At 58.5% G+C, this 47,143-nt stretch carries 45 protein-coding genes; 29 read left to right on the top strand and 16 right to left on the bottom strand.

From position 1 onward, the window contains the following. Nucleotides 1–492 (top strand): iron chelate uptake ABC transporter family permease subunit (locus tag NV64_RS24155; protein ID WP_233209009.1); only part of this gene is annotated, 492 nt, incomplete at its 5' end. Nucleotides 493–955: 463 nt separating this feature from the next. Here the strand turns inward: NV64_RS24155 and hemL are convergent. Then, nucleotides 956–2,236: a glutamate-1-semialdehyde 2,1-aminomutase gene (gene hemL / locus NV64_RS16260; protein WP_056236263.1), complete on the bottom strand. Its 1,281-nt coding sequence runs from the start codon at nucleotides 2,234–2,236 to the stop codon at nucleotides 956–958. Nucleotides 2,237–2,513: 277 nt separating this feature from the next. On the opposite strand from hemL, the gene erpA reads away from it, so the two are divergent. Further along, nucleotides 2,514–2,858, top strand: a complete 345-nt coding sequence (gene erpA / locus NV64_RS16265; protein WP_056236265.1) for an iron-sulfur cluster insertion protein ErpA — start codon at nucleotides 2,514–2,516, stop codon at nucleotides 2,856–2,858. Nucleotides 2,859–2,897: 39 nt separating this feature from the next. On the opposite strand, the gene NV64_RS16270 is transcribed toward erpA, so the two are convergent. The 3 genes from NV64_RS16270 to mtnN form a co-directional block, all read right to left on the bottom strand. Continuing rightward, nucleotides 2,898–3,152: a hypothetical protein gene (locus tag NV64_RS16270; RefSeq protein ID WP_056236267.1), complete on the bottom strand. Its 255-nt coding sequence runs from the start codon at nucleotides 3,150–3,152 to the stop codon at nucleotides 2,898–2,900. Nucleotides 3,153–3,274: 122 nt separating this feature from the next. Next, nucleotides 3,275–4,072 carry a vitamin B12 ABC transporter substrate-binding protein BtuF gene (gene btuF, locus NV64_RS16275; protein ID WP_056236271.1) on the bottom strand — a complete coding sequence of 266 codons (798 nt, stop codon included), beginning with the start codon at nucleotides 4,070–4,072 and terminating at the stop codon, nucleotides 3,275–3,277. Next, a complete protein-coding gene (gene mtnN, locus NV64_RS16280) occupies nucleotides 4,065–4,760 on the bottom strand; it encodes a 5'-methylthioadenosine/S-adenosylhomocysteine nucleosidase (protein WP_056236274.1) in 696 nt (231 codons plus the stop codon). Before mtnN ends, btuF begins: the two co-directional genes overlap by 8 nt. A gap of 159 nt (nucleotides 4,761–4,919) precedes the next feature. On the opposite strand from mtnN, the gene dgt reads away from it, so the two are divergent. Both dgt and degP read left to right on the top strand, forming a co-directional pair. Then, entirely contained in the window at nucleotides 4,920–6,425 is a 1,506-nt protein-coding gene (gene dgt, locus NV64_RS16285) for a dGTPase (RefSeq protein WP_056236278.1), read from the top strand. 149 nt (nucleotides 6,426–6,574) lie between these two features. After that, nucleotides 6,575–8,008: a serine endoprotease DegP gene (gene degP, locus NV64_RS16290; protein ID WP_056236280.1), complete on the top strand. Its 1,434-nt coding sequence runs from the start codon at nucleotides 6,575–6,577 to the stop codon at nucleotides 8,006–8,008. An 82-nt stretch (nucleotides 8,009–8,090) separates the two neighbouring features. Here the strand turns inward: degP and NV64_RS16295 are convergent, their stop codons facing one another. The 4 genes from NV64_RS16295 to map form a co-directional block, all read right to left on the bottom strand. Further along, on the bottom strand, nucleotides 8,091–8,483 hold the full coding sequence (locus NV64_RS16295) for a DUF3461 family protein (protein ID WP_056236283.1): 393 nt from the start codon (nucleotides 8,481–8,483) through the stop codon (nucleotides 8,091–8,093). Between the two features lie 324 nt (nucleotides 8,484–8,807). Beyond that, nucleotides 8,808–9,632, bottom strand: a complete 825-nt coding sequence (dapD, locus tag NV64_RS16300) for a 2,3,4,5-tetrahydropyridine-2,6-dicarboxylate N-succinyltransferase (RefSeq protein ID WP_056236285.1) — start codon at nucleotides 9,630–9,632, stop codon at nucleotides 8,808–8,810. 87 nt (nucleotides 9,633–9,719) lie between these two features. Then, on the bottom strand, nucleotides 9,720–12,377 hold the full coding sequence (glnD, locus tag NV64_RS16305; RefSeq protein ID WP_056236288.1) for a bifunctional uridylyltransferase/uridylyl-removing protein GlnD: 2,658 nt from the start codon (nucleotides 12,375–12,377) through the stop codon (nucleotides 9,720–9,722). Between the two features lie 115 nt (nucleotides 12,378–12,492). After that, a complete protein-coding gene (gene map, locus NV64_RS16310) occupies nucleotides 12,493–13,287 on the bottom strand; it encodes a type I methionyl aminopeptidase (protein WP_056236291.1) in 795 nt (264 codons plus the stop codon). A 367-nt stretch (nucleotides 13,288–13,654) separates the two neighbouring features. Here map and rpsB point away from each other — a divergent pair, with 367 nt between their 5' ends. From rpsB to NV64_RS16425, 22 genes are all read left to right on the top strand, one after another. Beyond that, a complete protein-coding gene (gene rpsB / locus NV64_RS16315) occupies nucleotides 13,655–14,380 on the top strand; it encodes a 30S ribosomal protein S2 (protein ID WP_056236292.1) in 726 nt (241 codons plus the stop codon). Between the two features lie 193 nt (nucleotides 14,381–14,573). Further along, a complete protein-coding gene (gene tsf, locus NV64_RS16325) occupies nucleotides 14,574–15,425 on the top strand; it encodes a translation elongation factor Ts (protein WP_101506328.1) in 852 nt (283 codons plus the stop codon). A 155-nt stretch (nucleotides 15,426–15,580) separates the two neighbouring features. Next, a complete protein-coding gene (pyrH, locus tag NV64_RS16330) occupies nucleotides 15,581–16,306 on the top strand; it encodes a UMP kinase (RefSeq protein WP_056236298.1) in 726 nt (241 codons plus the stop codon). A 119-nt stretch (nucleotides 16,307–16,425) separates the two neighbouring features. Continuing rightward, on the top strand, nucleotides 16,426–16,983 hold the full coding sequence (gene frr, locus NV64_RS16335) for a ribosome recycling factor (RefSeq protein ID WP_056236300.1): 558 nt from the start codon (nucleotides 16,426–16,428) through the stop codon (nucleotides 16,981–16,983). A gap of 135 nt (nucleotides 16,984–17,118) precedes the next feature. Further along, entirely contained in the window at nucleotides 17,119–18,324 is a 1,206-nt protein-coding gene (gene ispC / locus NV64_RS16340; RefSeq protein WP_056236302.1) for a 1-deoxy-D-xylulose-5-phosphate reductoisomerase, read from the top strand. Between the two features lie 182 nt (nucleotides 18,325–18,506). Further along, entirely contained in the window at nucleotides 18,507–19,259 is a 753-nt protein-coding gene (gene ispU / locus NV64_RS16345; protein WP_056236304.1) for a (2E,6E)-farnesyl-diphosphate-specific ditrans,polycis-undecaprenyl-diphosphate synthase, read from the top strand. An 18-nt stretch (nucleotides 19,260–19,277) separates the two neighbouring features. After that, complete coding sequence (cdsA, locus tag NV64_RS16350; protein ID WP_056236306.1) at nucleotides 19,278–20,135, top strand: phosphatidate cytidylyltransferase; 858 nt, start codon at nucleotides 19,278–19,280, stop codon at nucleotides 20,133–20,135. Between the two features lie 9 nt (nucleotides 20,136–20,144). After that, nucleotides 20,145–21,494, top strand: a complete 1,350-nt coding sequence (gene rseP / locus NV64_RS16355; protein WP_101506329.1) for a sigma E protease regulator RseP — start codon at nucleotides 20,145–20,147, stop codon at nucleotides 21,492–21,494. Between the two features lie 88 nt (nucleotides 21,495–21,582). Next, nucleotides 21,583–23,994 carry an outer membrane protein assembly factor BamA gene (gene bamA, locus NV64_RS16360; protein WP_056236309.1) on the top strand — a complete coding sequence of 804 codons (2,412 nt, stop codon included), beginning with the start codon at nucleotides 21,583–21,585 and terminating at the stop codon, nucleotides 23,992–23,994. 121 nt (nucleotides 23,995–24,115) lie between these two features. After that, entirely contained in the window at nucleotides 24,116–24,613 is a 498-nt protein-coding gene (gene skp, locus NV64_RS16365; RefSeq protein WP_056236310.1) for a molecular chaperone Skp, read from the top strand. 4 nt (nucleotides 24,614–24,617) lie between these two features. After that, entirely contained in the window at nucleotides 24,618–25,640 is a 1,023-nt protein-coding gene (gene lpxD, locus NV64_RS16370) for a UDP-3-O-(3-hydroxymyristoyl)glucosamine N-acyltransferase (protein WP_101506330.1), read from the top strand. A gap of 155 nt (nucleotides 25,641–25,795) precedes the next feature. Then, complete coding sequence (gene fabZ / locus NV64_RS16375; RefSeq protein ID WP_056236314.1) at nucleotides 25,796–26,251, top strand: 3-hydroxyacyl-ACP dehydratase FabZ; 456 nt, start codon at nucleotides 25,796–25,798, stop codon at nucleotides 26,249–26,251. Nucleotides 26,252–26,254: 3 nt separating this feature from the next. After that, a complete protein-coding gene (gene lpxA / locus NV64_RS16380; RefSeq protein WP_056236316.1) occupies nucleotides 26,255–27,043 on the top strand; it encodes an acyl-ACP--UDP-N-acetylglucosamine O-acyltransferase in 789 nt (262 codons plus the stop codon). Between the two features lie 3 nt (nucleotides 27,044–27,046). After that, nucleotides 27,047–28,192 (top strand): lipid-A-disaccharide synthase, encoded by a 1,146-nt coding sequence (gene lpxB, locus NV64_RS16385; RefSeq protein ID WP_101506331.1) that lies wholly within the window; start codon nucleotides 27,047–27,049, stop codon nucleotides 28,190–28,192. After that, nucleotides 28,189–28,812, top strand: coding sequence for a ribonuclease HII (gene rnhB / locus NV64_RS16390; RefSeq protein WP_056236319.1), 624 nt, complete (start codon nucleotides 28,189–28,191; stop codon nucleotides 28,810–28,812). Before lpxB ends, rnhB begins: the two co-directional genes overlap by 4 nt. A gap of 30 nt (nucleotides 28,813–28,842) precedes the next feature. Continuing rightward, complete coding sequence (gene dnaE, locus NV64_RS16395; RefSeq protein WP_101506332.1) at nucleotides 28,843–32,325, top strand: DNA polymerase III subunit alpha; 3,483 nt, start codon at nucleotides 28,843–28,845, stop codon at nucleotides 32,323–32,325. 12 nt (nucleotides 32,326–32,337) lie between these two features. Beyond that, the gene (accA, locus tag NV64_RS16400; RefSeq protein ID WP_056236322.1) at nucleotides 32,338–33,297 is read left to right on the top strand and encodes an acetyl-CoA carboxylase carboxyl transferase subunit alpha; all 960 of its coding nucleotides are present in this window, start codon (nucleotides 32,338–32,340) and stop codon (nucleotides 33,295–33,297) included. Nucleotides 33,298–33,433: 136 nt separating this feature from the next. Next, the gene (locus NV64_RS16405; RefSeq protein WP_056236324.1) at nucleotides 33,434–34,219 is read left to right on the top strand and encodes a hypothetical protein; all 786 of its coding nucleotides are present in this window, start codon (nucleotides 33,434–33,436) and stop codon (nucleotides 34,217–34,219) included. 81 nt (nucleotides 34,220–34,300) lie between these two features. Further along, complete coding sequence (locus tag NV64_RS16410; protein ID WP_056236326.1) at nucleotides 34,301–36,451, top strand: lysine decarboxylase LdcC; 2,151 nt, start codon at nucleotides 34,301–34,303, stop codon at nucleotides 36,449–36,451. A 69-nt stretch (nucleotides 36,452–36,520) separates the two neighbouring features. Then, nucleotides 36,521–36,916 (top strand): VOC family protein, encoded by a 396-nt coding sequence (locus tag NV64_RS16415; RefSeq protein WP_101506333.1) that lies wholly within the window; start codon nucleotides 36,521–36,523, stop codon nucleotides 36,914–36,916. Nucleotides 36,917–36,993: 77 nt separating this feature from the next. Beyond that, a complete protein-coding gene (gene tilS, locus NV64_RS16420) occupies nucleotides 36,994–38,514 on the top strand; it encodes a tRNA lysidine(34) synthetase TilS (protein WP_233209010.1) in 1,521 nt (506 codons plus the stop codon). A 16-nt stretch (nucleotides 38,515–38,530) separates the two neighbouring features. After that, nucleotides 38,531–38,836 carry a cytochrome c gene (locus NV64_RS16425; RefSeq protein ID WP_056236400.1) on the top strand — a complete coding sequence of 102 codons (306 nt, stop codon included), beginning with the start codon at nucleotides 38,531–38,533 and terminating at the stop codon, nucleotides 38,834–38,836. Nucleotides 38,837–38,888: 52 nt separating this feature from the next. Here the strand turns inward: NV64_RS16425 and rof are convergent, their stop codons facing one another. Both rof and NV64_RS16435 read right to left on the bottom strand, forming a co-directional pair. Beyond that, entirely contained in the window at nucleotides 38,889–39,152 is a 264-nt protein-coding gene (gene rof, locus NV64_RS16430) for a Rho-binding antiterminator (RefSeq protein WP_056236331.1), read from the bottom strand. Beyond that, nucleotides 39,139–39,339: a YaeP family protein gene (locus NV64_RS16435; RefSeq protein WP_056236333.1), complete on the bottom strand. Its 201-nt coding sequence runs from the start codon at nucleotides 39,337–39,339 to the stop codon at nucleotides 39,139–39,141. The genes rof and NV64_RS16435 overlap by 14 nt, the downstream gene beginning before the upstream one ends. A 131-nt stretch (nucleotides 39,340–39,470) precedes the next feature. Between NV64_RS16435 and NV64_RS16440 the strand changes: the two genes are divergently transcribed. Beyond that, complete coding sequence (locus NV64_RS16440) at nucleotides 39,471–40,025, top strand: YaeQ family protein (protein ID WP_056236335.1); 555 nt, start codon at nucleotides 39,471–39,473, stop codon at nucleotides 40,023–40,025. After that, nucleotides 40,022–40,438: an alternative ribosome rescue aminoacyl-tRNA hydrolase ArfB gene (arfB, locus tag NV64_RS16445; protein ID WP_056236336.1), complete on the top strand. Its 417-nt coding sequence runs from the start codon at nucleotides 40,022–40,024 to the stop codon at nucleotides 40,436–40,438. The genes NV64_RS16440 and arfB overlap by 4 nt, the downstream gene beginning before the upstream one ends. 56 nt (nucleotides 40,439–40,494) lie before the next feature. Here the strand turns inward: arfB and proS are convergent, their stop codons facing one another. The 6 genes from proS to metN form a co-directional block, all read right to left on the bottom strand. After that, on the bottom strand, nucleotides 40,495–42,213 hold the full coding sequence (gene proS, locus NV64_RS16450) for a proline--tRNA ligase (RefSeq protein WP_056236338.1): 1,719 nt from the start codon (nucleotides 42,211–42,213) through the stop codon (nucleotides 40,495–40,497). 156 nt (nucleotides 42,214–42,369) lie between these two features. Continuing rightward, entirely contained in the window at nucleotides 42,370–43,077 is a 708-nt protein-coding gene (tsaA, locus tag NV64_RS16455) for a tRNA (N6-threonylcarbamoyladenosine(37)-N6)-methyltransferase TrmO (RefSeq protein WP_056236401.1), read from the bottom strand. A gap of 89 nt (nucleotides 43,078–43,166) precedes the next feature. Next, nucleotides 43,167–43,568 carry an Rcs stress response system protein RcsF gene (gene rcsF / locus NV64_RS16460; protein WP_056236340.1) on the bottom strand — a complete coding sequence of 134 codons (402 nt, stop codon included), beginning with the start codon at nucleotides 43,566–43,568 and terminating at the stop codon, nucleotides 43,167–43,169. Between the two features lie 150 nt (nucleotides 43,569–43,718). Then, nucleotides 43,719–44,534, bottom strand: coding sequence for a MetQ/NlpA family lipoprotein (locus NV64_RS16465; protein ID WP_056236342.1), 816 nt, complete (start codon nucleotides 44,532–44,534; stop codon nucleotides 43,719–43,721). A 36-nt stretch (nucleotides 44,535–44,570) separates the two neighbouring features. Beyond that, entirely contained in the window at nucleotides 44,571–45,224 is a 654-nt protein-coding gene (locus NV64_RS16470) for a methionine ABC transporter permease MetI (protein WP_056236344.1), read from the bottom strand. Further along, nucleotides 45,217–46,248 carry a methionine ABC transporter ATP-binding protein MetN gene (gene metN, locus NV64_RS16475; RefSeq protein ID WP_101506334.1) on the bottom strand — a complete coding sequence of 344 codons (1,032 nt, stop codon included), beginning with the start codon at nucleotides 46,246–46,248 and terminating at the stop codon, nucleotides 45,217–45,219. Before metN ends, NV64_RS16470 begins: the two co-directional genes overlap by 8 nt. A 188-nt stretch (nucleotides 46,249–46,436) precedes the next feature. Between metN and gmhB the strand changes: the two genes are divergently transcribed. Next, entirely contained in the window at nucleotides 46,437–46,997 is a 561-nt protein-coding gene (gene gmhB, locus NV64_RS16480; RefSeq protein ID WP_101506335.1) for a D-glycero-beta-D-manno-heptose 1,7-bisphosphate 7-phosphatase, read from the top strand. Nucleotides 46,998–47,143: the final 146 nt, after the last annotated feature.

Consider the following 47,143-nt stretch of genomic DNA (forward strand, 5'->3'; position numbering starts at 1 on the left):
CTGCTGCTGGCCAGCGGCGATCCGCGTATGGGCAGCCTGCTGAGCTGGATGTCCGGTTCGACCTACAACGTGGATGCCCTGCAGGCCAGACGTACGCTGGTTATTGCGCTGGTGCTGCTGGCGCTGGTGCCGCTGTGCCGCCGCTGGCTGACCATTCTGCCTCTGGGCGGGGCCACCTCGCGGGCGGTGGGCATGGCGCTGACGCCCACGCGGCTGGCGCTGCTGCTGCTGGCGGCGACGCTGACCGCTGCCGCCACGCTGACCATCGGCCCGCTGAGCTTTGTCGGCCTGATGGCACCGCATATTGCGCGCATGCTTGGCTTCCGCCGGACGCTGCCGCAGCAGGTGATGGCGGGGCTGTTGGGCGGCGGGTTGATGCTGGCGGCGGACTGGTGCGGACGGATGCTGGCCTTCCCGGATCAGATCCCGGCCGGTCTGCTGGCGACCTTTATCGGTGCGCCGTACTTTGTTTATCTGCTGCGAAGAAGCTGAGGTGTCATCTGCAGGTCGCCTGTTGGCTTGGGGGGCCGGCTCAGGGAGCCTGTACACTCCGCAAAGACGCAAAAAGCGTCATCCATGACAGCTCAGCACGGGCCATCCGTGGCCCGTGATGCTTTGCTCCGTGTACAGGCTCCCATCGCTTCACGTTCTGAGTCGCCTGCAGGAAGAACACCGCGCCCGGCTCCCGTCGCTTATCGTTATCTGCAGGTGTCATCATCTGTGTTTCGGTGAACGACGGGCTCAGGCAGCGACGCCAGAAAGTTCGGGCAATCGGGTCTGTCCGGATAAGCGGACCGTCAGCGCCCAGGGATGGGCGCTGCCGAGCGCACACGGACGTGTTCATAGCGTGTCCGCGTTCCGGACAGACCCGATACGCCGGGCATCGGAGTCCACAGCGACTTCAGCAGGCGACACAGACCCGATACCTCGGGCACCCGGGCCTTCTGCGATTTTATTACAGCTGCGCGAAGCTGCGGCGGGCGGCGTCTATCGTGCGCTGGATGTCGTCGTGGCTGTGCGCCAGCGACATAAAGCCGGCCTCATAGGCGGACGGTGCAAGGTAGATACCTTCTTCCAGCATCAGGTGGAAGAAACGCTTAAAGCGTTCCACGTCGCACTTTGTCACGTCGGCGTAGCTGGTGACCGTCTCCGCGTCGGTGAAGAACAGGCCAAACATGCCGCCGACGTGGTTAACCACCAGCGGGATGTTTTCTTCCTGTGCCGCCGCCAGCAGGCCCTCTGCCAGCAGGGTGGTTAGTTCGGTCAGGGTCTGGTGGCTGCCGGGTTTGGCGATTTCGCTCAGGCAGGCGAAGCCGGCCGCCATGGCGATCGGGTTACCGGACAGCGTACCGGCCTGGTAGACCGGTCCGGTCGGTGCCAGCGCGTTCATCACCTCGCGGCGGCCGCCGAAGGCTCCCACCGGCATGCCGCCGCCGATGATTTTACCCAGGCAGGTCAGGTCCGGCTTCACGCCGTAGTGTGCCTGAGCACCGGCCAGCGCCACGCGGAAGCCGGTCATCACTTCGTCGATGATCAGCAGCGCGCCAAACTCGTCGCACAGCGCGCGCAGGCCCGGCAGGAAGTCCGGCAGCGGCGGGATGCAGTTCATATTACCGGCCACCGGCTCAACGATGATGCAGGCGATCTCCTGCGGGTACTGTTCAAAGGCCGCACGGACGCTGGTCAGATCGTTATAGGTGCAGGTCAGAGTGTGCTTAGCGAAATCCGCCGGTACGCCCGGAGAGTTGGGCTGGCCGAGGGTCAGCGCGCCGGAGCCGGCTTTCACCAGCAGACAGTCGGCGTGGCCGTGGTAGCAGCCTTCGAATTTGATAATTTTGTCGCGACCGGTAAAGCCGCGCGCCAGGCGAATGGCGCTCATGGTGGCTTCGGTGCCGGAGTTGACCATCCGCACCATGTCCATTGTCGGCACCAGTTCGGTGACCAGAGCGGCCATTTTTACTTCCATCTCGGTCGGCGCGCCGAAGCTCAGGCCGCGTTCGGCCGCTTCAATCACCGCGTTGCGGATCGCCGGGTGGTTGTGGCCCAGCACCATCGGCCCCCAGGAACCGACGTAGTCAACGTAGGCTTTGCCGTCCGCATCATACAGGTAAGCGCCGTTGGCACGCTCGATAAACAGCGGCACGCCGCCAACGCCGGTAAAGGCTCGCACCGGCGAATTTACGCCACCGGGAATTAACTGCTGCGCCTGAGCGTACAGGTTTTCAGACTTACTCATGTGACGGCTCCTGATCATTCATAAAAAAACCCGGCTATTCTAAGGGAACATGGCAGCGATTCCAAAGGCCGTGGCTTACGCATCGCCTTAACTGCCCGGGATTGCGTGCGTTTACAGCGCCAAAGCGCCTGGTCGTGGTGGCATTGATCGCTACCACCGCACAGGCGGGTACAGCCTGCGCTTGCTTGCGATACCTGGGTATAAGATAATAGCGCAAACAATGGTCGAATAATGACCTGGCAGGCATCTGGCCTGCATGCACAGTGGAGTATTTCTGATGAGCGATGAAGTAGCACTGCCTCTGCAATTTACCGAAGCAGCGGCCAGCAAGGTCAAAAACCTGATTTCGGATGAAGACAATCCGGATCTGAAACTGCGCGTTTATATCACCGGTGGCGGTTGCAGCGGTTTCCAGTACGGGTTTACCTTTGACGACAAAATTAACGATGGCGACATGACCATTGAGAAAGCGGGCGTGGCGCTGGTGGTGGATCCGATGAGCCTGCAGTATCTGGTGGGCGGTTCGGTGGACTACACCGAGGGGCTGGAAGGGTCACGTTTTGTGGTCACTAACCCGAATGCTAAAACCACCTGCGGCTGTGGTTCTTCCTTCAGTATCTGATGTGACATAACCCGGCAGCTCCGCTGCCGGGTCTGTTCACTACCATTCGACGGTCACTAATCTCTGTTCATCCTGCGACGCCGTAGCCGGCTCCGTCACCGTCTGGGTGACTTTCGGCTGCGCGTCACTCTGCTGACCACAGGCGATATCCGGGTTTACGGCGCTGTTGAGCCTCTTCCCGTCCACGCTGCAACGCGTGGTAATCGTTAGCGTTACGCTGACGCTGCCTTCCGTGGTGGCGGCACCGGCATATCCCGTCATTATCAGCCCGAGGGCCAGATAAACGGCTTTCATGGTGTTTTCCTGGTGGAACAAAAACGGGCAATTGCCCGAAATGACCGCGCGGTAATTCGCACGGCCATGGACTCTCTTTATCGGCTTTTATGTCTGGATCTTGAATCGTCGTGGCGGCGATATCAGCGATCCGGCTGCAGCTGACTGCACAATTGTTGTGCTGCTAAGATAATACGCGGTCCGGCGCGGCTGAGCCAGTCATCAGTGATGGCAATCACCGGCACGCTGAGCTGCGGCTGCCAGAAGGCGGCCAGCTGCTGCGCGTGTGCGGCATCGCCGGGTGTCACGATGGCCTGCGGCTGGCGCGCCAGCACCTGTTCCCGGCTGACCTGCGGCCAGGGGACGCGGCTGTCGGCAAAGATGTTTTCGCCGCCGCACAGCTGCAGTACCTCATTCTGCAGGGTACTCGCCGAGGCGGTGAACAGCGGTTTGCTGCCAAACTGCAGAAATACCCGCTGTGGCACGTTCGCCCCATAGCGCTGTTTCAGCGCGCTGAACTGCTGCTGTAACCGTTGTGCCGCCTGCTCAGCCTGCTCAGGGTGCGGGCTGTACGGGGCCAGCTGGCGCAGGCTGGCGGTCAGCTGGCTTACCGAATCCGGGGCCAGCCACAGTACCTTAATGCCCAGCGCCTGCAGCTGGTCCATCTGGCGCTGCGGGGTGCCGCCGCGCCAGGCCACCACCACGTCCGGCTTCAGCCGCAGCAGGCGTTCACTGTTAATCCCCTGCCAGTTCGCTACCCGGACTACCTGCATGGCGGCAGGTGGGAAGTCGGAGTAGTCGCTGACGCCGACCGGCGTGATGCCGGCAGCAAAGGCCAGCTCGGTCAGGTTGGGTGCCAGCGTCACCACCCGTGGCGCGGCGGCCGTGCTGAGGCTGAAAAGGGTCAGCCACAGCAGCAGCGCGGTGCGGTAGTTACGCACGCAGCCGGTTCAGCAGGGCTTCCACCATCAGCGACGACTGCCCGGCGGCCACGCTGAGGAACTCGTCAAAGCTGAGGTGAGATTCCTGGTCGGCAACGTCGGAGATCGCCCGCACCACCACAAAAGGCGTGCCAAACTGATGGCAAACATGGCCGATCGCGGTGGCTTCCATCTCCACCGCCACCGCCTGTGGGAAGGTATTGCGGATGCGTGCCAGCGGTTCAGCGCCGTTGATAAAGGCGTCACCGCTGACCACCAGGCCACGCACGGCGTTGAGGTTAAGCTCGCTGATGCAGGCTTCAGCGGCGGCGATCAGCGCGTCGTCGGCGATAAAGGCCGGCGGGCAGGCGGCCATCTGGCCCGGCTCATAGCCAAACGCGGTGACGTCGGCATCGTGATAGCGGACCTCGGTCGATACCACGATATCGCCCACCTTCAGCGTAGGCGCCAGGCCACCGGCGGAACCGGTGTTGATCACCACGTCCGGCTTGCACAGCTGCAGCAGCAGGGTGGTGCCCAGCGCGGCCGAGACTTTACCAATGCCGGATTTCAGCAGTGCTACTTCCACGCCATTCAGCGTGCCGGTATAGATTTCACACCCGGCCAGGCTCAGCGTCTGACGGTTTTCGATCCTGTCACGCAGCAGTGTGACTTCCTGTTCCATTGCACCAATAATGCCTGCTTTCATAGGGATACTCGCTATATCTGTGGAATTTGCCGTTGATTTCGGCGCACAGTCTACCACGGTGACGGCGCGGAGATAATCCGTAAGCCCGCGTTGCCCTGTGCTGACGGGGTGATAGACTGAATTGCGTCACTGGCCGCCGTTTATCTGAGGGAGCAAGGCATGCACGGGATCGACTTTCGCAAAAAAATCAACTGGCAGCGCTGCTATCGCCCGCTGACGGGCACGCCTGACCGGCATACCATTCTGAGCATCTTTGAAAGCGATCGCGGGCGTATCGTTAACTCTGCCGCCATTCGCCGCCTGCAGCAGAAAACCCAGGTGTTTCCGCTGGAGCGTAATGCGGCGGTGCGTACCCGGCTGACCCACTCGCTGGAGGTGCAACAGGTGGGGCGCTATATTGCCCGTGAGGTGTTGTCGCGGCTGGAGCAGCAGGGCCAGCTGGAAGCGCTGGGGCTGGCAGAACTGACCGGGCCGTTTGAGAGCATTGTCGAAATGGCCTGCCTGATGCATGACATCGGCAACCCGCCGTTCGGTCACTTTGGCGAGTCGGCGATTAACGACTGGTTCCGCCAGACGCTGGATGCTAGCTGGCAGCCCGAGTCGGGGCGTGAGGACCGCTGTGAACCTGCGGTGCTGCGCTACCGTGAGGACGGTCTGAACGCGCTGCGTGGCCGCGTGCGGCAGGACTTGTGCCATTTTGAAGGTAATGCGCAGGCGATACGCATGGTGCACACGCTGATGAAAATGAATCTTACCTGGGCACAGGTCGGCTGTATTCTGAAATATACCCGGCCGGCGTGGCAGACCAGCGATATTCCGGCCAGCCACGCCTACCTGATGAAAAAGCCGGGTTACTATTTATCTGAACAGCACTACGTTGAATCTCTGCGCCAGCAGCTGGATTTACAGCCGTACTGCCGTTTCCCGCTGACCTATATCATGGAAGCCGCGGATGATATCTCCTACTGCGTGGCGGATTTAGAAGATGCGGTCGAGAAAAATATCTTCAGCGTTGAGCAACTGTACGACTATTTATATCGGCTGTGGCCCGACCACCAGCCGGACGATCTGTTTGCCAGCGTGGTGACCAGCGCCCGGGAAAAGTCTCGGATATCGGCCAGCGCCCCCTGTAACGACGATCAGTTCTTTATGTATTTACGCGTTAATACCGTTGCCCGACTGGTACCACATGCGGCGGATCGCTTTATCGATCATCTGCCGGCGGTCTATCAGGGGGCATTTAATGAAGCGTTGCTGGAAGACGGCAGTCCGCACAGCCAGCTGCTGGACATTTTCAAAAAAGTGGCCTTTAGTCATGTATTTAACCACCCCGAAGTGGAACAGCTGGAGCTGCAGGGTTATCGGGTAATTGGCGGTTTGCTGACCATCTATCAGCCGCTGTTGCGCTTAAGCCGTGCTGAATTTAGCGAGTTGCTGGCGAAGGACTATTTAAAAGGTTATCCGATTGAAACACGCCTGTTTCATAAACTCTCCAGCCGTTTCAGGCAGGCGTATGGCGAAGCGGTTCTGGCGCTGGATAACGGCGACGGTGCCAGTGATATCCTCGAGTATTATTACCGTGCCCGCCTGTTGCAGGATTATATCAGCGGCATGACCGACCTCTATGCGTGGGATGAGTACCGGCGGCTGATGGCGGTAGAGTGATTCAGTATTGCGTGCAGTTTTGTAAAGGAAATCAATAAATTTTTACCTTTACCCGATACCGCGTACATGAACTTACCGCTAAAAAATTAATCTCACTTTCACAACCACAGCAATGGTTATCTTTCGCGAATTATTTGAGAGCCTGAAACATGAAAAAAACCACATTAGTTTTGAGCGCACTTGCGCTGAGCCTGGGTCTGGCGCTGAATCCGTTAGCCGCCAGCGCTGCTGAAACCGCATCTTCCTCTTCCACCCAGCAGCTGCCAAGCCTGGCTCCGATGCTGGAAAAAGTGATGCCGTCGGTGGTCAGCATCAACGTTGAAGGCAGCACCACGGTGCGTACGCCGCGGATGCCGCAGCAGTTCCAGCAGTTCTTTGGCGATAATTCTCCGTTCTGCCAGGAGGGCTCACCGTTCCAGTCCTCACCGATGTGTCAGGGCGGCAGCGGCCCGGCGGGCGATGATGCCCAGCAGCAGAAATTCCGTGCGCTGGGCTCCGGCGTGGTGATCAACGCCGATAAGGGCTACGTGGTGACCAATAATCACGTGGTGGATAACGCTACCAAAATTCAGGTGCAGCTGAGCGACGGCCGCAAATATGACGCCAAGGTGATCGGTAAAGATCCGCGTTCGGATATTGCACTGATCCAGCTGAAGGATGCCAAAAATCTGACGGCGATTAAGATTGCTGATTCCGATGCGCTGCGCGTGGGCGATTACACCGTAGCGATCGGTAACCCGTATGGCCTGGGCGAAACCGTGACCTCCGGTATCGTCTCTGCGCTGGGGCGCAGCGGGCTGAACGTGGAAAACTACGAGAACTTTATCCAGACCGATGCGGCGATTAACCGCGGTAACTCCGGCGGCGCGCTGGTGAACCTGAACGGTGAGCTGATCGGGATTAATACCGCGATTCTGGCACCGGACGGCGGCAATATCGGCATCGGTTTTGCTATCCCGAGTAATATGGTGAGAAACCTGACCGGTCAGATGGTGGAGTACGGCCAGGTCAAACGTGGCGAACTGGGTATCATGGGCACCGAGCTGAACTCAGAGCTGGCCAAGGCGATGAAGGTGGATGCCCAGCGCGGTGCTTTCGTCAGCCAGGTGGTGCCGAAGTCGTCTGCGGCGCAGGCCGGGGTGAAGGCCGGTGATGTGATCGTGTCGATTAACAATAAGCCGATCTCCAGCTTCTCCGCACTGCGTGCTGAGGTCGGATCGCTGCCGGTAGGCACCAAAATGGAACTGGGGCTGATCCGTGACGGTAAGCCGCTGACGGTTAACGTTGAGCTGCAGCAGAGCGCCGGGGCGAAGGTCGATTCCGGGACGATTTATAACGGTATTGAAGGTGCTGACCTGAGCAACGTGGACACTAAAGATGCCAAAGGCGTGAAGGTGGATAACGTGAAGGCCGGTTCAGCGGCGGCGCGTATCGGGCTGAAGAAAGGTGATGTGATCCTCGGTGTGAATCAGCAGCCGATCGCCAATCTGGGCGAGCTGCGTAAGATCCTCGATACCAAGCCATCGGTGCTGGCGCTGAATATTCAGCGTGGTGACAGCAGCATCTATCTGCTGATGCAGTAAGTTTTAACGGGTCGATAAAAAAACGGTGCTCATTATGGGCACCGTTTTTATTTGAGGGCTTGTTAAGGGCAGGCCAGTCGTATTAGCGGCTGTTGCGGGTCAGCTTGTCGAGATCGGATTCGATTTCGGCGATTTTGTTGGAGACCACGCTTTCCAGGTGACGCAGGTCGTCGAGGATTTTGCGTTTCAGGTCAACTTCCACCTGGTCGCGCTGGCAGATCAGGTCCAGCTCGTCGATCACGTAGCGCAGGTTAGGGCTGATTTCCTGGATCTCTTTGTAGCCGAGGCTGGCGTTGTCGGCGACCACGGTTTTACGCTGACGCGGGTATTTGAATTTGACGCTTTTAGCGAAGAATTCACCTTTGTCTTTGCGGAAGTAGATTTTCAGGATGTCATTACTGGCTTCCTGACGCAGGCTGTAGCGGTCGATGTCTTCAGGAGAAGCAATACCCAAACCTTTAAGATTGTCGTACATGGTTTTTGATCCTTATGCGGGAGTTTGTCGTTACGGCTGCGCGTCGCAATTACTGCGTTGTGCAGTGCTCGCTATCCTCATGTACTTATGTACATTCCGGTAGCTGTGCGCTGTACGCCTTGTACTTGCTTAGCTCGCTCGTCCCGTACTACCGTGATCTATGCCTGTAAAATCAGATCGGGGATCGCGAGTGCGCTGAATGGCGCGGATTATACGCCTGAATTGTGAGCAATATCACTATCTGTTGAGAAATTATGCGCAGGGCGGCAATCGGGTAAAGTGTAAAGAATAGATTACGGGCCACCGGGGTGACCCGCAGGGGAATTAGTCGATGGTGCGCAGCAGTTCGTTGATGCCCACTTTGCCGAGGGTTTTGGCGTCGACTTTCTTCACGATAACCGCACAGTACAGGCTGTAGCTGCCGTCTTTTGACGGCAGGTTGCCGGAAACGACCACCGAGCCCGCCGGCACGCGGCCGTAGGTCACTTCGCCGGTTTCGCGGTCGAAGATTTTGGTGCTCTGACCGATGTAAACGCCCATCGAGATTACCGCGCCTTCTTCCACGATGACGCCTTCCACGATCTCAGAACGTGCGCCGATAAAGCAGTTGTCTTCGATGATGGTCGGGTTAGCCTGCAGCGGCTCCAGTACGCCGCCGATGCCAACGCCGCCTGACAGGTGGACGTTTTTACCGATCTGCGCGCAGGAACCCACGGTAGCCCAGGTATCAACCATCGAGCCTTCATCGACGTACGCACCGATGTTAACGTAAGACGGCATCAGCACGGTGTTACGGGCAATGTACGCGCCCTGGCGAACGGCGGCCGGTGGCACCACGCGGAAGCCCTCTTTTTTGAAGCGCGCGTCGTCGTAGTCGGCAAATTTCATCGGAACTTTGTCGTAGTAGCGGCTCTCTGCGCCATCAATTACCTGATTGTCATTGATGCGGAAAGAGAGCAGAACCGCTTTCTTCAGCCACTGGTGGGTGACCCACTGGCCGTCAATCTTCTCTGCCACGCGCAGGGCACCGCTGTCCAGCAGGCCGATCACCTGGTTAACGGCTTCGCGGGTAACGGTATCCGCGTTGGCCGGGGTGATCTCCGCACGGCGCTCGAAGGCCGCTTCAATAACACTCTGTAACTGTTGCATGTTGGTCTCTTCCTGGTTTTGCCATCCGCGATAAACAGGGATCCGCTGGCGGATTCGGCGGGTGGCGCTGTTAAAAGTCGTTCCGGGTCACACTTTATCGTTTGGATTAAGGGCCTCTGTCAACCGTTGTTGCAGTCGTTCGCGCAAATCAGCGTCCAGCGCCCGGCGATCGCTGTTGGCCAGAATAAACAAATCTTCGACCCGTTCACCGATGGTGCTGATGCGTGCGCCGTGCAGCGAAACGTTGAGATCGGCGAAAACTTCCCCGACCCGCGCCAGCAGGCCGGGCTGATCGAGCGCCACCAGTTCCAGATAGGTGCGGCGATCGGTGTGGGTCGGCAGGAAGTTGACCTCGGTATCGACGTTAAAATGTTTCAGCCGCGCCGACTGGCGGCGGATGCGCGGCGGCTGCCAGTGCGTCTGGCCGATGGCCTGCACCAGCGCGATACGGATAAACTCCTGGCGATCCGCCGACAGCGGGCTGCCGTCCGGCTCCAGCACGATAAAGGTGTCCATCGCCATGCCGTCGCGGCTGGTGAAAACCTGCGCGTCGTGCACGCTCAGGTTACGGCGATCCAGCTCCCCGGCCACGGCGGCAAACAGGTAGGGGCGGTCCGGGCTCCAGATAAAGATTTCCGTTCCGCCGCGGGTGGCCTGCGGGCTGACCAGCACCAGCGGCTGGCTGAGGTCGTGCATCAGCAGATGGCGCGCGTGCCACGCCAGCTGGTTGGGCGTGTGGCGCAGGAAGTAGTCAGCGCGGCAGCGGTTCCAGATGTCGTGCAGCGCCCGCTCGTCGATGTTGTCCATCCGCAGCAGCGCCAGCGCCTGCAGCCGGTGGTGGCGCACCCGTTCGCGCAGGTCCGGGCTGTTTTCCATCCCCCGGCGTAGCTGTTTTTCGGTGGCAAAGAACAGCTCGCGCAGCAGGCTCTGTTTCCAGCTGTTCCACAGGGTGCCGTTGGTGGCACAGATATCGGCCACCGTCAGGCAGACCAGGTAGCGCAGGCGGTTCTCATTCTGCATCACTTCGGCAAACTGCTGGATCTCCGTCGGGTCCTGGATGTCGCGCCGCTGGGCGGTCACCGACATCAGCAGGTGGTGGCGCACCAGCCAGGCGACCAGCTGGGCTTCCCGTGAGTTAAGGCCGTGTAATTCGGCAAACTCCAGCGCGTCCTGCGCGCCGAGGATCGAGTGATCGCCGTGGCGACCTTTGGCGATATCGTGGAACAGCGCGGCCATCAGCAACAGTTCTGACTGTGGTAACCGTGGCCACAGCTCAACGCACAGCGGGTGGCGGCTGCGGGTGGCTTCGTCCGCGAAGCTCTCCAGCTTTTGCAGCACGCGTATGGTGTGCTCGTCGACGGTGTAGGCGTGGAACAGGTCAAACTGCATCTGGCCGACGATGTTGCTCCACAGCGGCATGTAGGCCTGTAGCACGCTGTGCCGGTGCATCGGCACCAGCGCCCGGCTGACCGCGCCGGGGTGGCGCAGAATCGACAGGAACATCTCCCGCGCCGCCGGCAGGGTGCAGAGCGGCTGTGCCAGGCTGCGTCGCGCGTGGCGCAGGTGGCGCAGCGTGGAGGAGTAGATGCCGGTGATTTTCGGCGTGCGCACCATGGTGTGGAACAGGCGCATGATAGCGATCGGATCGCGGCTGAACAGATCGTCGTCACGCAGGTCGATCAGCGTGCCGCGCAGCTGGAATTCCGTGTCCAGCGGACGCGGTTTTTCATCGGTCGGCAGCGCGAGGATCGCCTCGTCGAACAGCTGCAGCAGCATCTGGTTGAGTTCGGCGATGCGCCGGGTGACGCGGAAGAAGTCCTTCATCATGCGTTCCACCGGCTCGTTGCCTTCGCCCTGATAGTTAAGGCGGCGGGCGACGTTGAGCTGGCGGTCAAACAGTAGCCGGTTGTCGTAGCGGGTCAGGGCCAGGTGCAGGGCGAAGCGGATGCGCCACAGGAAGCTCTGGCACTCGTTAAGCTCGTTGCGCTCGGTCTCCATCAGGAAGCCGAAGCCGACCATCTCATCCAGCGAGGTGGCCCCGAAGTGGCGGCGCGCCACCCACAGCAGGGTATGGATATCGCGCAGGCCGCCGGGGCTGCTTTTGATATCCGGCTCCAGATTGTAGCTGGTGCCGTGGTAGCGCTGGTGGCGCTCCTGCTGCTCGGCAATTTTGGCGGCGAAAAAGCGGTCGGAGGGCCAGAAGCCGTCGCTGAACACGTTTTTTTGCAGCTCAAGGAACAGGGCCAGGTCGCCGGTCAGCATACGTGACTCAATCAGGTTGGTGGCGACGGTCAGATCTGACAGCCCCTCCAGCAGACACTCCTCCAGCGTACGCACGCTGTGGCCGACTTCCAGCCGCAGGTCCCACATCAGCGTCAGCAGTTCGCTGGTGCGTCGTGCATCTTCGTCTGACAGCGGCTGACGGCTTAAGATCAGCACGTCGATATCCGACAGCGGGTGCAGTTCACCCCGCCCGTAACCCCCGACCGCTACCAGCGCCACGCCCTCCTGCTCCGGGAAGCCAAAGAAGCGCCACAGGCGCCGCAGCAGGCGGTCAATAAACAGGGTGCGGGCGGCGATCAGCGTTTCGGCGTCCTGCCCGGCGTCAAAGGCGTCGGCCAGGTAGCGCTGGAAGTGGTCCAGGTGCTGGCGCAGGCCGTCGCGATTGAGTTCTTCGTCCTGCCAGTAAACCGGCGACTTGGTTAATTTTTTCAGGACGGTTGCGTCTGTCAGCTCTTTTGTCATCTCACCCGCTCCGGGACTACAGCCATTAAAAAAGCCGGCGATTGCCGGCTTAGCGCTATCTTACACGTGACCGGCGTGCCGACTGTAGCGTGCAATCATAGGATTATCTTATTACTTAACCGGCGTTGTTAAGCAGCGCCGGAATGGTGTCATCTTTACGCAGCGTCATAATTTCACAGCCGTTTTCCGTCACCACCAGCGTGTGTTCATACTGGGCTGACAGGCTGCGGTCTTTGGTTTTCACCGTCCAGCCGTCTTTCATGCTGCGAATGCGGTAGTCGCCGGCGTTGACCATCGGTTCGATGGTGAAGGCCATGCCCGCCTGCAGCACCACGCCGCCGTCATCGGCATCATAGTGCAGCACCTGCGGCTCTTCGTGGAAGCCTTTGCCGATGCCGTGGCCGCAGTATTCACGCACCACGGAGAAATCCTGCGCTTCAACAAACTTCTGGATCTCACGGCCGATAGTGCGCAGCCGCACGCCCGGCTTCACCATACGCAGCGCCAGGTAGAGGCTCTCCTGGGTGACGCGGCACAGCCGCTCGCCCTGGATGGTGGGTGTGCCTGCGATAAACATGGTGGAGGTATCGCCGTGATACTCGTCTTTGATCACCGTGACGTCGATATTGACGATATCGCCATCTTTGAGGATCTTCTCCTCGCTCGGAATACCGTGGCACACCACTTCATTCACCGAGATACAGACCGATTTCGGGAAGCCGTGATAGCCGAGGCAGGCGGAGATCGCCTGCTGGTGGTTGACGATATAATCGTGGCACAGGCGGTCGAGCTCAGCGGTGCTGACGCCCGGCTGCACGTGGGGTCCGATCATCTCCAGCACCTCGGCGGCGAGACGCCCGGCGACGCGCATTTTTGCGATTTCTTCTTGGGTTTTAATTGAGATTGCCATTCATTCGATCCGCGGTTGTCGCTATTTTCGACAATACTAAACAAAGTGCAGCAATGGTAGCAGTCCACCCGGACCCTGCCAAATGCAGTTTGTGGCAGGCGTTGCCGGGCCGCAGGTCAGCGTGGCAGTACTGCTCAGTAAGCCAACAAAAGTTGGCGTCACCGGTCGGTTTATGGTATAAAGCGCGCCGACGATTCTCTGTGTGGTGATAGTTGCCGGACAGGGGGACGCAAAATCTCATTTTGTGTAAATAACACACATGTATCGACACCTACGCCGGGGTGCCTGGATGATTTGTAAAAATCGATGGGTCGGTTGTACGGGATACATGGAGGCTTAACCCCAAACACTTTTATTAGAGGTAATCATGGCAACTGTTTCCATGCGCGACATGCTCCAGGCCGGTGTACACTTTGGTCACCAGACCCGTTACTGGAACCCGAAAATGAAGCCTTTCATCTTCGGCGCTCGTAACAAAGTTCACATCATCAACCTGGAAAAAACAGTACCACTGTTCAACGACGCTCTGGCTGAGCTGAGCAAGATCTCTGCCCGTAAAGGTAAGATCCTGTTTGTTGGTACTAAGCGCGCTGCAAGCGAAGCGGTAAAAGAGCAAGCTCTGAGCTGCGACCAGTTCTTCGTTAACCACCGCTGGTTGGGTGGCATGCTGACTAACTGGAAAACCGTTCGTCAGTCTATCAAACGTCTGAAAGATCTGGAGATTCAGTCTCAGGACGGTACTTTCGACAAACTGACCAAGAAAGAAGCGCTGATGCGCGCTCGTGAACTGGCCAAGCTGGAAAACAGCCTGGGTGGTATCAAAGACATGGGCGGCCTGCCAGACGCACTGTTTGTTGTAGATGCAGACCACGAACACATCGCTATCAAAGAAGCAAACAACCTGGGTATCCCGGTATTTGCTATCGTTGATACCAACTCTGATCCAGACGGCGTTGACTTCATTATCCCAGGTAATGACGATGCGATCCGTGCTGTGAACCTGTACCTGACTGCAGTGGCTACCACTGTACGTGAAGGTCGTTCACAGGACCTGGCTCAGCAGGCTGAAGAAAAGTTCGCCGACGCTGAGTAATAAGGCTTGCTCGTTACCGAGCCCTTATCAATCAGATGTGAATCTGTAAGGGGCCTTGTCGGCCCCTTTATTTTTTCGACTTCGCTTTGCCGTTTGTCACATTCGGCGGGGCAGAATGTTTCTCCCGAGAATAGGCATTTGTGGCCGTTGACCGGCACATCTCACAAATGCTGCGCTAACCGAGGATTAGAGAATGGCTGATATTACCGCTGCTCTGGTAAAAGAACTGCGCGAGCGCACTGGCGCTGGCATGATGGATTGTAAGAAAGCACTGACCGAAGCCAACGGCGACATCGAGCTGGCGATCGAGAACATGCGTAAATCTGGCGCGATCAAAGCCGCTAAGAAAGCAGGCAACGTGGCTGCTGATGGCGTGATCAAAACCAAAATCGTTGGCAACTACAGCGTGATTCTGGAAGTTAACTGCCAGACCGACTTCGTTGCTAAAGATGCCGGTTTCCAGGCCTTCGCTGATAAAGTGCTGGAAGCTGCTGCTGCCGGTAAAATCACCGACGTTGAAGTTCTGAAAGCGCAGTTCGAAGAAGAGCGCGTTGCACTGGTTGCTAAAATCGGTGAGAACATCAACATCCGTCGCGTAGCGTCCCTGGAAGGCGACGTGCTGGGCAGCTACCTGCACGGCGCACGTATCGGCGTACTGGTTGCTGCTAAAGGCGCTGACGAAGAGCTGGTTAAGCAGGTTGCTATGCACGTTGCTGCCAGCAAGCCAGAATTCGTTAAGCCAGAAGACGTGTCTGCTGAAGTGGTAGAGAAAGAGTACCAGGTTCAGCTGGACATCGCGATGCAGTCTGGTAAGCCAAAAGAGATCGCAGAGAAAATGGTTGAAGGCCGCATGAAGAAATTCACCGGCGAAGTTTCTCTGACCGGCCAGCCTTTCGTTATCGACCCAAGCAAAACCGTGGGCCAGGTTCTGAAAGAGCACAACGCTGACGTTGTTAACTTCATCCGCTTTGAAGTGGGCGAAGGCATTGAGAAAGTTGAGACCGATTTCGCAGCAGAAGTTGCGGCGATGTCCAAACAGTCTTAATGGTTTGAAGAGAGCCGCCGGAAGGCGGTTCTTTTTTGCCTGCCTGCCGGGCAGCGCATTTTCAGTCTCATCCCAATCGCTTTTTAACGGCGTTTGACGGATGATACCGCACAGTTAACCCCCCTTTTCGACGATAGCTCCAGGAAGAAAACACCATGGCGACCAATGCAAAACCCGTATATCAACGTATCCTGCTGAAACTGAGTGGCGAAGCACTGCAAGGTGCTGAAGGCTTCGGTATTGATGCCAGCGTGCTGGATCGTATGGCTCAGGAAGTGAAAGAGCTGGTAGAACTGGGCATTCAGGTGGGCGTGGTGATCGGCGGGGGGAACCTGTTCCGCGGTGCTGGCCTGGCTCAGGCCGGTATGAACCGCGTAGTCGGCGACCATATGGGCATGCTGGCGACCGTAATGAACGGTCTGGCAATGCGCGATGCACTGCATCGTGCCTATGTGAACGCCCGCCTGATGTCGGCGATCCCGCTCAACGGCGTGTGTGATAACTACAGCTGGGCAGAAGCGATCAGCCTGCTGCGTAACAACCGCGTGGTGATCTTCTCTGCCGGTACCGGTAACCCGTTCTTTACCACCGACTCTGCCGCCTGCCTGCGCGGTATTGAGATTGAAGCCGACGTGGTACTGAAGGCGACTAAAGTGGACGGCGTTTACTCTGCGGACCCGGTGAAGCACCCGGATGCCACGCTGTACGAACAGCTCTCCTATGCGGAAGTGCTGGAGCAGGAGCTGAAAGTGATGGATCTGGCGGCCTTTACGCTGGCCCGTGACCACAAGCTGCCGATTCGCGTATTCAATATGAACAAGCCTGGCGCACTGCGTCGCGTGGTGATGGGTGAAAAAGAAGGCACGTTGATTACGCATTAATATCAGTCAGCGCATAAAATAAGGTATATTCTGCCCGTCAGAATTATCGAAGAGTATTCAGAATCGCTGCAGGCCGTGGCCCGCAGCGGGTCGATCAAACAGAATCCAAGGGTTCCAACGTGATTAACGAAATCAGAAAAGATGCTGAAACGCGCATGGATAAATGCGTTGAAGCGTTCAAAAGCAACATCAGCAAAATCCGCACCGGCCGCGCTTCTCCGGCGATCCTCGATGGCATCATGGTGATGTACTACGGCGCGCCGACCCCGCTGAAGCAGTTAGCCAGCGTGACCGTTGAAGACTCCCGTACCCTGAAAGTGAACGTGTTCGACCGTTCAATCAGCGGCGCGGTAGAAAAAGCGATCATGACCTCTGACCTCGGCCTGAACCCAAGCTCGGCCGGCACCGATATTCGCGTCCCGCTGCCTGCGCTGACCGAAGAGCGTCGTAAAGATCTGATCAAAATCGTCCGTGGTGAAGCCGAGCAGGGCCGTGTCTCTGTGCGTAACGTGCGCCGCGACGCGAACGATAAAGTTAAAGCGTTGCTGAAAGACAAAGAGATCAGTGAAGATGAAGATCGTCGTTCACAGGATGACGTGCAGAAGCTGACGGACGTGTTCATCAAGAAAATTGATGCCTCCCTGGCTGAAAAAGAAGCGGAGCTGATGGACTTCTAAGTCGATCACCCTGTGACGAAACGCCGTGCAGATGGTCCTTTAAATGACAGGGCGGTCTGGCGGCGTTTTGCATTTGTTAACCCTCCTGGCGGGCACGGTTTCCCTTCGCGCCAGGCCACGATACAGAGCAGCCTCATGAAACAATTGACCATTCTCGGTTCCACCGGCTCGATTGGCACCAGCACGCTGGCCGTAGTCCGCGCCAACCCCGAACGCTTTGCCGTGACGGCGCTGGTGGCCGGGCGTAACGTTGAGCTGATGGCCGAGCAGTGTCTGACGTTTCGTCCGCGCTATGCCGCGATGGCTGATGAAGGCTCTGCCGCTGAACTGCGGGCGCGGCTGCATGGCCTGAACGTCACGACAGAAGTGCTCAGCGGCGAACAGGCGGCCTGCGATCTGGCGGCGCTGGACGAGGTGGATCAGGTGATGGCGGCGATCGTTGGCGCGGCGGGATTAACCCCGACCCTGGCCGCTATCCGCGCCGGTAAAACGGTGTTGCTGGCCAATAAAGAGGCGCTGGTCACCTGCGGGCGTCTGTTTATGGAGGCGGTAAGTGCCTCCAGCGCGCAGCTGCTGCCGATCGACAGTGAACACAACGCCATTTTTCAGAGTATGCCTGCTGCCATCCAGCAGCAGTTAGGTTACGCTTCGTTGCAGGATAATGGCATTGACAGCATTATCCTGACCGGATCGGGTGGCCCCTTCCGTGACACGCCGCTGGCTGACCTGCATCATGTGACGCCGGACCAGGCTTGTGCACATCCAAACTGGTCAATGGGGCGTAAAATCTCCGTCGATTCGGCCACCATGATGAATAAAGGCCTGGAATATATTGAAGCCCGCTGGCTGTTTAATGCCACCGATAAGCAGATGGAGGTGATCCTGCATCCGCAATCGGTGATTCATTCAATGGTTCGCTACCGCGATGGCAGCGTGATTGCGCAGCTGGGCTCACCGGATATGCGTACGCCGATTGCCCATGCGATGGCCTGGCCCGAGCGCGTCAGCTCGGGTGCACCCGCGCTTGATTTTACCCGCATGAAGGCGCTGAGCTTCTGCGAGCCGGACTTCGCGCGCTATCCCTGCCTGAAACTGGCGATCGACGCCAGCCTGGCAGGGCAGGCCGCCACCACCACGCTCAACGCCGCCAACGAAGTGGCCGTGGCGGCGTTTCTGGCCGGTGGCATCCGCTTCACCGACATTGCGTCCCTGAACGTGGCGGTGCTGGAGGGGCTGGCAACGGCGGAGCCCGACTCTGTGGAAGCGGTCATTGCCATCGACGGTGAAGCACGGGTGCGTGCCACGGCGCTGCTACCGCGGTTTGCCTTAGATCGTGCATAACGCGATTTAACGCACCGCCATTTGTGAGCCTTGGGAGGAGATGATATAGTCTTCGCCCACTGTTCAGGCAGCTTGCCGGCTCATTGCCGCATGGCTGTCCGGGGTGGCGGGGCGCTGGCAACTGAGCAGACAAGATATTTCAGAAGCCCTGGCCTTTCTGAATAAGGAAATAAATACGCGTTATGTCGTCCGAAAATCAATTAGAAATCGATGACCAGAAAGGGCACGGCCCTCGCCATGTGGCCATCATTATGGATGGCAACGGCCGCTGGGCGAAAAATCAGGGCAAACTGCGCATTTCCGGCCACAAGGCCGGTGTGAAGTCGGTACGGCGCGCGGTCAGTTTTGCGGTCAGCCATAAGCTCGATGCGCTGACGCTGTATGCGTTCAGCAGTGAAAACTGGAACCGTCCGCAGCAGGAAGTGTTAGCGTTGATGGAGTTGTTTGTCTGGGCGCTCGATAGCGAAGTCAAAAGTCTCCATAAGCATAATGTCAGGCTACGAATTATCGGTGACGTCAGCCGGTTTAACGCTCGTTTACAGGAGCGTATCCGCCGTGCTGAGGAACTTACTCAACAAAATAATGGACTGACGCTCAACATAGCCGCGAATTATGGCGGTCGTTGGGATATTATCCACGGAGTCAGAAAGATTGCAGAGCAGGTACAGGAAGGCCTTCTTCGTCCCGATCAAATCGAAGAAGAGACGCTGGCCTCTCATCTGTGCATGAATGAACTGGCTCCGGTGGATCTGGTAATAAGGACCGGGGGAGAGCATCGCATCAGTAACTTCCTGCTGTGGCAAGTTGCCTACGCAGAGTTCTGGTTTACCGAAACGCTCTGGCCTGATTTTGATGAACAAGTTTTTGAAGGTGCACTGAATGCGTTTGCACAACGAGAGCGCCGTTTTGGCGGCGCAGCACCCGGCAGCGCATAAGCGCACTGGGGGTAATCCTTGCTGAAGTCTCGCCTGATTACCGCATTAATTTTGATTCCCATCGTGATCGCGGCGCTGTTTTTGCTGCCACCTCTGGGTTTTGCCATCGTCATCTTAGCGATCTGCATGCTGGCCGCATGGGAATGGGGCCAGTTCGCCGGTTTTGCTGCGCGCTCTCAGCGTATCTGGCTGGCAGTGCTGTGTGGCTTGCTGCTCTCCCTGATGCTGTTTACGCTGCCGGCCTGGCAAAGTGCGCTGGACGTGCCGCAGATCGGCGGCGCGCTGTGGATCTCGCTGATATGGTGGCTGGCGGCGCTGCTGCTGGTGCTGCGCTACCCTGGCTCCGCCGCCTTCTGGCGTTCGTCGAAACCGCTGCGCCTGCTGTTTGGCCTGCTGACCATTGTGCCATTCTTCTGCGGCATGCTGGTGCTGCGCCAGTATCACTACGCTACCGATCACTACGCGGGAGCCTGGTGGCTGCTGTACGTGATGGTGCTGGTCTGGGGCGCTGATTCCGGTGCCTACATGTTTGGCAAGCTGTTCGGTAAGCACAAGCTGGCACCGAAAGTGTCACCGGGTAAAACCTGGGAAGGCTTTCTCGGCGGCCTGGTGACCTCGGCGCTGATCTCATGGTTATTCAGCGTGTTCGCGCCGCTGCAGGTGGATCTCTCCACGCTGCTGATCTGCTCGATTGCCGCCGCGCTGGCCTCGGTGCTGGGCGATCTGACGGAAAGTATGTTCAAACGCGAAGCGGGTATTAAGGATAGCGGCAGTCTGATCCCCGGTCACGGTGGCATTCTGGACCGCATTGACAGCCTGACGGCGGCGGTACCGGTGTTTGCCTGCCTGCTGCTGTTAGTTTTTGGCGCGCTGTAGGGAAACACTATGTTAAGCGTACTCTGGAGTCTTGCGGCCTTTATCGTCGCGCTGGGAATTCTGGTCACGGTGCACGAATTTGGTCACTTCTGGGTGGCCCGTCGTTGCGGCGTGAAGGTCGAACGCTTTTCCGTCGGCTTTGGTAAGGCGCTGTGGCGCCGCCGTGACAAGCAGGGCACCGAGTATGTTATTGCCCTGATCCCTCTCGGCGGCTACGTTAAAATGCTCGACGAACGCGTCGAGAGCGTGCCGCCCGAATTGCGTCACCAGTCCTTCAACAATAAAACGGTCCTGCAGCGGGCGTCGATTATCGCCGCCGGTCCGATCGCTAACTTCATCTTTGCTATCCTTGCCTACTGGCTGGTGTTTATCATCGGCGTGCCCGGCGTACGCCCGGTAGTTGCTGAAATAGTAAGCGGCTCGCCGGCCGCCAGCGCACAAATTACCCCAGGAACGGAACTTAAAGCCGTCGACGGTATCGAAACGCCTGACTGGGATGCTGTGCGCATGGCGCTGGTGGCGAAGATCGGTGATGAAGAAACCACCTTTACCGTCGCGCCGTTTGGCACTACGCAAACCAGCGAAAAGCGGGTCTCGCTGCACAACTGGCACTTTGAGCCGGATAAGCAGGATCCGGTCACTTCACTGGGCATCCTGCCGCGCGGGCCGCAGATTGAATCGGTGCTGGCGCAGGTGCAGAGCGATTCCGCCGCCAGTAAGGCCGGTTTGCAAGCCGGCGACAGGATCGTTAAAGTCGGTGGTAAACCGCTGTCGCAGTGGCTCAGTTTCGTGACCACGGTGCGTGATAACCCCGGCAAGCCGATTGCCATCGAAGTTGAGCGGCAGGGAAGTCTGGTGGATATCACGCTGATCCCCGAAGCCAATCCGCAGAATAAGGCGGAAGGCTTTGCCGGCGTGGTGCCGAGAGTGATACCGCTGGCCGATGAGTACCGCACGGTGCGCCAGTACGGTCCGTTTGCGGCCCTCGGTGAAGCCAGCGTGAAAACCTGGCAGCTGATGAAGCTGACGGTGAGCATGCTGGGCAAGCTGATAGTGGGTGATGTGAAGTTGAACAATCTCAGCGGGCCGATTTCGATCGCGCAGGGGGCTGGGATGTCAGCGGAGTATGGGTTGATTTACTACCTGATGTTCCTGGCGCTGATTAGCGTGAACTTAGGGATTATCAATCTGTTTCCTCTGCCAGTGTTAGATGGTGGGCATTTGCTGTTCCTGGCGATCGAAAAGATTAAGGGGGGGCCGGTGTCCGAACGAGTTCAGGACTTCAGTTATCGTATCGGCTCAATTTTGCTGGTGCTGTTAATGGGGCTTGCACTTTTCAATGATTTCTCGCGCCTCTAGGTGCTCAGGAACGGCGTTGCGGGATGATTAACGCGACGCGGTTACCCCGAAAGCGACGAGAACCAGTTAGGAAGAATGCATAACAACGATGGCGATGAAAAAGTTGCTCATAGCGTCGCTGCTGCTTAGCAGCGCTACCGTATACGGTGCAGACGGATTCGTGGTGAAGGATATTCATTTCGAAGGCCTGCAGCGAGTCGCCGTCGGTGCGGCCCTGCTGAGTATGCCTGTTCGCGTGGGAGATACCGTATCAGATGAAGATCTGGGTAACACCATTCGAGCACTGTTTGCGACCGGAAATTTTGAAGACGTTCAGGTACTGCGCGATGGCAACACGCTGATCGTTCAGGTGAAAGAACGTCCGACGATTGCCAGTATCACCTTCTCCGGTAACAAAGCGGTGAAGGAAGACATGCTGAAGCAGAACCTTGAGGCTTCCGGCGTGCGCGTGGGCGAAGCCCTTGACCGCACCACCATCTCATCGATTGAGAAGGGTCTGGAAGACTTCTACTACAGCGTCGGTAAGTACAGCGCCAGCGTTAAAGCGGTGGTGACACCGCTGCCGCGTAACCGCGTCGATCTGAAACTGGTGTTCACCGAAGGCGTCTCTGCGCAGATTCAGCAGATTAACGTGGTGGGCAACAAAGCGTTCAGCTCTGAAGAGCTGATCTCCCGCTTCCAGCTGCGTGATGATGTGCCGTGGTGGAACGTGGTGGGTGACCGTAAGTACCAGAAACAGAAACTGGCCGGTGACCTCGAGACGCTGCGCAGCTTCTATCTGGACCGCGGTTATGCGCGCTTCAATATCGATTCGACCCAGGTCAGCCTGACGCCGGATAAAAAAGGTATCTACATCACCGTTAACATCACCGAAGGCGAGCAGTACAAGATCGCCGGCGTGGCGGTGAGCGGCAATCTGGCCGGGCACTCTGCTGAGATCGAAGGGCTGACTAAAATCACCCCGGGTGAGCTGTATAACGGCGCGAAAGTGACCCGCATGGAAGACGACATCAAGAAACTGTTGGGTCGTTATGGCTATGCCTATCCACGCGTCCAGACCCAGCCTGAAATTGATGATGCGGCGAAAACCGTTAAGCTGCGCGTGAACGTTGATGCCGGTAACCGTTTCTACGTGCGTAAAGTCCGCTTCGAAGGTAACGATACTTCGAAAGACGTGGTACTGCGCCGTGAAATGCGCCAGATGGAAGGTGCCTGGTTGGGCAGCGATCTGGTTGAGCAGGGCAAAGAACGTCTGAACCGTCTGGGCTATTTCGAAACCGTTGATACCGACACCCAGCGTGTGCCGGGTTCGCCCGATCAGGTGGACGTGGTCTACAAGGTGAAAGAGCGCAACACCGGTACGCTGAACTTTGGCGTCGGCTACGGCACCGAAAGCGGCGTCAGCTTCCAGGTGGGCGTCACCCAGGATAACTGGCTGGGTACCGGTAATACCGTCGGTATCAGCGGCACCAAAAACGACTACCAGACCTATGCCGAGTTCTCTCTGACCGATCCGTACTTTACGGTGGATGGCGTCAGCCTCGGCGGTCGTGTGTTCTATAACGACTTTAAAGCCGATGACGCCGATCTGTCCGACTACACCAACAAGAGTTACGGTGTTGACGGTACGCTGGGCTTCCCGATTAACGAGAACAACAGCCTGCGCGCCGGTCTGGGTTATGTGCATAACAGCCTGTCCAACATGCAGCCGCAGATCGCTATGTGGCGTTACCTGCGCTCGGTCGGACAGAACCCGACGCTTGCCGGTGATGAAGACTTCTCTGCGGATGACTTCACCTTTAACTACGGCTGGACGTACAACACGCTTGACCGTGGGTTCTTCCCAACGGCGGGTAACCGTACCAACCTGAACGGTAAAGTGACCATTCCTGGCTCGACTAACGCCTTCTACAAAGCAACGCTGGATACGCAACAGTATCTGCCGATCGACCAGGATCATACCTGGGTGATGCTGGGCCGTGGTCGCGTTGGTTACGGTGATGGCCTGAACGGCAAAGAGATGCCGTTCTATGAAAACTTCTATGCCGGTGGTTCCAGCACCGTTCGTGGTTTCCGTTCCAATAACATTGGTCCAAAAGCGGCTTACCTGAACAACGGTTCGTCTGACTGCTCCGGCACCGACGTGAACAAAGTCTGTAACTCAGACGATGCGGTCGGCGGTAACGCGATGGCGGTGGCCAGCCTTGAGCTGATAACCCCAACGCCGTTTATCAGTGAGAAGTACTCGAACTCGGTGCGTACCTCGCTGTTCGTTGATGCCGGTACCGTCTGGGATACTAAATGGCAGAACACCGCTGAAACCCGTGCCGCAGGCGTGCCGGATTACAGTGACCCAAGTAATATCCGCATGTCAGCCGGTCTGGCACTGCAGTGGATGTCGCCTCTCGGACCGCTGGTGTTCTCTTACGCCCAGCCGTTCAAAAAGTATGATGGAGACAAGGCCGAACAGTTCCAGTTTAACATTGGTAAAACCTGGTAAGTCGGCCTCGCAGGGAAGCGCTCAGAGTATCGCGTAGCGCCACGGCGGGCCGTATCTGGCCCCGCCGTCACTACGCAACACATGTGTCCGTGACACAAACGTTGATGGTAAGGAGTTTATAGTGAAAAAGTTGTTGTGTGCCGCAGGTCTGGGTATTGCTCTGGCGGTTTCCGCCGGTGCTCAGGCTGCTGATAAAATTGCAGTGGTGAACGTTTCCAGCATTTTCCAACAGTTACCAGCGCGTGCGACCGTTGCGAAGCAGCTTGAGAACGAGTTCAAAGGCCGTGCGACCGAACTGCAAAACATGGAGCGCGACCTGCAGACTAAAATGCAGCGCCTGCAGCGTGATGCGTCAACCATGAAGGCCGCTGACCGCAGCCGCGCGGAAAAAGACGTGATGGCTCAGCGTGAAGCGTTCTCAACCAAAGCGCAGGCTTTTGAGCAGGATAACCGTCGTCGCCAGACCGAAGAACGTAACAAAATCCTGAGCCGTATCCAGGATGCTGTGCAGAAAGTGGCTGACAGCGAAGGCTACGATGTGGTTATCGATCAGAACGCTGTGGCTTACGCCGGTAAATCTAAAGACATCACTGCTGATGTTCTGAAACAGGTTAAATAAAACCATGTCTTCAATTCGACTGGCTGATTTAGCCCAGCAGTTGGATGCAGAATTGCACGGAGATGGCGATCTCGCCATCTCCGGCATTGCTTCTATGCAATCCGCCCAATCGGGACAGATCACTTTTCTTGCCAACAGCCGTTACCGCGAACAGCTGGCCCAGTGCCAGGCCTCTGCCGTAGTGTTAACGGAAGCCGACCGTGAATTTTTCACCGGTGCGGTGCTGGTGGTGAAAAACCCTTACCTGACCTACGCTCGTATGGCACAGCTGCTGGATACCACCCCACAGCCGGCCAGCCATATTGCGCCGAGCGCGGTCATTGATGCCACCGCTACCCTGGGTAACAACGTTGCCATCGGGGCCAATGCGGTCATTGAGTCCGGCGTGGTGCTGGGCGATAACGTGGTTATCGGACCTGGCTGTTTCGTCGGTAAACACACCCGAATCGGCGCCGGTAGCCGTCTGTGGGCCAACGTATCGATCTATCATGAGGTGCAGATCGGTACTGACTGCCTGATTCAGTCGGGCACGGTGATCGGCTCAGATGGCTTCGGTTATGCCAACGATCGCGGCAATTGGGTTAAAATTCCGCAGCTGGGCAGCGTGATTATCGGCGATCGCGTCGAAATCGGTGCCTGTACCACTATCGATCGCGGTGCGCTGGATAACACCCAAATCGGGAATGGTGTTATCATAGATAACCAGTGTCAGATTGCCCATAACGTGGTAATCGGCGACAATACCGCAGTTGCAGGTGGTGTGATCATGGCCGGTAGCCTGAAAATCGGCCGCTATTGCATGATTGGCGGTGCCAGCGTGATCAATGGTCATATGGAAATTTGTGACAAAGTTACCGTTACAGGGATGGGAATGGTGATGCGACCGATCACTGAACCTGGAGTATACTCCTCCGGGATCCCGCTGCAGCCCAATAAAACCTGGCGCAAAACTGCGGCGCTGGTGATGAACATCGACGAGTTAAGCAAACGCTTAAAAGCCGTCGAGCGTAAGGTTGCTAACGACTAAGCGCATACACCAGCACGCTAACCGGCTTTCATAATTACAACATGCTAAGCAGGGAAAGCTGCGTACAGACAAGATTTGCGGCCTGCGAACGATGTAACCATCGTTGCAGGCCGTGTTATTGATACCATCAGAATTTTTAGGACAGGAAGAGTATTTTGACTACTGAAACTCATACTCTGAAGATTGAAGAGATTATCGAACTTTTACCGCACCGTTACCCGTTTTTACTGGTCGATCGCGTGATTGAGTTCGAAGAGAACAAATACCTGCGTGCGGTAAAGAATGTCTCGGTCAACGAACCGTTTTTCCAGGGCCATTTCCCTGGTAAACCGATTTTCCCGGGTGTGCTAATCCTGGAAGCGATGGCACAGGCCACCGGTATCCTGGCGTTTAAAAGCGTGGGTAAACTGGAACCGGGCGAGCTGTACTACTTTGCCGGTATCGACGAAGCGCGCTTCAAGCGCCCGGTCGTGCCAGGCGACCAGATGATCATGGAAGTCACCTTCGAGAAAACCCGCCGTGGGTTGACGCGCTTTAAAGGCGTGGCGACCGTAGACGGTAAAATTGTCTGCGAAGCAACCATGATGTGTGCGCGCAGCCGGGAGGCTTAATTCGTGATTGACAGCACCGCCGTAATTCATCCAGGGGCGATCGTTGAAGAGGGCGCCATTATTGGTGCCGGTGTTCAGATTGGCCCGTTCTGCTGGGTGGGTGCCAACGTCGAAATTGGCGACGGTACCGTTCTTAAATCGCATGTGGTGGTCAACGGCCATACCCGCATCGGTAAAGACAACACCATCTATCAGTTCGCCTCGATTGGTGAAGCGAATCAGGATCTGAAATACGCCGGCGAACCAACCCGCGTTGAAATTGGCGATCGTAACCGCATTCGTGAAAGCGTGACCATCCACCGTGGCACCGTGCAGGCTGACGGCGTGACGAAAGTGGGTAGTGATAACCTGCTGATGGTCAATACCCACGTGGCGCACGACTGTGTGGTGGGTAACCACTGCATCCTGGCCAACAATGCGACGCTGGCCGGCCATGTTGTCGTCGACGATCATGCGATTATCGGCGGCATGACGGCGGTGCATCAGTTCTGCATTATCGGTGCGCACGTGATGGTCGGCGGCTGCTCCGGTGTGGCGCAGGACGTTCCGCCTTACGTGATTGCGCAGGGTAACCATGCGACGCCGTTCGGCATCAATCTGGTGGGCCTGCAGCGTCGTGGCTTCAGTAAAGAGGCGCTACACGCCATTCGTGCTGCCTACAAGCTACTTTACCGCAGCGGTAAAACGCTGGATGAAGTGAAGCCTGAGATTGCCGAGATTGCGAAAGTGCATCCTGAAGTCCAGCCGTTCTATGACTTCTTTGCGCGATCCACCCGGGGCCTGATTCGTTAACTCATGCCTAAGCGTCCCTTAACGATTGCCCTCGTCGCCGGAGAAACCTCCGGCGATATTCTTGGTGCCGGCCTGATTCGCGCGCTGAAACAGCAGCATCCTGACGCGCGCTTTATCGGCGTGGCCGGGCCGCTGATGCAGGCCGAGGGCTGTGAAGCCTGGTATGAGATGGAAGAGCTGGCGGTAATGGGCATCGTTGAGGTGCTCGGCCGCCTGCGTCGCCTGCTGCAGATCCGCCGTGACCTGACCCGCCGTTTCAGCGCGCTGAAGCCGGACGTGTTTGTCGGCATCGACGCCCCGGATTTCAATATCACCCTGGAAGGCCGCCTGAAGCAGCGGGGCATCCGCACCATCCACTACGTCAGCCCGTCGGTGTGGGCGTGGCGGCAGAAGCGGGTGTTCAAAATTGGTCGCAACACCGATCTGGTGCTGGCGTTCCTGCCGTTTGAGAAAGCCTTCTACGATCGCTTCAACGTGCCGTGCCGTTTTATCGGCCACACGATGGCTGATGCGATGCCGATCGTGGCCGACAAGCAGGCCGCGCGCCGCGAACTGGGCATCGCCCCGGACGCGCTGTGCCTGGCGCTGCTGCCTGGCAGCCGCGGTGCGGAAGTCGAGATGCTCAGCGCCGACTTCCTGAAAACCGCGATGCTGCTGCGTGACAAGCATCCGGCGCTGGAGATCGTGGTGCCGCTGGTTAATCCGAAACGCCGCGAACAGTTTGAGCTGATCAAAGCGCAGGTGGCACCGGACCTGCCGATGCACCTGCTGGATGGCCAGGGCCGTGCGGCGATGGTTGCCAGCGATGCGGCACTGCTGGCCTCCGGCACCGCCGCGCTGGAGTGCATGCTGGCGAAATGTCCGATGGTGGTGGGGTATCGTATGAAGCCCTTCACCTTCTGGCTGGCGAAGCGGCTGGTAAAAACTGACTACGTTTCGCTGCCTAACCTGCTGGCCGGGCGAGAGCTGGTGCCAGAGCTGCTGCAGGATGAGTGCCAGCCCGATCGGCTGGCGGCGGCGCTGGAGCCGCTGCTCAGCGGCGGTGATACCCGTGATGCCCTGCTGGCCACCTTCGCAGAGCTGCATCAGCAGATCCGCTGGGATGCAGACCAGCAGGCGGCTGCGGCAGTACTGGAGCTGTGCCCATGAGTGACTTTATCTACCCTGACGCGCGGCTGATTGCCGGCGTTGACGAGGTGGGCCGCGGCCCGCTGGTCGGTGCGGTGGTCACCGCTGCGGTGATCCTCGACCCGGCCCGGCCGATCGCAGGCCTCGCCGACTCAAAAAAATTGTCGGAAAAACGCCGCCTGGCGTTATACGATGAGATTAAAGAGAAGGCGTTAAGCTGGAGCCTCGGGCGCGCTGAGCCGGATGAGATCGACCGGCTCAATATCCTGCATGCCACCATGCTGGCGATGCAGCGGGCGGTGGCAGGCCTGCACCTGACGCCTGATTTTGTGCTGATCGACGGTAACCGTTGCCCGGCGCTGGCGATGCCGGCGCAGGCGATCGTTAAGGGCGACAGTCTGGTGCGTGAAATCAGCGCCGCGTCGATTATCGCTAAGGTCACGCGCGACCGTGAGATGGCCGGGCTGGATCTGCAGTACCCGGAGTACGGATTTGCCCAGCATAAAGGCTACCCGACGGCGCTGCACCTGGAAAAGCTCGCCCGCTTTGGCGCCACGCCGTACCATCGCCGCAGCTTCGCCCCGGTACGTAACGTGCTGATCGACGCTGACGTCGCTGCTGCTGCGACGCGCGCGCTGTAATTCTTCTCTTCTGCGTTAACAGGATCACCGATGGCCGAACCCCGTTTTATTCATTTACGCGTGCACAGTGACTACTCCATGATCGATGGACTGGCGAAGACGAACCCGTTGGTGAAACACGCGGCGAAGATGAATATGCCGGCCATCGGCATCACCGATTTCACCAACCTGTGCGGGCTGGTGAAATTTTACGGCACCGCGCACGGTCAGGGGATGAAACCGATTATCGGCGCTGACTTTAACGTGGCCAGCGTGGCAATGGGCGATGAACTGTCGCAGATCACCGTGCTGGCGGCCGATAATGATGGCTATCAGAATCTGACGCTGCTGATCTCCCGTGCCTATCAGCGCGGCTATGGCCCGGCAGGGCCGACCATCGATCGCGACTGGCTGGCCGAACATCAGCAGGGGATTATCCTGCTCTCCGGCGGCCGCCGTGGCGACGTCGGTAAAATGCTGTTGCGCGGCAACGCCGCGATGGTCGCCGAGTGTCTCGGCTTCTATCAGCAGCATTTTCCCGATCGCTACTACCTTGAGCTGATCCGCACCGGGCGGCCGGATGAAGAGAGTTACCTGCACGCGGCAGTGGAACTGGCGATTGCCGAGGGCATTCCGGTGGTGGCCACCAACGAGGTCTGTTTCCTGCAAGAAACCGACTTTGACGCCCATGAAATTCGCGTGGCCATTCACGACGGTTTTACCCTCGACGATCCGAAACGTCCCCGTAACTACAGCCCGCAGCAGTATATGCGCAGCGAAGAGGAGATGTGTGAGCTGTTTTCGGACATCCCGGAAGCGCTGGAAAACAGCGTAGAGATCGCCCGCCGCTGCAACGTCACCATCCGCCTGGGCGAGTACTTCCTGCCGCAGTTTCCAACCGGTGAGATGACCACCGAAGATTTCCTGGTGCTGAAGTCGCAGGAGGGGCTGGAAGAGCGGCTTGAGTTCCTGTTCCCCGATCCTGAGGTGCGCGCCGCCCGCCGCCCGGAGTATGACGAGCGTCTGGATATTGAGCTCAACGTGATTAACCAGATGGGCTTCCCGGGCTACTTCCTGATCGTTATGGAATTTATCCAGTGGTCGAAGGATAACGACGTACCGGTCGGACCGGGGCGCGGCTCCGGTGCCGGGTCGCTGGTCGCCTACGCATTGAAAATCACCGACCTCGATCCGCTGGAATTCGACCTGCTGTTCGAACGTTTCCTTAACCCGGAACGTGTTTCCATGCCCGACTTCGACATCGACTTCTGTATGGAGAAGCGCGACAGCGTGATTGAGCACGTGGCGGAAATGTACGGCCGTGAAGCGGTTTCGCAGATCATCACTTTCGGTACCATGGCCGCCAAAGCGGTGATCCGCGACGTTGGCCGCGTGCTGGGCCACCCGTACGGCTTCGTTGACCGCATCTCCAAGCTGGTGCCGCCTGACCCGGGCATGACGCTGGAAAAAGCCTTTGCCGCCGAACCGCAGCTGCCGGAAATCTACGAGGCGGATGAAGAGGTCAAGGCGCTGATCGATATGGCGCGCAAACTGGAAGGCGTGACGCGTAACGCCGGTAAACACGCCGGTGGCGTGGTGATCGCGCCGACTAAAATCACCGATTTTGCGCCGCTATACTGCGATGAGAACGGCCAGTTCCCGGTCACCCAGTTCGACAAGAACGACGTGGAGTACGCAGGCCTGGTGAAGTTCGACTTCCTTGGCCTGCGCACGCTGACCATCATCGACTGGGCGCTGGCGATGATCAACGCCCGGCGCGCCAAAGAAGGGCTGGATCCTGTCGATATTGCGACGATCCCGCTTGAAGATCAGAAAAGTTTCGATATGCTGCAACGCTCGGAAACCACCGCGGTATTCCAGCTGGAATCCCGCGGCATGAAGGATCTGATCAAGCGCCTGAAGCCGGACTGTTTCGAAGATATGATCGCCCTGGTGGCGCTGTTCCGTCCGGGGCCGCTGCAGTCGGGGATGGTCGACAACTTTATTGACCGTAAGCACGGGCGCGAGGCGATCTCCTACCCGGATATTCAGTGGCAGCATGAGTCGCTGAAGCCGGTTCTGGAACCGACCTATGGCATCATCCTCTATCAGGAACAGGTGATGCAGATTGCCCAGGTGCTGGCGGGCTACAGTCTTGGCGGCGCGGACATGTTGCGCCGTGCGATGGGTAAAAAGAACCCGGTCGAAATGGCCAAGCAGCGCGGCGGCTTTGAGGATGGTGCGAAATCGCGCGGCATTGACGGCGAGCTGGCGATCAAAATCTTCGACCTGGTGGAAAAATTCGCCGGTTACGGCTTTAACAAGTCGCACTCTGCCGCTTATGCGCTGGTCTCCTACCAGACGCTGTGGCTGAAGGCGCACTACCCGGCGGAGTTTATGGCGGCAGTAATGACCGCTGATATGGATAACACCGAGAAAGTGGTTGGCCTGGTGGACGAGTGCTGGCGGATGGGGCTGAAGGTGCTGCCGCCGGACATTAACTCCGGCCTTTATCAGTTCCACGTCAACGAAGCCGGTGAGATCGTTTACGGCATCGGCGCGATTAAGGGCGTCGGCGAGGGCCCGATTGAAGCGATTATTGAGTCACGCAACGAGGGCGGCTATTTCCGCGAGTTGTTTGACCTCTGCGCGCGCACCGACACCAAAAAGCTGAATAAGCGGGTGCTGGAAAAACTGATTATGTCCGGCGCGTTTGACCGGCTTGGCCCGCACCGTGCCGCGCTGATGAGCGCGCTGCCGGACGCGCTGAAGGCCGCCGATCAGCACGCTAAAGCAGAGGCGACAGGGCAGGCCGATATGTTCGGCGTGCTGGCCGAGGCGCCGGAGCAGGTAGAGAAGTCGTATGCCGACGTGACGCCGTGGCCGGAGCAGATCCAGCTGGATGGCGAAAGGGAGACTTTAGGTCTTTACTTAACCGGGCATCCGATTAACCAGTATCTGAAAGAAATTGAGCGCTATGTCGGTGGACAGCGCCTGAAAGACATGCACCCGACCGATCGCGGCAAGATGACCACGGCGGCCGGTCTGGTGGTGGCGGCCCGCGTAATGGTAACAAAACGCGGTAACCGTATTGGCATCTGCACCCTGGACGACCGCTCCGGTCGTCTGGAAGTGATGTTGTTTACAGATGCGTTGGATAAGTTCCAGCATATGCTGGAGAAAGACCGTATCCTGATCGTCAGCGGACAGGTCAGCTTTGATGACTTCAACGGCGGGCTTAAAATGATGGCCCGCGATATGATGGACATCGATGAAGCCCGTGAAAAATATGCACGTGGGCTTGCTATCTCGCTGACGGACAGGCAAATTGATGACCAGCTTTTGAACCGTCTCCGTCAATCCCTGGAACCCCATCGTTCGGGGACAATTCCGGTACATCTCTACTATCAGAGAGAGGATGCGCGGGCGAAGTTGCGCTTCGGTGCAACCTGGCGCGTGTCGCCGAGCGATCGTTTGTTAAACGATCTTCGGTCGTTGATAGGATCGGAGCAGGTGGAACTGGAATTTGACTAAAACAGGATTATTATGAGTCTTAATTACCTGGATTTCGAACAGCCAATCGCAGAGCTTGAAGCGAAAATTGATTCGCTTAAGTCGGTTGGCCGTCAGGATGAAAAACTGGATATTAATCTGGATGAAGAGATACAGCGTCTGCGCGATAAAAGCGTTGAGCTGACGCGTAAAATCTTCTCAGATTTGGGTGCCTGGCAGATCGCGCAGCTAGCGCGCCATCCGCTGCGACCGTACACGCTGGACTATGTCCGTAACGTGTTTACCGACTTCGACGAACTGGCCGGCGATCGTGCTTTTGCCGACGATAAAGCCATCGTTGGCGGTACCGCGCGTCTCAACGGCCGTCCGGTGATGATCATTGGTCATCAGAAAGGGCGTGAAACGAAAGAGAAGATCCGTCGTAACTTTGGTATGCCCGCGCCGGAAGGTTACCGTAAAGCGCTGCGCCTGATGGAGATGGCCGAGCGGTTTAATATGCCGATTATCACCTTTATCGACACCCCGGGCGCTTACCCTGGCGTTGGCGCGGAAGAGCGCGGCCAGTCCGAAGCTATCGCCCGTAACCTGCGTGAGATGTCCGGCCTGACCGTGCCGGTGATCTGTACGGTAATCGGTGAAGGCGGTTCCGGTGGTGCACTGGCCATCGGCGTCGGCGACAAAGTGAATATGCTGCAGTACAGCACCTACTCGGTGATTTCACCGGAAGGCTGCGCCTCAATTCTGTGGAAAAGCGCCGATAAGGCACCGCTGGCCGCCGAAGCGATGGGCATCATCGCTCCGCGTCTGAAAGAGCTTAAGCTGATTGACACGGTGATCCCTGAACCGCTGGGTGGCGCGCACCGCCATCCGCTGGTGATTGGCGAATCGCTGAAAGCGCAGCTGCTGGCCGATCTTGCCGAACTGGACGTGCTGACCAAAGACGAGCTGCTGGATCGTCGTTACCAGCGCCTGATGAGTTACGGCTACGCGTAATCGTTAACCGTCTTTGCACACGAAAGGGCCCCTGGGGCCCTTTTTTTTATGCCTTTTTTTCAACATTCATCGCATAGAGGCCCGGCGGCCACTGGGTTAGTCTGCGGTTTCTGATAACGCAAAGGACGAGGTGAACATGGATATTAACCGACGCAAGCTGGCCTTCGGGCTGCTCTCTCTGCCGGCGGCGGCGGCGCTGAACGGCTGTGCCGTCCCGCCGCACTCGCCACGGCCGTCGGAGTTTCTGCCGCTGGCAACGGACCGGCTGGCGCTGGAGCTGGAGGATCGGTCCACCGCAGAACTGCTGGCACCCGCGATTGTCGATGCCGGCTTTATGATGGCCCCACCGAAAGACGAGATTGCCGCAGCCAGCCTGGTAATAGGCTTTGCCTTTGGCAATCGGCCCAATCCGCAGAACGACCCGAATAAGCTGGCGTTGCCCGGCCCGATGAACAGGGTGCTGGCGCACTGCTGCGCGGCGGTGTATCGCAAAAAAGCGCTGCCGATGTACCTGCAGTGGGAGATCGCCCGCTGCCTGCTGGCGCCGGAGTTCGCGGATATCCCCCGCCATGCCATTATCTCTATCGAACCGTACTGGGATGCGCAGGGCACGCTGGTCTATCTGAGCACCGACGGCGTGGTGGAGACGATTCTGAAAAACCACTTTGCTAACGATCCGACGCTGGCGGGCAATGCTGCCATCATTGGCCATCACGATCACGTTAAACGCTGCATCATTACCTGCCGTGGGCGCCGGATCCACGGCTTTGCCCCGCGTGGGATCGCGCTGCCGCGCTGGTATGATCGGCGATCGGCACAGCCGTGGACGCGCCGCCGCGATCTCTACGTGCTGCAGGACGTGGCGGCACAGCTGTCGATGGCCGCCCAGACGCGCATCGCCCAGGCCTACCCCAACGGCTGAGCAGAGCAACCGACGATCCGCTATGCTTAGCCTTTTTAATCGCCGCGGGCAGGGCTTGCCCGCGGCGCATGGAGGTAAGCATTGAATATCATCGCGATCGTCGGGCCGCATAACGCATTCTATAAAGATGAACCGATCCGTGAACTGGACGCCGCGTTAAAAGCCCGCGGTTTTCAGACCATCTGGCTGCAGGAGGCCAGCGGGCTGATTAAGCTGGTTGAGCATAATCCCCGCATCTGCGGCGTGATTTTCGACTGGGATGAGTACAGCCTCGAGCTGTGCAGTGAACTGAACCAGCTGAACGAGTACCTGCCGCTTTACGCCTTTATCAACACCCATTCAACGATGGACGTCAGCATCAACGAGATGCGCATGACGCTGTGGTTCTTTGAGTACGCGCTGAACGCCGCCGAAGATATCGCCCAGCACATTGGTCAGTATACGGATGAGTATCTGGAGACCATTACGCCGCCGCTGACCCGGGCGCTGTTTAACTACGTCAAAGAGGGAAAATACACCTTCTGCACGCCGGGACATATGGCCGGCACCGCCTTCCAGAAGAGCCCGGTCGGCTGCCTGTTTTACGACTTCTTCGGTGCCAATACGCTGAAGGCCGATATCTCGATCTCGGTCACCGAGCTCGGTTCGCTGCTCGATCACACCGGGCCACATCTGGAAGCGGAAGAGTATATCGCCCGCACCTTCGGCGCCGAGCAGAGCTATATGGTGACTAACGGTACCTCGACCTCAAACAAGATCGTCGGCATGGTGTCCGCCCCGGCGGGCAGCACCGTGCTGGTGGACAGGAACTGCCATAAGTCGCTGACCCATCTGCTGATGATGAGCGATATTGTGCCGATCTGGCTGAAACCGACCCGCAACGCGCTGGGCATCCTCGGCGGCATTCCGAAACGCGAATTTACCCGAGAAAGTATCGCGCTTAAGGTTGCAGAAACGCCGCGCGCCAGCTGGCCGGTGCACGCCGTGATCACTAATTCCACCTATGACGGGCTGCTCTACAACACCCGCTACATCAAAGAGACGCTGGAGGTGCCTTCGATCCACTTTGACTCGGCCTGGGTGCCCTATACCAACTTTCATCCGATCTATCAGGGGCTCAGCGGCATGAGCGGCGAACGCACGCCGGGTAAGGTGATCTATGAAACCCAGTCGACCCATAAGCTGCTGGCGGCATTTTCACAGGCCTCGCTGATCCACATTAAGGGGGATTACGACGAGCAGACCTTTAATGAAGCCTATATGATGCATACCACCACCTCGCCCAACTATGCCATCGTCGCGTCGATTGAGACCGCCGCCGCGATGCTGCGCGGCAACCCGGGGCGGCGGCTGATTAACCGTTCGGTGGAACGGGCGCTGCACTTCCGCCGCGAAGTCCAGCGGCTGCGTGAAGAGTCAGAGGGCTGGTTCTTCGATATCTGGCAGCCGGACGGCATCGATCAGCCTGCCTGCTGGCCGATCCAGCCGGGTGAGGAGGAGTGGCACGGCTTCCGCGATGCGGATGCCGATCATATGTACCTCGATCCGATCAAGGTGACGATCCTCACCCCCGGCATGAGCGAGCTGGGTGAGATGAGCGGTGAGGGGATCCCGGCCGCGCTGGTGGCGAAGTTCCTCGACGAGCGCGGCATCGTGGTGGAGAAAACCGGCCCGTATAATCTGCTGTTCCTGTTCAGCATCGGCATTGATAAAACTAAAGCGATGAGCCTGCTGCGCGGCCTGACCGAGTTTAAACGTGCTTATGACCTGAACCTGCGGGTGAAGAACATGCTGCCGGATCTCTATGCGCAAGACCCTGACTTCTACCGCAACATGCGCATTCAGACGCTGGCGGCGGGCATCCATGGCCTGATCCGCCAGCATGATTTGCCGCGCCTGATGTTAAAGGCCTTCGCTATGCTGCCGGAAATGAGACTTACGCCACACCAGATGTTCCAGCAGCAGATCAAGGGCAACGTGGAAACGGTGCCGATCGGCCAGCTGATCGGGCGGGTGTCGGCCAATATGATCCTGCCCTATCCGCCGGGGGTGCCGCTGGTGATGCCGGGTGAGACGATCACCGAAGAGAGCCGCGCGGTGCTCGATTTCCTGTTAATGCTGTGCAGTATCGGCGAGCAGTATCCGGGCTTTGAAACCGACATCCACGGTGCGACCCTGACGGAGGAGGGCGAGTATCAGGTGCGAGTACTGCGGCAGGGCCCGCTGGCGTAAGATGCTGTCATACCGCCCCTCTGGCGCTGCGCGCGGCAGGGGGCTGACTATCCGTTGTAAGGAGCTAACATGTCGGGTTTAACGTTAACGAAGGTGCACCACGTGGCGATTATCGCCAGCGATTACCACGTCAGTAAGGTGTTCTATACCAAAATTCTTGGCTTCACGCTGATGGGCGAGGTTTACCGCGAAGCGCGCGACTCGTGGAAAGGCGATCTGGCGCTGAACGGTGCCTATACCCTTGAGCTGTTCTCGTTTCCTTTCCCACCCGCGCGGCCGTCTCACCCGGAAGCCTGCGGCCTGCGTCATCTGGCCTTCAGCGTCACCGACCTGGATGCGGCCATTGCCCACCTGACCGCGCATGAGGTGTCCTGTGAGCCGGTGCGCACCGATCCGCTCACCGGTAAGCTGTTTACCTTCTTCAGCGACCCTGACGGTTTGCCGTTAGAGCTGTATCAGGCATAGAATAGAGCGCCTTAACCCTCACCCCGCGAGGGTTAAGCAATCATCCGACGATTCACGCACTCTGTTCAGGTAATCTCATGTCCGCTCTTGCCCATCTTGAACCGCTGCTGGTGGCCGAACAGGCTGTGATGCTGGCCTACAGCGGCGGCCTTGATTCCAGCGTGCTGCTGCATCAGCTGGTGTTGCTGCGCCGGCAGCGGCCTGAACTGCGGCTGCGTGCGGTGCATATCCACCATGGTCTTAGCCCGCATGCCGATGGCTGGGCAGAGCACTGCCGTCAGCAGTGTGCGCAGTGGCAGGTGGCGCTCGAGGTGGTCAGGGTGCAGCTGGACGTCCGCGAAGGCGGGGTGGAAGCGGCAGCGCGCGCGGCGCGCTATCAGGCGTTGCGGCAGCGGCTTAAGCCTGGAGAAACTCTGCTCACCGCGCAGCATCAGGACGATCAGAGCGAAACGCTGCTGCTGGCGCTGAAGCGCGGCAGCGGCCCGGCCGGGCTGGCGGCGATGCCGCTGGAGGGCCGGCTGGGCGAACATCGTCACCTGCGACCGCTGCTGGCGCAAAGTCGTGGTCAGCTGGAGCGCTGGGCGGCGGAGCACCAGCTGTGCTGGATTGAGGATGAGAGCAATCAGGACCCGCGCTACGATCGCAACTTCTTACGCCTGCAGGTGCTGCCACTGCTGGCCTCGCGCTGGCCGCACTTCGCCGCCGCCAGCGCGCGCAGCGCGGCCTTATGTGGCGAGCAGGAGCAACTGCTGGACGAGCTGCTGGCGGAGTCGCTACAGGCGCTGGTGGCCGCCGACGGCAGCCTCGACGTGGTACCGCTGCTATCGCTCAGCGAAGCGCGGCGCTCTGCGCTGATGCGGCGCTGGATTGCCCGTTGCCAGGGCGGCATGCCGTCGCGCGCCGGGCTGCAAACACTGTGGCAGGAGGTGGTATGCGCCCGTCCCGACGCCGAGCCGCGTCTGCGTATCGGCAAGGCGGAAGTGCGCCGCTTTCGCGAACGGCTGTACTGGCTGCCGCTGCTCGCCAGCGTGAGCGACGTGATGCTGCCGTGGCCGGCACCCTGGAAGCCGCTGCCGCTGCCGGGGGGGCTGGGTGAGCTTCTGCCTGGCCCGCAGCCGGAGGCGCAGGATGGCAGCCAGTTAAATCAGGACGGCCAGCCGGTGCCAGAAGCGCAGCAGACAGACATCGCGCTGCTGCCGGTTGATGACGTAACCAGGCCGTGGCTGGCCGCGTCAGGTAGTGGTGGCACGTTGCCGGCACTCGCCGCAGCAGATGCCTGTGGTTCACTGTCGTCCGGAGATGCGGCGGGCAATATTCTGCCGCCGGGCGACGTGCTGTTTCTCCTGCGCCCGCCGCTGCCTGGTGAGGCGGTCAGCGTGCGTTTTCAGGCGCAGGGGCGCTTTCATATCGTCGGGCGCAACGGCAGCCGTCCGCTGAAAAAGCTGTGGCAGGAGCTGGCGGTGCCGCCCTGGCAGCGCGAACGCATCCCGCTGATTTTTTATGGCGATTGCCTGATGGCCGCCGCGGGCCTGTTTATTACCCGTGAAGCCGAGCCGCAGTCCGTCGCAACGGCCTGGCAGATCCGCTGGCGCCGGTAACCTTAAGAGAGCAATGATGAAGATGATATTAACCCTGCTGCTGGCCGCCAGCCTGCCGGCACTGGCCGCTGGCGACGCCAGCCGCGGGCAGGAGAAGTCGGCGCGCTGTCTGGCCTGCCACGGAGCCCAGGGCAAGGCGGTCGCGCCGATCTATCCGAACCTGGCCGGACAGCCGGCACCCTATCTGGAGCTGGCGTTACAGGCCTATAAGTCCGGCGGGCGCAGCGGCGGGCAGGCGGAAGTGATGAAAGCGTTTGTGGCGGGATTAAGTGATGAGGATCTGGCCGACCTGGCCGCGTATTACGCCGGGTTGCAGCCCTGAAAACAGACGGGGCGGATAATCATCCGCCCCGTTGCTATCCGTGCAGCACAGGTTAGTCGGATTCGCTGACCACAATGGTGCCCAGATCCGGGTGGCTGAAGCTGGCGATATGATCGAGGCGCAGGTCGCGCAGGCTCCCCGCCTCTTCAACGCTGAGATATTCCACGTTTTTACGCGAGACCATATCTTTGGCTTTCGCCTTCAGCTTTTCACCGTCCTTCAGCTCCAGCGCCAGCAGCCACTGATTCTGGCAGGCCAGCTCCAGGTTGTCGTAATCATCGCAATTGATCGGGGTGTAGGCTTCATTCGTCAACATAGTCGCTCACCAATAAGTTGGCGGCAGCAAAGGCTGCCTGTTCCCTGATGGAAGAGTGTAGCTCAGGATTGGCCGCTACCTCATCAAGTGCTTTCAAAGCGCACGCCAGCGGATCCGGCACGTACCCCAGAGCGCCACTGCCGATCTCGGCATATTTGCGGCGAACTAACTCACAATACTGTTGCACAGGTACCTCCTTCAGCTTTTTCTCTGGCTATTCTCCGACTATAGCACAGCCATTTATGGGAAATCAGCCAGCCGACAGGTGATTTACGGGTGCATCAGGTACAATAGCCGGCAACGACGATAAGGATCCTTATGGCACTGAAAGCAACGATTTACAAAGCCACGGTTAACGTCGCGGATATGGACCGCAACGTGTTTCTCGATCACACCCTGACGCTGGCCCGTCACCCCTCGGAAACGGAAGAGCGTCTGATGCTGCGGCTGCTGGCCTGGCTGGTGCACGCCAACGAACGGCTGAGCTTCACCCGCGGCCTGAGCGCCGAAGACGAGCCGGAACTCTGGCAGCTTAACGATCACAACGGCATTGACGTGTGGATTGACCTTGGCCTGCCGGACGAGCGTCGCATCAAAAAAGGCTGTAGCCGCTCACAGCAGGTCTGGCTGTATGCTTATAACTGGCGTGCGGCGCAGCCGTGGTGGCAGCAGCATCAGAACAGGCTGACGCAACACGACAACCTGACGGTACGCTACCTGAACGATGAACAGCTCAGCGCCCTGACCACGCTGGCTTCGCGTTCCATGACGCTGCAGGCCACCATTCAGGACGGCACCATCTGGCTGTCGGATGACACGCATCATCTGGAAATCACCTTTGAGCAGTGGCTGGAAAACGGGAAGCTCAGATGATTATTTTGTCACGTAGCGTCACCATTCCCGATGCCGAAATCGAGATTACCGCGATCCGCGCGCAGGGTGCCGGTGGTCAGCACGTGAATAAAAGTTCAACCGCTATCCACCTGCGCTTTGATATCCGCGCCTCCAGCCTGCCCGAGTTCTATCAGCAGCGCCTGCTGGCCGCCAGCCACCATCTGATCACCCCGGACGGGGTGGTGATTATCAAAGCGCAGGAGTACCGCAGCCAGGAGATGAACCGCGAGGCGGCGATGAAGCGGCTGGAGAACCTGATTCAGGAGCTGACGGTAGTGGAGAAAACGCGGCGGGCAACGCGGCCAACCCTGGCGTCGAAAAAACGCCGGCTGGAAGGCAAAGCGCGTCAGTCAGCGACTAAATCGTTGCGTGGGCGCGTGAAGGGCGATTAGCTTGCGGCAAAAAAAAGCCACCGCCTCAGGCGGTGGCTGATGCGTAGCGAACGGGCTTAAACGCCCAGTTCGCCGGCCAGGAAATCAACGATTTCGCTGGTTTTCAGCATGCGTTTGTCGCCGCTGCGGCGCGCTTTGTATTCAACTTCTTCATTGTCGAGGTTGCGCTCGCCAATCACGATGCTGTGCGGCACGCCAATCAGCTCCATATCGGCAAACATCACGCCCGGACGCTCCTTACGGTCATCAAGGATCACATCAATCCCTTTCGCCCGCAGGGTAGCGTACAGCTCTTCGGCCAGGTCTTTCACGCGGAACGACTTGTGCATGTTCATCGGCAGGATCGCTACCTGGAACGGCGCCAGCGCCGCCGGCCAGATAATGCCGCGCTCGTCGTGGTTCTGCTCAATGGCCGCCGCCACTACGCGGGTGATCCCGATACCGTAGCAGCCCATGGTCATCACCTGGTTGCGGCCATCTTCACCCTGAACTGTGGCTTTCATCGCTTCCGAGTATTTGGTGCCGAGCTGGAAGATATGGCCCACTTCGATACCGCGTTTAATCTGCAGGGTACCCTGACCGTCCGGGCTGGCGTCGCCTTCCACCACGTTACGGATATCCGCAACCTGCGGCAGCGGCAGGTCACGCTCCCAGTTAATGCCGCGCAGGTGCTGGCCGTCGATGTTGGCGCCAGCGCTGAAGTCACTCATCGCTGCAACGGTGCGGTCGGCGACGATTGGCATCGGCAGGTTGACCGGGCCGAGTGAACCCGGACCCGCGTTAACCAGCGCACGGATCTCTTCTTCGGTGGCGAAGGTTAACGGGGCGGCAACGATCTCAATCTTCTCAGCTTTGATTTCGTTCAGCTCGTGATCGCCGCGTACCAGCAGCGCAACCAGCGTATGGCCGCTCTCTGCGGTGGCTTTCACCATCAGCGTTTTCACGGTTTTTTCCACCGGCAGGCCAAACTGGGCCACCAGTTCGGCGATGGTTCTGGCGTCCGGGGTAGCGAACTGGCTCAGCGCTTCCGCGGGAGCAGCGCGGCCTGCGGCCGGCGCGACGGCTTCGGCTTTCTCAATGTTGGCCGCATAGTCGGAACCGGTTGAGAACACCACGTCATCTTCACCGCTCTGGGCAAGCACCTGGAACTCATGCGAGGCGCTGCCGCCGATCGAGCCGGTATCTGCATCCACCGCGCGGAAGTCGAGGCCCATGCGGCTGAAACTCTGGCTGTAGGCGCGGTACATCGCGTCGTAGGTTTCCTGCAGAGATTCCTGGGTGGTATGGAACGAATACGCATCCTTCATGATGAATTCGCGTGAACGCATCACGCCAAAGCGCGGGCGCACCTCATCACGGAACTTGGTCTGAATCTGGAACAGGTTCAGCGGCAGCTGCTTGTAGGAGCTGAGTTCGTTACGGATCAGATCGGTGACCACTTCTTCATGCGTCGGGCCAAGCACAAACGGGCGCTCGCCGCGATCGACAAAGCGCAGCAGCTCCGGGCCGTACTGCTCCCAGCGTCCGCTCTCCTGCCACAGGTCCGCAGGCTGAACCACCGGCATGGAGATTTCAATCGCGCCAGCGTTGTTCATCTCTTCGCGCACGATGTTTTCAACTTTCTTCAGCACGCGCAGGCCGGTTGGCAGCCAGGTATAGAGACCGGAAGCCAGTTTGCGGATCATCCCGGCGCGCAGCATCAGCTGGTGGCTGATCACTTCGGCGTCGGCAGGGGTCTCCTTAAGGGTGGAGAGCAGGTATTGAGTAGTACGCATGAGTTAAGGTTCCATATAAACGGAAAGCTACTACCCCCGATCGGTCATTTGGCCGGCCGCAGGCTGGCTGAATTCACCAGGGGGTAAAATAGGGTGTCAAAATCCTGGCGGCTAGTGTAACAGCGTGACCGTTGAGTCAAAAGATGTCCGGTAAAATTAACGCGGATCGATGCCGGTGACTTCGGTACCCGCAGCGGTCACCCGCCAGCGCACGTTAAAGTCCAGCAGCCAGGCGGCATATTCGCGGTCGGGCTCTTCGCCCTTGCGGTAAGCGGGACGCGGATCCTGCGCCAGCACCTGGCTGATAAAGCGTTCAAGGTGCGGGTAGCGCGCCAGCTGCCCGTGCAGCTGCTCGCGTGCTGACGGGGTAAAGATGACCGGCATATCGGCAGCGGGTGCCTGCTGGGCAAAACCGGCCCGCGCGTCCGGCACCGATTCGGCAAACGGCAGGTAGGGCTTGATGTCGATCACCGGCGTGCCGTCGACCAGGTCAAGGCTGCCCAGTTCGAGGATCACCTGCTGCTGTTCGCAGCGGATGCCCTTCAGCTCGACCAGCGACATGCCGATCGGGTTCGGCCGGAAGGTGGAACGGGTGGCAAACACGCCCATGCGCGCGTTGCCGCCGAGGCGTGGCGGGCGTACGGTCGGTCGCCAGCCACCGGCCATCGTCTGGTGGAAAACAAACACCAGCCACAGATGGCTGAACGCCTCCAGCCCCCTGACCGCATCCGGCTGATTATAGGGGGGCAGCAAACGCAGTTCGCCGCCGCCGTCGGCAATCAGGCCGGGCTGTCTGGGCACGGCAAATTTCTCCTTCCACGGGGAGTGAATAGTGCCGATCTGCTGGAAGGAAAAAGTGGACATAGTGGCTTTACTCGTCATGGCTGAATGCGGTGAAGTGGCCTGCCAGAGAGGAGGCCGGCCACGCAAAGAGGTCGCCCGCGCAGGAGCGTTTATTTGGCAACGTTGAGGGCTGAGCCCTGACAAATCGCCTGGCGGTAGCAACCCGGAGCAGAGGTGACGATCTCACACTTGTGTACCAGCACCGCGTTGGCCTTCATGCCGGAGGCACGCACCTGCAGCCGCTTACGCGCGGTCGCCAGGTTCGGCGGCGAGTCCTGGGCGCTGCTCTGGCAGTCTTCCCCGTAGACTTCACCCAGATCGCGGAACGGTTTGCTGACCAGGTCCGCAGCATCGGTATAGAGCTTCACCGGGGCAGGGCGCGGAGCCGTTTTGGTGCGTTCCGGCTCTGCCTGCGTTGACGGCGGCAGCGGGGTGACCGGTTTGTAAGGTTTAGGCACCAGTGAGCACCCTGTCAGCGCGAACGCTAACAGACAAAGCGGCAAAGCACGCATGGGGAATCCTTATGTTCAGTAAAAAGTGGCGTTATTGAACCAAGCCAGCAGGGAAATAACAAGCAGAGAGCGGAGGAGTCGCAGGGAATCGGTCAGGCAAGGGGAGAGGAGAAAGAGAAACGGGCGACCGGAGCCGCCCGTCGGCTGAACTTACCAGCCTTTCACTGCGCCGCCGTTGAACACTTTGTTCGCGGCGTCGTTCACTTCGTCAGACTGATAGGCCTGCACGAATTTCTTCACGTTTTCCGCGTCTTTGTTATCTTCGCGGGCCACGATCAGGTTGGTGTACGGAGAGTCTTTGTCTTCAACAAAGATGCCGTCTTTTGCCGGAGTCAGGCCAATCTGGCTGGCGTAAGTGGTGTTGATCACCGCCAGGGCGATCTGCTGATCGTCCAGCGAGCGCGGCAGCTGAGGGGCTTCCAGCTCAACCAGCTTCAGGTTTTTCGGGTTCTCTACCACGTCCAGCGAGGTTGGCAGCAGGCCCACGCCATCCTTCAGCTTGATCAGACCTACTTTCTGCAGCAGCAGCAGTGAACGGCCAAGGTTAGTCGGGTCGTTAGGGATAGCCACCTGATCGCCGGCCTTCAGTTCATCCAGCGATTTGATTTTCTTCGAATAACCGGCGATCGGGTAGACGAAGCTGTTACCGACGGAGACCAGCTTATAGCCGCGGTCTTTAATCTGCTGATCCAGGTAAGGCTTGTGCTGGAAGGCGTTAACGTCGATGTCACCTTTGCTCAGCGCTTCGTTTGGCAGCACGTAGTCGTTAAAGGTCACCAGCTCAACGTCGAGGCCGTATTTATCTTTGGCCACTTTCTGCGCCACTTCAGCAACCTGCTGCTCTGCACCGACGATCACACCCACTTTAATGTGGTTTGGATCTTTGGCCTTCTGGTCGCAACCCACCAGTGCCAGTGAGCCGATCAGCGCGCCAACGGCGGCAAACGTTTTAAGATTAAAAGACATATCCCTTCCTTAAATAGAGAGAACTTACCGTTATGTTTACTTGTGAGTAACCGCACGAACGATGCGATCGCCACAGAGCTGAATTAAATACACCAAAATGACCAGCAGAACCAATACCGTGTTCATCACCGTGGCATTGTAACCGATGTAGCCGTACTGATAACCAATCTGCCCGAGCCCGCCGGCACCGACCGCGCCGCCCATGGCCGAGTAGCCCACCAGAGTAATCAGAGTAATAGTAGCGGCATTGACCAGACCCGGCAGCGCCTCCGGCAGTAAAACTTTGCGCACGATCTGCAGCGGGGTGGCACCCATCGCGCGTGAGGCCTCAATCAGGCCACCCGGCAGTTCCAGCAGCGCGTTCTCCACCATACGCGCAATAAAGGGCGCGGCACCCACGGTCAGCGGCACGATCGCCGCCTGCAGGCCAATCGAGGTACCGACAATGGCGCGGGTAAACGGAATCATCCAGACCAGCAGGATGATAAACGGAATAGAGCGGAAGATATTGACCGTTGCCGAAAGCACGCGATACACCGCCGGGTTGGCGATAATCTGCCCCGGACGCGTCACGTACAGCAGCACCCCGACCGGCAGGCCGAGTACGAAACCAAAGAAGCCGGAGACAAAGGTCATCATCAGGGTTTCCCAAATGCCGCGGCCCATTAACCACATCATTGCCTCAGACATAACCTAATACCTCTACCTTTACGTGATGCTCATGCAGGAATGCGATGGCCGCTGCGGTGTCCTGCGGCTCTCCATGGATCTCGGCCAGCATAATGCCGAACTTCACGCCGCCGGCGTAATCCATCTGCGCGCTGATAATGTTGTTATTAACGTTGAACCGACGCGCGGACTCCGACAGCAGCGGGGCATCCACCGACTGACCGGTGAACTCCATGCGCAGCAGCGGCACCTTGCCGCCGGTTGCCGTTGGGGTCAGGCGCTGCAGATAGTCTTCCGGAATGTCCAGATGCAGCGTTGACTGGATAAACTGCTGCGCCAGCGGGGTTTTCGGGTGAGAGAACACTTCGCTTACCGTGTCCTGCTCGATCAGCTGGCCGTTGCTGATCACCGCCACCCGATCGCAGATGCGTTTCACCACGTCCATCTCATGGGTGATTAACAGAATGGTAATGCCCAGACGCCGGTTGATGTCTTTAAGCAGCTCGAGGATCGAACGGGTGGTTGCCGGGTCCAGCGCGCTGGTGGCTTCATCACACAGCAGCACTTTCGGGTTGCTGGCCAGCGCACGGGCAATCGCCACGCGCTGTTTCTGTCCGCCGGAGAGGTTAGCGGGCCAGGCATCGCGTTTATCCGCAAGGCCAACCAGTTCCAGTAGTTCAGTCACACGCTGAGCGATATCGGCTTTGGACAGGTTGCCCAGCTCCAGCGGCAGCGCGACGTTACCGGCCACCGTGCGCGAGTTAAGCAGGTTAAAGTGCTGGAAGATCATGCCAATCTGGCGGCGTGCCAGCGTCAGTTCACCGGCGGACAGGCGCGTCAGGTCCTGGCCATCAACCAGCACCTGGCCTGATGTCGGGCGTTCTAACAGGTTAACGCAGCGAATCAGCGTACTTTTACCGGCACCGGAAGCGCCGATAACGCCATAAATTTGCCCGGCAGGCACCTCAAGGCTGACGTCGGTCAGCGCGGTGATGGTGCGTGAACCCTGCTGGAACACTTTGGTGATATGGGAAAGTTTAATCATTGATTTATTTATTATCGCGGTGGGTGTTGTCCGTGGTGTCCAGTTTAGTGTATCCGCACTAAAAGGGTGTTGATGTGGATGTTAAGGCATCCAGACGTCTAAATCAATCTAAGTCGCCCAAACGCCCGTTCTCCTTATTATGTTAATCATGCGATAATCGACGGCAAATCTTTATCAGGAGTAAGTCAGTGGCTAATAAGGTTCCGGCAGTTTTTCTCGATCGTGATGGCACTATTAATGTCGATCACGGATACGTCTCTGAAATCGACAGCTTTGAGTTTATCGACGGTGCGATCGACGCCATGCGTGAACTGAAGGCGATGGGCTTCGCGCTGGTGCTGGTGACCAACCAGTCCGGTATTGCCCGCGGCATGTTCAGTGAAGATCAGTTTATGCAGCTGACCGAATGGATGGACTGGTCGCTGGCCGATCGTGATGTCGATCTGGATGGCATCTATTTCTGTCCGCATCATCCGGAAGCAATAGTAGAAGAGCTGCGCCAGCGGTGTGAATGCCGTAAGCCACAGCCGGGCATGTTGTTGTCCGCGCAGCAAGAGCTGAACATTGATATGGCGGCTTCTTATATGGTTGGCGATAAAATTGAAGATATGCAGGCCGCTGCCGCTGCCGGAGTCGGTAAAAAAGTATTAGTCCGTAGCGGTAAACCCGTCACTGCAGAAGGTGAAAGTGCAGCGGATTGGGTGCTCAACAGTCTGAAAGAGCTGCCTGCACGCATCAAACAGTCTTAAAATGCAGCGTTGCGAGTGAACTTTGAGCAAGTGGAAAATAATTTAAGATTTCCACTTGCGTTCCCGGAGCGGCTCCCTATAATGCGCCTCCATCGACACGGAACAACGGCTTACAGGCCAGCGTGTTGAGAGGTTCAGGAAGTTCT

This window comes from Erwinia sp. B116 (assembly GCF_002865965.1).
Taxonomy (GTDB): domain Bacteria; phylum Pseudomonadota; class Gammaproteobacteria; order Enterobacterales; family Enterobacteriaceae; genus Erwinia.

Excerpts from the sequence above, each read along its gene's own strand:
- hemL (WP_056236263.1), bottom strand. The coding sequence starts at position 2,236 with ATGAGTAAGTCTGAAAACCTGTACGCTCAGGCGCAGCAGTTAATTCCC.
- erpA (WP_056236265.1), top strand. The coding sequence starts at position 2,514 with ATGAGCGATGAAGTAGCACTGCCTCTGCAATTTACCGAAGCAGCGGCC.
- NV64_RS16270 (WP_056236267.1), bottom strand. The coding sequence starts at position 3,152 with ATGAAAGCCGTTTATCTGGCCCTCGGGCTGATAATGACGGGATATGCC.
- mtnN (WP_056236274.1), bottom strand. The coding sequence starts at position 4,760 with ATGAAAGCAGGCATTATTGGTGCAATGGAACAGGAAGTCACACTGCTG.
- dgt (WP_056236278.1), top strand. The coding sequence starts at position 4,920 with ATGCACGGGATCGACTTTCGCAAAAAAATCAACTGGCAGCGCTGCTAT.
- degP (WP_056236280.1), top strand. The coding sequence starts at position 6,575 with ATGAAAAAAACCACATTAGTTTTGAGCGCACTTGCGCTGAGCCTGGGT.
- NV64_RS16295 (WP_056236283.1), bottom strand. The coding sequence starts at position 8,483 with ATGTACGACAATCTTAAAGGTTTGGGTATTGCTTCTCCTGAAGACATC.
- dapD (WP_056236285.1), bottom strand. The coding sequence starts at position 9,632 with ATGCAACAGTTACAGAGTGTTATTGAAGCGGCCTTCGAGCGCCGTGCG.
- glnD (WP_056236288.1), bottom strand. The coding sequence starts at position 12,377 with ATGACAAAAGAGCTGACAGACGCAACCGTCCTGAAAAAATTAACCAAG.
- map (WP_056236291.1), bottom strand. The coding sequence starts at position 13,287 with ATGGCAATCTCAATTAAAACCCAAGAAGAAATCGCAAAAATGCGCGTC.
- rpsB (WP_056236292.1), top strand. The coding sequence starts at position 13,655 with ATGGCAACTGTTTCCATGCGCGACATGCTCCAGGCCGGTGTACACTTT.
- tsf (WP_101506328.1), top strand. The coding sequence starts at position 14,574 with ATGGCTGATATTACCGCTGCTCTGGTAAAAGAACTGCGCGAGCGCACT.
- pyrH (WP_056236298.1), top strand. The coding sequence starts at position 15,581 with ATGGCGACCAATGCAAAACCCGTATATCAACGTATCCTGCTGAAACTG.
- ispC (WP_056236302.1), top strand. The coding sequence starts at position 17,119 with ATGAAACAATTGACCATTCTCGGTTCCACCGGCTCGATTGGCACCAGC.
- ispU (WP_056236304.1), top strand. The coding sequence starts at position 18,507 with ATGTCGTCCGAAAATCAATTAGAAATCGATGACCAGAAAGGGCACGGC.
- rseP (WP_101506329.1), top strand. The coding sequence starts at position 20,145 with ATGTTAAGCGTACTCTGGAGTCTTGCGGCCTTTATCGTCGCGCTGGGA.
- bamA (WP_056236309.1), top strand. The coding sequence starts at position 21,583 with ATGGCGATGAAAAAGTTGCTCATAGCGTCGCTGCTGCTTAGCAGCGCT.
- lpxD (WP_101506330.1), top strand. The coding sequence starts at position 24,618 with ATGTCTTCAATTCGACTGGCTGATTTAGCCCAGCAGTTGGATGCAGAA.
- lpxB (WP_101506331.1), top strand. The coding sequence starts at position 27,047 with ATGCCTAAGCGTCCCTTAACGATTGCCCTCGTCGCCGGAGAAACCTCC.
- rnhB (WP_056236319.1), top strand. The coding sequence starts at position 28,189 with ATGAGTGACTTTATCTACCCTGACGCGCGGCTGATTGCCGGCGTTGAC.
- dnaE (WP_101506332.1), top strand. The coding sequence starts at position 28,843 with ATGGCCGAACCCCGTTTTATTCATTTACGCGTGCACAGTGACTACTCC.
- accA (WP_056236322.1), top strand. The coding sequence starts at position 32,338 with ATGAGTCTTAATTACCTGGATTTCGAACAGCCAATCGCAGAGCTTGAA.
- NV64_RS16405 (WP_056236324.1), top strand. The coding sequence starts at position 33,434 with ATGGATATTAACCGACGCAAGCTGGCCTTCGGGCTGCTCTCTCTGCCG.
- NV64_RS16415 (WP_101506333.1), top strand. The coding sequence starts at position 36,521 with ATGTCGGGTTTAACGTTAACGAAGGTGCACCACGTGGCGATTATCGCC.
- tilS (WP_233209010.1), top strand. The coding sequence starts at position 36,994 with ATGTCCGCTCTTGCCCATCTTGAACCGCTGCTGGTGGCCGAACAGGCT.
- NV64_RS16425 (WP_056236400.1), top strand. The coding sequence starts at position 38,531 with ATGAAGATGATATTAACCCTGCTGCTGGCCGCCAGCCTGCCGGCACTG.
- rof (WP_056236331.1), bottom strand. The coding sequence starts at position 39,152 with ATGTTGACGAATGAAGCCTACACCCCGATCAATTGCGATGATTACGAC.
- NV64_RS16440 (WP_056236335.1), top strand. The coding sequence starts at position 39,471 with ATGGCACTGAAAGCAACGATTTACAAAGCCACGGTTAACGTCGCGGAT.
- arfB (WP_056236336.1), top strand. The coding sequence starts at position 40,022 with ATGATTATTTTGTCACGTAGCGTCACCATTCCCGATGCCGAAATCGAG.
- proS (WP_056236338.1), bottom strand. The coding sequence starts at position 42,213 with ATGCGTACTACTCAATACCTGCTCTCCACCCTTAAGGAGACCCCTGCC.
- tsaA (WP_056236401.1), bottom strand. The coding sequence starts at position 43,077 with ATGTCCACTTTTTCCTTCCAGCAGATCGGCACTATTCACTCCCCGTGG.
- rcsF (WP_056236340.1), bottom strand. The coding sequence starts at position 43,568 with ATGCGTGCTTTGCCGCTTTGTCTGTTAGCGTTCGCGCTGACAGGGTGC.
- NV64_RS16465 (WP_056236342.1), bottom strand. The coding sequence starts at position 44,534 with ATGTCTTTTAATCTTAAAACGTTTGCCGCCGTTGGCGCGCTGATCGGC.
- NV64_RS16470 (WP_056236344.1), bottom strand. The coding sequence starts at position 45,224 with ATGTCTGAGGCAATGATGTGGTTAATGGGCCGCGGCATTTGGGAAACC.
- metN (WP_101506334.1), bottom strand. The coding sequence starts at position 46,248 with ATGATTAAACTTTCCCATATCACCAAAGTGTTCCAGCAGGGTTCACGC.